The sequence below is a fragment of the Rhizobium sp. NZLR8 genome (assembly GCF_019685025.1).
Taxonomy (GTDB): Bacteria; Pseudomonadota; Alphaproteobacteria; order Rhizobiales; family Rhizobiaceae; genus Rhizobium.
The window spans coordinates 778206-832108 of sequence record NZ_JABDVY010000001.1 but is presented as its reverse complement, the minus strand read 5'-3'; the positions used below and the strand labels follow the sequence as shown (position 1 = coordinate 832108).

The 53903-nt window shown below is 62.9% G+C and carries 55 protein-coding genes and 1 pseudogene (1 of these 56 only partly in view); 40 read left to right on the top strand and 16 right to left on the bottom strand.

The window, feature by feature from the left end:
• Nucleotides 1-103: pseudogene (locus HJB89_RS04065) on the top strand (IS110 family transposase); the annotation flags it as partial.
• Nucleotides 104-325: 222 nt separating this feature from the next.
• Here the strand turns inward: HJB89_RS04065 and HJB89_RS04060 are convergent.
• On the bottom strand, nucleotides 326-754 hold the full coding sequence (locus tag HJB89_RS04060; protein WP_207582650.1) for a D-Ala-D-Ala carboxypeptidase family metallohydrolase: 429 nt from the start codon (nucleotides 752-754) through the stop codon (nucleotides 326-328).
• A 188-nt stretch (nucleotides 755-942) separates the two neighbouring features.
• Between HJB89_RS04060 and HJB89_RS04055 the strand changes: the two genes are divergently transcribed.
• From HJB89_RS04055 to HJB89_RS03980, 16 genes are all read left to right on the top strand, one after another.
• Complete coding sequence (locus HJB89_RS04055; protein WP_207582649.1) at nucleotides 943-1353, top strand: VOC family protein; 411 nt, start codon at nucleotides 943-945, stop codon at nucleotides 1351-1353.
• 122 nt (nucleotides 1354-1475) lie between these two features.
• Nucleotides 1476-2540 carry a tryptophan--tRNA ligase gene (trpS, locus tag HJB89_RS04050; protein WP_207582648.1) on the top strand — a complete coding sequence of 355 codons (1065 nt, stop codon included), beginning with the start codon at nucleotides 1476-1478 and terminating at the stop codon, nucleotides 2538-2540.
• Between the two features lie 132 nt (nucleotides 2541-2672).
• The gene (locus tag HJB89_RS04045) at nucleotides 2673-3164 is read left to right on the top strand and encodes a universal stress protein (RefSeq protein WP_164006283.1); all 492 of its coding nucleotides are present in this window, start codon (nucleotides 2673-2675) and stop codon (nucleotides 3162-3164) included.
• A 106-nt stretch (nucleotides 3165-3270) separates the two neighbouring features.
• Nucleotides 3271-3837 (top strand): NifU family protein, encoded by a 567-nt coding sequence (locus tag HJB89_RS04040; RefSeq protein WP_207582647.1) that lies wholly within the window; start codon nucleotides 3271-3273, stop codon nucleotides 3835-3837.
• 87 nt (nucleotides 3838-3924) lie between these two features.
• The gene (tsaB, locus tag HJB89_RS04035) at nucleotides 3925-4587 is read left to right on the top strand and encodes a tRNA (adenosine(37)-N6)-threonylcarbamoyltransferase complex dimerization subunit type 1 TsaB (protein WP_221149006.1); all 663 of its coding nucleotides are present in this window, start codon (nucleotides 3925-3927) and stop codon (nucleotides 4585-4587) included.
• Nucleotides 4588-4589: 2 nt separating this feature from the next.
• Nucleotides 4590-5084, top strand: a complete 495-nt coding sequence (locus tag HJB89_RS04030) for an N-acetyltransferase (RefSeq protein ID WP_207582645.1) — start codon at nucleotides 4590-4592, stop codon at nucleotides 5082-5084.
• A gap of 81 nt (nucleotides 5085-5165) precedes the next feature.
• The gene (locus tag HJB89_RS04025) at nucleotides 5166-5594 is read left to right on the top strand and encodes a Fur family transcriptional regulator (RefSeq protein WP_007633774.1); all 429 of its coding nucleotides are present in this window, start codon (nucleotides 5166-5168) and stop codon (nucleotides 5592-5594) included.
• A gap of 27 nt (nucleotides 5595-5621) precedes the next feature.
• On the top strand, nucleotides 5622-6419 hold the full coding sequence (locus HJB89_RS04020; RefSeq protein ID WP_207582644.1) for a 1-acyl-sn-glycerol-3-phosphate acyltransferase: 798 nt from the start codon (nucleotides 5622-5624) through the stop codon (nucleotides 6417-6419).
• Between the two features lie 49 nt (nucleotides 6420-6468).
• Nucleotides 6469-7878: a tRNA (N6-isopentenyl adenosine(37)-C2)-methylthiotransferase MiaB gene (gene miaB / locus HJB89_RS04015; RefSeq protein ID WP_207582643.1), complete on the top strand. Its 1410-nt coding sequence runs from the start codon at nucleotides 6469-6471 to the stop codon at nucleotides 7876-7878.
• Between the two features lie 18 nt (nucleotides 7879-7896).
• Nucleotides 7897-8952: a PhoH family protein gene (locus HJB89_RS04010; protein ID WP_221116718.1), complete on the top strand. Its 1056-nt coding sequence runs from the start codon at nucleotides 7897-7899 to the stop codon at nucleotides 8950-8952.
• Entirely contained in the window at nucleotides 8952-9467 is a 516-nt protein-coding gene (gene ybeY / locus HJB89_RS04005; RefSeq protein ID WP_207582642.1) for an rRNA maturation RNase YbeY, read from the top strand. Before HJB89_RS04010 ends, ybeY begins: the two co-directional genes overlap by 1 nt.
• Entirely contained in the window at nucleotides 9464-10612 is a 1149-nt protein-coding gene (locus HJB89_RS04000; protein WP_207582641.1) for a hemolysin family protein, read from the top strand. The genes ybeY and HJB89_RS04000 overlap by 4 nt, the downstream gene beginning before the upstream one ends.
• A 230-nt stretch (nucleotides 10613-10842) precedes the next feature.
• A complete protein-coding gene (lnt, locus tag HJB89_RS03995; RefSeq protein ID WP_221148986.1) occupies nucleotides 10843-12447 on the top strand; it encodes an apolipoprotein N-acyltransferase in 1605 nt (534 codons plus the stop codon).
• Between the two features lie 149 nt (nucleotides 12448-12596).
• A complete protein-coding gene (locus tag HJB89_RS03990; RefSeq protein WP_207582639.1) occupies nucleotides 12597-13010 on the top strand; it encodes a helix-turn-helix domain-containing protein in 414 nt (137 codons plus the stop codon).
• 177 nt (nucleotides 13011-13187) lie between these two features.
• Entirely contained in the window at nucleotides 13188-14426 is a 1239-nt protein-coding gene (gene metK, locus HJB89_RS03985) for a methionine adenosyltransferase (RefSeq protein ID WP_207582638.1), read from the top strand.
• An 8-nt stretch (nucleotides 14427-14434) separates the two neighbouring features.
• Complete coding sequence (locus HJB89_RS03980) at nucleotides 14435-15136, top strand: tRNA (guanosine(46)-N(7))-methyltransferase TrmB (RefSeq protein ID WP_207582637.1); 702 nt, start codon at nucleotides 14435-14437, stop codon at nucleotides 15134-15136.
• 186 nt (nucleotides 15137-15322) lie between these two features.
• On the opposite strand, the gene HJB89_RS03975 is transcribed toward HJB89_RS03980, so the two are convergent.
• Nucleotides 15323-15580, bottom strand: coding sequence for a DUF1150 family protein (locus HJB89_RS03975; RefSeq protein ID WP_164006271.1), 258 nt, complete (start codon nucleotides 15578-15580; stop codon nucleotides 15323-15325).
• A gap of 47 nt (nucleotides 15581-15627) precedes the next feature.
• Complete coding sequence (locus HJB89_RS03970; protein ID WP_207582636.1) at nucleotides 15628-16053, bottom strand: Hsp20 family protein; 426 nt, start codon at nucleotides 16051-16053, stop codon at nucleotides 15628-15630.
• Nucleotides 16054-16291: 238 nt separating this feature from the next.
• Here HJB89_RS03970 and HJB89_RS03965 point away from each other — a divergent pair, with 238 nt between their 5' ends.
• Nucleotides 16292-17236, top strand: coding sequence for a nucleoside hydrolase (locus HJB89_RS03965; protein WP_221148984.1), 945 nt, complete (start codon nucleotides 16292-16294; stop codon nucleotides 17234-17236).
• A gap of 42 nt (nucleotides 17237-17278) precedes the next feature.
• Here HJB89_RS03965 and grpE read toward each other — a convergent pair whose 3' ends face one another.
• Nucleotides 17279-17911 carry a nucleotide exchange factor GrpE gene (gene grpE, locus HJB89_RS03960; RefSeq protein ID WP_207582634.1) on the bottom strand — a complete coding sequence of 211 codons (633 nt, stop codon included), beginning with the start codon at nucleotides 17909-17911 and terminating at the stop codon, nucleotides 17279-17281.
• A 168-nt stretch (nucleotides 17912-18079) separates the two neighbouring features.
• Nucleotides 18080-19168, bottom strand: a complete 1089-nt coding sequence (gene hrcA, locus HJB89_RS03955) for a heat-inducible transcriptional repressor HrcA (protein ID WP_207582633.1) — start codon at nucleotides 19166-19168, stop codon at nucleotides 18080-18082.
• A 126-nt stretch (nucleotides 19169-19294) separates the two neighbouring features.
• Between hrcA and rph the strand changes: the two genes are divergently transcribed.
• From rph to hemW, 4 genes are read left to right on the top strand one after another with little or no spacing between them, the layout of a single operon-like run.
• The gene (gene rph, locus HJB89_RS03950) at nucleotides 19295-20014 is read left to right on the top strand and encodes a ribonuclease PH (protein ID WP_007633796.1); all 720 of its coding nucleotides are present in this window, start codon (nucleotides 19295-19297) and stop codon (nucleotides 20012-20014) included.
• The gene (locus tag HJB89_RS03945) at nucleotides 20011-20436 is read left to right on the top strand and encodes a VOC family protein (protein WP_207582632.1); all 426 of its coding nucleotides are present in this window, start codon (nucleotides 20011-20013) and stop codon (nucleotides 20434-20436) included. The genes rph and HJB89_RS03945 overlap by 4 nt, the downstream gene beginning before the upstream one ends.
• On the top strand, nucleotides 20437-21081 hold the full coding sequence (rdgB, locus tag HJB89_RS03940) for an RdgB/HAM1 family non-canonical purine NTP pyrophosphatase (protein WP_207582631.1): 645 nt from the start codon (nucleotides 20437-20439) through the stop codon (nucleotides 21079-21081). It begins immediately after the preceding gene.
• A gap of 9 nt (nucleotides 21082-21090) precedes the next feature.
• Nucleotides 21091-22293: a radical SAM family heme chaperone HemW gene (gene hemW, locus HJB89_RS03935; RefSeq protein ID WP_221132414.1), complete on the top strand. Its 1203-nt coding sequence runs from the start codon at nucleotides 21091-21093 to the stop codon at nucleotides 22291-22293.
• Nucleotides 22294-22354: 61 nt separating this feature from the next.
• Here hemW and HJB89_RS03930 read toward each other — a convergent pair whose 3' ends face one another.
• From HJB89_RS03930 to mutM, 5 genes are all read right to left on the bottom strand, one after another.
• Nucleotides 22355-23437, bottom strand: a complete 1083-nt coding sequence (locus HJB89_RS03930) for a saccharopine dehydrogenase family protein (protein ID WP_207582629.1) — start codon at nucleotides 23435-23437, stop codon at nucleotides 22355-22357.
• Nucleotides 23438-23607: 170 nt separating this feature from the next.
• Complete coding sequence (gene dnaA / locus HJB89_RS03925) at nucleotides 23608-25158, bottom strand: chromosomal replication initiator protein DnaA (protein WP_207584239.1); 1551 nt, start codon at nucleotides 25156-25158, stop codon at nucleotides 23608-23610.
• Between the two features lie 857 nt (nucleotides 25159-26015).
• Nucleotides 26016-26294 carry a 30S ribosomal protein S20 gene (gene rpsT, locus HJB89_RS03920; protein WP_003570835.1) on the bottom strand — a complete coding sequence of 93 codons (279 nt, stop codon included), beginning with the start codon at nucleotides 26292-26294 and terminating at the stop codon, nucleotides 26016-26018.
• 191 nt (nucleotides 26295-26485) lie between these two features.
• Nucleotides 26486-27259 (bottom strand): enoyl-CoA hydratase, encoded by a 774-nt coding sequence (locus tag HJB89_RS03915; protein ID WP_207582628.1) that lies wholly within the window; start codon nucleotides 27257-27259, stop codon nucleotides 26486-26488.
• Between the two features lie 22 nt (nucleotides 27260-27281).
• Nucleotides 27282-28172: a bifunctional DNA-formamidopyrimidine glycosylase/DNA-(apurinic or apyrimidinic site) lyase gene (mutM, locus tag HJB89_RS03910; RefSeq protein WP_207582627.1), complete on the bottom strand. Its 891-nt coding sequence runs from the start codon at nucleotides 28170-28172 to the stop codon at nucleotides 27282-27284.
• 149 nt (nucleotides 28173-28321) lie between these two features.
• Between mutM and ubiE the strand changes: the two genes are divergently transcribed.
• The 8 genes from ubiE (at nucleotide 28322) to HJB89_RS03870 (ending at nucleotide 38206) form a co-directional block, all read left to right on the top strand.
• Nucleotides 28322-29098 (top strand): bifunctional demethylmenaquinone methyltransferase/2-methoxy-6-polyprenyl-1,4-benzoquinol methylase UbiE, encoded by a 777-nt coding sequence (gene ubiE, locus HJB89_RS03905; RefSeq protein WP_207582626.1) that lies wholly within the window; start codon nucleotides 28322-28324, stop codon nucleotides 29096-29098.
• A 48-nt stretch (nucleotides 29099-29146) separates the two neighbouring features.
• Nucleotides 29147-30721, top strand: coding sequence for a 2-polyprenylphenol 6-hydroxylase (gene ubiB, locus HJB89_RS03900; RefSeq protein WP_207582625.1), 1575 nt, complete (start codon nucleotides 29147-29149; stop codon nucleotides 30719-30721).
• 91 nt (nucleotides 30722-30812) lie between these two features.
• Complete coding sequence (locus tag HJB89_RS03895) at nucleotides 30813-32399, top strand: aromatic amino acid lyase (RefSeq protein ID WP_164006256.1); 1587 nt, start codon at nucleotides 30813-30815, stop codon at nucleotides 32397-32399.
• Nucleotides 32400-32422: 23 nt separating this feature from the next.
• Entirely contained in the window at nucleotides 32423-33802 is a 1380-nt protein-coding gene (locus HJB89_RS03890) for a dihydroorotase family protein (RefSeq protein ID WP_221148983.1), read from the top strand.
• Nucleotides 33799-35079 carry a Zn-dependent hydrolase gene (locus tag HJB89_RS03885; RefSeq protein WP_221148982.1) on the top strand — a complete coding sequence of 427 codons (1281 nt, stop codon included), beginning with the start codon at nucleotides 33799-33801 and terminating at the stop codon, nucleotides 35077-35079. Before HJB89_RS03890 ends, HJB89_RS03885 begins: the two co-directional genes overlap by 4 nt.
• Nucleotides 35060-36157: a DUF917 domain-containing protein gene (locus HJB89_RS03880; protein WP_221148981.1), complete on the top strand. Its 1098-nt coding sequence runs from the start codon at nucleotides 35060-35062 to the stop codon at nucleotides 36155-36157. Before HJB89_RS03885 ends, HJB89_RS03880 begins: the two co-directional genes overlap by 20 nt.
• Nucleotides 36158-36160: 3 nt before the next feature.
• Nucleotides 36161-36490, top strand: coding sequence for a TfoX/Sxy family protein (locus HJB89_RS03875; protein WP_207582620.1), 330 nt, complete (start codon nucleotides 36161-36163; stop codon nucleotides 36488-36490).
• Between the two features lie 54 nt (nucleotides 36491-36544).
• Nucleotides 36545-38206, top strand: a complete 1662-nt coding sequence (locus HJB89_RS03870) for a urocanate hydratase (RefSeq protein ID WP_207582619.1) — start codon at nucleotides 36545-36547, stop codon at nucleotides 38204-38206.
• Nucleotides 38207-38231: 25 nt separating this feature from the next.
• Here HJB89_RS03870 and HJB89_RS03865 read toward each other — a convergent pair whose 3' ends face one another.
• Genes HJB89_RS03865 through HJB89_RS03855 form a run of 3 tightly spaced genes read right to left on the bottom strand, consistent with a single transcriptional unit; the run spans nucleotide 38232 to nucleotide 40792 of the window.
• Nucleotides 38232-38618: a VOC family protein gene (locus HJB89_RS03865; RefSeq protein WP_207582618.1), complete on the bottom strand. Its 387-nt coding sequence runs from the start codon at nucleotides 38616-38618 to the stop codon at nucleotides 38232-38234.
• A complete protein-coding gene (locus HJB89_RS03860) occupies nucleotides 38615-39853 on the bottom strand; it encodes an MFS transporter (protein WP_221148980.1) in 1239 nt (412 codons plus the stop codon). Before HJB89_RS03860 ends, HJB89_RS03865 begins: the two co-directional genes overlap by 4 nt.
• A gap of 33 nt (nucleotides 39854-39886) precedes the next feature.
• Nucleotides 39887-40792: a LysR family transcriptional regulator gene (locus HJB89_RS03855; RefSeq protein ID WP_221140712.1), complete on the bottom strand. Its 906-nt coding sequence runs from the start codon at nucleotides 40790-40792 to the stop codon at nucleotides 39887-39889.
• A 125-nt stretch (nucleotides 40793-40917) separates the two neighbouring features.
• Between HJB89_RS03855 and HJB89_RS03850 the strand changes: the two genes are divergently transcribed.
• The 3 genes from HJB89_RS03850 (at nucleotide 40918) to coaBC (ending at nucleotide 43846) form a co-directional block, all read left to right on the top strand.
• Nucleotides 40918-41682 (top strand): SDR family oxidoreductase, encoded by a 765-nt coding sequence (locus HJB89_RS03850; RefSeq protein WP_221148979.1) that lies wholly within the window; start codon nucleotides 40918-40920, stop codon nucleotides 41680-41682.
• 79 nt (nucleotides 41683-41761) lie between these two features.
• Nucleotides 41762-42511, top strand: a complete 750-nt coding sequence (locus tag HJB89_RS03845; protein ID WP_221132407.1) for an SDR family oxidoreductase — start codon at nucleotides 41762-41764, stop codon at nucleotides 42509-42511.
• 129 nt (nucleotides 42512-42640) lie between these two features.
• Nucleotides 42641-43846, top strand: a complete 1206-nt coding sequence (gene coaBC, locus HJB89_RS03840; protein WP_221116703.1) for a bifunctional phosphopantothenoylcysteine decarboxylase/phosphopantothenate--cysteine ligase CoaBC — start codon at nucleotides 42641-42643, stop codon at nucleotides 43844-43846.
• Nucleotides 43847-43852: 6 nt separating this feature from the next.
• Here the strand turns inward: coaBC and HJB89_RS03835 are convergent, their stop codons facing one another.
• Nucleotides 43853-44665, bottom strand: a complete 813-nt coding sequence (locus tag HJB89_RS03835; protein WP_207582612.1) for a class II glutamine amidotransferase — start codon at nucleotides 44663-44665, stop codon at nucleotides 43853-43855.
• A 247-nt stretch (nucleotides 44666-44912) separates the two neighbouring features.
• On the opposite strand from HJB89_RS03835, the gene HJB89_RS03830 reads away from it, so the two are divergent.
• The 5 genes from HJB89_RS03830 to HJB89_RS03810 all read left to right on the top strand — a co-directional run bounded on the left by HJB89_RS03830 (nucleotide 44913) and on the right by HJB89_RS03810 (nucleotide 50266).
• On the top strand, nucleotides 44913-45824 hold the full coding sequence (locus HJB89_RS03830) for a pirin family protein (protein ID WP_071084535.1): 912 nt from the start codon (nucleotides 44913-44915) through the stop codon (nucleotides 45822-45824).
• 316 nt (nucleotides 45825-46140) lie between these two features.
• Nucleotides 46141-46818 carry a FadR/GntR family transcriptional regulator gene (locus HJB89_RS03825; RefSeq protein ID WP_207582611.1) on the top strand — a complete coding sequence of 226 codons (678 nt, stop codon included), beginning with the start codon at nucleotides 46141-46143 and terminating at the stop codon, nucleotides 46816-46818.
• Entirely contained in the window at nucleotides 46815-48107 is a 1293-nt protein-coding gene (locus HJB89_RS03820; protein ID WP_221116701.1) for an MFS transporter, read from the top strand. Before HJB89_RS03825 ends, HJB89_RS03820 begins: the two co-directional genes overlap by 4 nt.
• A gap of 95 nt (nucleotides 48108-48202) precedes the next feature.
• Complete coding sequence (locus tag HJB89_RS03815; protein ID WP_221148977.1) at nucleotides 48203-49732, top strand: S10 family peptidase; 1530 nt, start codon at nucleotides 48203-48205, stop codon at nucleotides 49730-49732.
• A gap of 114 nt (nucleotides 49733-49846) precedes the next feature.
• On the top strand, nucleotides 49847-50266 hold the full coding sequence (locus HJB89_RS03810) for a GFA family protein (RefSeq protein ID WP_207582608.1): 420 nt from the start codon (nucleotides 49847-49849) through the stop codon (nucleotides 50264-50266).
• Between the two features lie 56 nt (nucleotides 50267-50322).
• Here the strand turns inward: HJB89_RS03810 and HJB89_RS03805 are convergent, their stop codons facing one another.
• Nucleotides 50323-51030, bottom strand: coding sequence for a glutathione S-transferase family protein (locus HJB89_RS03805; protein WP_221116699.1), 708 nt, complete (start codon nucleotides 51028-51030; stop codon nucleotides 50323-50325).
• A 114-nt stretch (nucleotides 51031-51144) separates the two neighbouring features.
• Here HJB89_RS03805 and HJB89_RS03800 point away from each other — a divergent pair, with 114 nt between their 5' ends.
• Nucleotides 51145-52038: a LysR substrate-binding domain-containing protein gene (locus HJB89_RS03800; protein WP_221148975.1), complete on the top strand. Its 894-nt coding sequence runs from the start codon at nucleotides 51145-51147 to the stop codon at nucleotides 52036-52038.
• 28 nt (nucleotides 52039-52066) lie between these two features.
• Here the strand turns inward: HJB89_RS03800 and HJB89_RS03795 are convergent, their stop codons facing one another.
• Nucleotides 52067-53650 carry a peptide chain release factor 3 gene (locus tag HJB89_RS03795; protein ID WP_207582605.1) on the bottom strand — a complete coding sequence of 528 codons (1584 nt, stop codon included), beginning with the start codon at nucleotides 53648-53650 and terminating at the stop codon, nucleotides 52067-52069.
• A gap of 90 nt (nucleotides 53651-53740) precedes the next feature.
• Here HJB89_RS03795 and dut point away from each other — a divergent pair, with 90 nt between their 5' ends.
• Nucleotides 53741-53903: the 5' portion of a dUTP diphosphatase gene (gene dut / locus HJB89_RS03790; RefSeq protein ID WP_207582604.1), read on the top strand. 308 nt of this gene lie beyond the right edge of the window; 163 of the gene's 471 nt are visible here — the first part of the coding sequence; the start codon lies at nucleotides 53741-53743; its stop codon lies beyond the right edge, outside the window.

Here is a 53903-nt window from a genome sequence, read left to right as displayed (position 1 = left end):
GGCCGGCAAGCCCAAGATCGTCGCAACCGTCGCAACTATGCGCAAGCTGCTCACCATCCTCAATGCCATCATCAGGGACGGACGACCATGGCAAAACGCTTGACAAATAAGACAGTCGCTCTCCCCGTCAACGGGGCGACGGGTATGTGCAGCGACCTCTCCGTCCCCACTAACCTCTCGCGGGGCACGTCCCCTCTCCCCGTTTTTCACGGGGGTCCGAAGGACGGGTCGAGACCGTTGGCTCGGCCCTGGTCGGGTTAGGGTGAGGGGCAATCTTGAGGGCAAAACCCGGACAACCATTGCACAAGGCCGAGCAGCACCTGCCTTAACAATCGACCCATCGCCGCTGCGGTCCGACGTCGACATGAACGATACCGTTGCAATAGGTGCCGATGCCGCCAATGCCAGGCGCACTTCTGGCGGCCGCGATGATGATGCGCTCCGAGAGGCCCGGCATTCTGATATCGGCCGCCAGGCATTTTCCGTGCAGGGATCCATGGCGGCTGGGATGCGGCCGGAGGCCGGAGGTGATCATTGGCCGGCGCCCGGTTTTTGCGGCGATATGCGACAGGACCGCCCGAAGACGCTCGGGAAAACAACCGGCACGAACACTGACGGTCTGGACCGTATAGGCGAGGCGTGCATCCTGGCTGGGAAGATGGAGGACCGGTCGTTTGCTGTCTTGACCGACGGCGTTGGTTGCTGATTGTAGGGCGAAAAGGCCTGCCATGGCGAGCAAACTGGCGTTCTGCATGGTCCCTCCGGGCGGTTGACGCGGCGACCATTGGGCCGCTACTGCGCGGTAGAGGATTTTCATTTCAATAAAAGCTTTTCTGTGAAATTTTATACTCAATTATGAGTAATCAGCTTGATCATTTTGGCTTAAAACCGTGGATATCGCCGATCCAAATTGGAATAAACGTCTCAATCGGGAGATATAACATGACGATCCAGTCGCTTTTCCTCGTCACCCTCGTCGTCGACGACTACGACCGCGCCAAGGCTTTCTATTGCGATTGCCTCGGTTTCGACTGCCTGCAGGACGAGACGCAGCTGGAGGGAAAGCGCTGGGTGGTGGTGAAGCCGAAGGGTGGGGCCATGGTTGGAGATGGAGCCGCGTTTCTGCTGGCGCAGGCGGCAGATGCGACGCAGCGCGCGGCGATCGGCAATCAGACCGGCGGCCGTGTCGGCTTCTTTCTGAAGACCGACGATTTTGCCCGCGACCATGCCGCACTGCTTGCGGCCGGCGTGCGCTTTCTGGAAGAGCCGCGACATGAGGTCTACGGCACGGTTGCGGTGTTTGCCGATCCCTACGGCAACAGCTTCGATCTGATCCAGCATGCCGCAGGCTGAACCCCTTGATTGCGGCCGGTTGCCCGTGCATAAGCCGCGGCGTTAGCAACACGGGCGAAAGCCCTGTTGCAAATGCAGCCATCTAAAAGCTGTGGGCCCTCCACCAGCCTATTGAGGACGACATGAGCGAATTCAAGAAACTCGTATTCTCCGGCGTGCAGCCGACCGGCAATCTGCATCTCGGCAATTATCTCGGCGCCATCCGGCGGTTCGTGGCGCTGCAGGACGGCAATGACTGCATCTACTGCGTCGTCGACATGCATGCGCTCACCGCCCAGCTCGTGCATGAGGACATGCCGAGCCAGACGCGCTCGATCGCCGCCGCCTTCATCGCCGCCGGCATCGATCCGGAAAAGCATATCGTCTTCAACCAGTCGGCCGTGCCGCAGCATGCCGAACTTGCCTGGATCTTCAATTGCGTCGCCCGCATCGGCTGGATGAACCGCATGACGCAATTCAAGGACAAGGCCGGCAAGGATCGCGAACAGGCTTCGCTCGGTCTCTACGCCTATCCTAGCCTGATGGCCGCCGACATTCTCGTCTATCGCGCCACCCATGTGCCTGTCGGTGAGGATCAAAAGCAGCATCTGGAGCTTGCCCGCGACATCGCGATGAAGTTCAACCTCGATTATGCCGAGCATATCAGCAGGACCGGTTATGGGGTCGACATCACCGTCGGCAACGAGCCGGTGCATGCCTATTTCCCGATGGTCGAACCGCTGATCGGCGGGCCGGCGCCGCGCGTCATGTCGCTGCGTGACGGCACCAAGAAAATGTCGAAATCCGACCCTTCCGACCTCTCCCGCATCAACCTGATGGACGACGAGGACGCGATCTCGAAGAAGATCCGCAAGGCAAAGACCGATCCGGACGGCCTGCCGAGCGAGATCGACGGGCTGCAGGGCCGCCCGGAAGCCGACAATCTGGTAGCAATCTATGCGGCCCTTGCCGACAAGTCGAAGGCCGACGTGCTTGCCGAATTCGGCGGCCAGCAGTTCTCCGTCTTCAAGCCGGCACTGGTCGATCTCGCCATCCATGTGATGGCGCCGATCACCGGCGAGATGCGCCGGCTGATGGACGACACCAGCCATATCGACGCGATCCTGCGCAAGGGCGGCGAACGCGCCAGGGCCCGCGCCGAGGTGACGATGAGCCAGGTCCGCGACGTCATCGGCTTCCTCTACTGAGGGTGATCTGTTCTTCTCCCCACCCAGGGGCGAAGGGGACCTTCGTCTGGGGAGAAGGGAACATTCTGCCGGGGGGAGAAGAGGAAAAACTGGGCTTGCAAATTTTCCGCTTCGGGTGTCAGAGTCCGCGCCATGGTATCGAAGCGACTCTCACGGCTCGAAGGTCATCGACGCAAATTCATGGCGGTGATCGACGGTACACCCGAATGCCAGCGCGCCGTTCATTATGCCGGCCGGCGCGCTAAGAATTCCAATGGCGGGCTGGTGCTGCTCTATGTCATCCCCGACGGGGATTTTCAGCAATGGCTCGGCGTCGAGGCGATCATGCGGGCGGAAGCCCGTGAAGAGGCCGAAGCGGTCGTTGCCAAGATCGCCCAGATCGTGCGCGAGACGATCGGCATCGAGCCTGAGGTCGTCATCCGTGAGGGCAGTGCGGCCGAACAGATCAACGCCGTGATCGAGGAAGACCGCGATGTGGCGATCCTGGTTCTGGCTGCCGGTTCGGCGAAGGAAGGTCCGGGACCGCTGGTTTCGTCGGTTGCCGGCCGCGCGGCGGCGTTTCCGATCCCGGTAACCGTGTTGCCGGATACGCTAACCAACGAGGAAATCGACGCCCTCTGCTGACAATTTCTTGAGTAAAAATCTCTTGAATGGAACCGGCAATGGGCTTATCTTCTTTTGAAGAATTCTAAAGACGGCGAAGCCATGGGCCAGCCGCATGGAGACCCAGATGTTCATTCAGACCGAAGCCACGCCGAACCCCGCCACGCAGAAGTTCCTGCCGGGCAAGGTGGTGATGGAAAACGGCACGGCCGAGTTCCGCAGCGCCGAGGAGGCTGAGGCTTCGCCGCTCGCCGCCCGCCTGTTCGAAATCCCCGGCGTCACCGGCGTCTATTTCGGCTATGATTTTATTTCCGTCTCCAAGGATGATGCCGAATGGCAGCATCTTAAGCCGGCTATATTAGGCTCGATCATGGAGCATTTCATGTCCGGCAAGCCGGTCATGGGCGATGCCTCCATGCTTTCGGAAGACGTCGATGCCGGCGACGAATTCTTCGACGAGGGCGATGAATCGATCGTGCTGACCATCAAGGAGCTTCTGGAGACCCGCGTGCGCCCCGCCGTTGCCCAAGACGGCGGCGACATCACCTTCCGCGGCTTCAAGGACGGCAAGGTCTATCTGAACATGAAGGGTTCCTGCGCCGGCTGCCCGTCTTCAACGGCAACGCTGAAGCACGGCGTCCAGAACCTGCTGCGCCATTTCGTCCCGGAAGTGCAGGAAGTGATTGCCGCTTAAAAGCTTGGATCCGTCCGGCCGTTCATCTCTCGTTCGGCCAGACGGATTTATGTTCAAGCGACAATAGATTTTTCGGAAATTGATGGCATGATTGTTCTGGCGCTCGACACGGCAGGTGTAGACTGCGCTGCCGCCGTTTACGACAGCGGCAGGAATACGATGCTGGGGGAGGCATCGGACATGATCGGCAAGGGGCATGCTGAACATCTGATCGATATCGTTGATCGCGCACTCGATCAGGCGGGGCTGGCACTTTCTCATATCGACCGGATTGCCGTCACCATCGGCCCCGGCTCGTTTACCGGTATCCGTGTCGGCGTTGCCGCAGCCCGGGGTTTTGCGCTTTCCCTCAATGTGCCGGCCGTCGGCGTCACGACGCTCGAGGTCATGGCATCAGCCCAGCGCGAGAAGACGCCTCATCGCCCCGTGCTGGCAGCGATGGACGCCAAACGGGGCGAAATCTACCTCCAGGCCTTTTCATCAGACGGTTCGTCTCTCGACGCGCCACGGGCGTTAAGCGTTGCAGAGGCGCAGGCTTTTGCTAGAGACTTCGACGGCGAGATCACCGGTTCGGCGACGCCGCTGCTGAAGGCCGGCGCCGGCGGCGATCACAACAACAGTTTCCCGATCTCTGTCGTGGCGCGCCTCGGTGCTGCCGCCTCCCTGGATGCCGGAAAGCCGAAGCCCCTTTATCTGCGCGGACCCGACGCCAAGCCGCAGGCCGGGTATGCAATCGCCCGACGAGTGTGACCATGCTGGAATCCTACCTGACGCTGAAGCCGGAATTCGAAATCATCGCCATGGAGCGCGAGGATTGCCGCGATGTCGCCGTCCTGCATGGGGAGCGCTTTGCCCGACCCTGGGGCGATGGTGAATTTCACGGCCTGCTTATGCAGGACACCGTGTTCGGCTTCGTCGCGCGCCAGACCAATGCCTTTCTGAAAAAGCCGCTTCCCGGCTTCATCCTTGCCCGCCATGTCGCCGGCGAGGCGGAGATCCTGACGATCGCCGTGCAGGCGAAAGTCGCCCGTTCCGGGCTCGGCTGGCGGCTGATGCAGGCGGCGATCCGGGAAGCGCGCGCACGCGGCGGCGAGAGCATGTTCCTCGAGGTCGACAACGGCAATACCGCGGCCCTTGGCCTCTATCGCAAGCTCGGCTTCGAAAAGGTCGGCGAACGCAAGGGTTACTACAAGCAGGACAATGGCGCCCTCTCCACGGCGCTTGTCATGAAGCGCGTTCTTCGGTAGTTGCCTTGCAGCGAGATGACATGCAGGCCGGCGCAAGCACCGCGCGGCGTTGTCGAAACACGGATATTTTACAGGCGGGCCATGTCTGATGTAGCCAAGACCCTTGAGGAGCTTTGCACCGAACGCGGCATGCGCATGACCGAGCAGCGCCGCGTGATCGCGCGCATCCTCGAAGATTCCGAGGATCATCCCGACGTGGAAGAACTCTACCGCCGCTCGGTGAAGGTCGATGCGAAGATTTCGATTTCGACCGTCTATCGCACCGTGAAGCTGTTCGAGGATGCCGGCATTATCGCCCGCCACGATTTCCGCGACGGGCGCTCGCGCTACGAAACGGTGCCGGAAGAGCATCACGACCACCTGATCGACCTGAAGACCGGCACGGTCATCGAATTCCGCTCGCCGGAGATCGAGGCGCTGCAGGAACGCATTGCCCGCGAGCATGGCTTCCGGCTGGTCGACCACCGGCTCGAGCTCTACGGCGTTCCGTTGAAGAAGGAAGATCTCTGAAGCAATGGCCCCCCGGGAGACCAGCATTTGATCGCCTGGCTGCGCATCGGGCTTGCTGCGGTCGTCATCCTCGCCGTCAGCATCGTGCTCATGCCGCTGCAGCTGCTTGCCCTGCGTTTTGACTGGCGGCTGCGCCGCAGGCTTCCGCGCGCCTGGCACCGTATCGTCTGCTATTGTCTCGGCGTCCGCATCCGTGTCACCGGCAGGCTGGAGGAGCGTCGGCCGCTGATGCTCTGTTCCAACCACTCGTCCTGGCTCGACATCATGGTGATGTCGGCGGTTGCCGACGTCGCCTTCATTGCCAAGATCGAGGTGGCCGACTGGCCGATCTTCGGCACGCTCGCCAAGCTGCAGAAGAGCGTCTTCGTCGTGCGCGAGGAGAAGCGCAGGACCGGCCACCAGGCCAACGAGATCGCCGGGCGAATGGCCGACGGCGAGATCGTCGTGCTCTTCCCGGAAGGGACGACTTCCGACGGCAACCGGCTGCTGGAGGTCAAATCCTCGCTGTTCGGCGCTGCTGCGATGGCGGTGCCCGCTTCACCGACGGGAACCGTCGTGGTGCAGCCGGTGGCAATTGCCTACACCAGGGTGCACGGCATCGCCATGGGCCGCTATCATCGGCCGCTGGCCGCCTGGCCGGGGGATATCGAGCTGTTGCCGCATCTGATCGATATCGTGCGATGCGGCGCGATCGACGCCGAGGTTTGCTTCGGCGAGGCGGTGGATTACCGCGCCGACACCAATCGCAAGGAGGTGAGCGGCACGATCGCCTTGCGTATCCGCAACCTGTTGAACAGCTGCCTGCGCGGGCGGGAAATCTCCTGACTCAAGATTTCGATTTTCTCGGACGGCAAAAACCACTAAATAGCGCGCCATGACACAGGACAGCGCCCTTCTCCAGGCCCCGAAGCCGATCGTCGCCGACGGCAGCAACAGCCGCAAGGTCTTCATCAAGACCTATGGCTGCCAGATGAACGTCTACGATTCTATGCGCATGAGCGATGCGCTCGCCCGCGATGGCTATGAGCCGACCGAGGACATGGAAGAGGCGGACCTGGTTCTGCTCAACACCTGCCATATCCGCGAAAAGGCGGCCGAGAAGGTCTATTCGGCGCTCGGGCGGCTGCGCGACATGAAAAAGAGGAAGGCAGCGGACGGAAGGGAGATGATGATCGGCGTTGCCGGCTGCGTCGCCCAGGCCGAAGGCGAGGAGATCCTGCGCCGGGCGCCTGCCGTCGACGTCGTCATCGGCCCGCAGACCTACCACCGCCTGCCGGAGGCGCTGCGCCGGGCCAAAGAGGGCCAGCGCGTCGTCGATACGGAATATGCGATCGAGGACAAGTTCGAGCATCTGCCGATCCCCGAGAGCCGCAAGATCCGCGCCCGCGGCGTCACCGCCTTCCTGACGGTGCAGGAGGGCTGCGACAAGTTCTGCACCTTCTGCGTCGTGCCCTATACGCGGGGCTCGGAAGTGTCGCGGCCGGTTTCTCAGATCGTCGAGGAAGCCGAAAAGCTCGTCGAAGGCGGGGTGCGCGAAATCACCCTGCTCGGGCAGAACGTCAATGCCTGGCACGGCGCCGGGCTGCAGGGCGAGGCATGGAGCCTCGGCGACTTGCTCTACCGCCTTGCCGAGATCCCCGGCCTTGCGCGGCTGCGTTATACCACAAGCCATCCGCGCGACATGGACGACCGGCTGATCAACGCCCATCGCGACCTCGGGGCGCTGATGCCCTATCTGCACCTGCCGGTGCAATCAGGCTCCGACCGTATCCTCAAAGCGATGAACCGGCGCCATACGGCAGCCGAATACCTGACGTTGATTGGGCGCATCCGCGCGGTGCGGCCCGATATTGCGCTGTCGGGCGATTTCATTACCGGCTTTCCGGGGGAGACAGACGCCGATTTTGAGGATACACTCCGGCTTGTGGAGGAGGTCCGTTATGCACAGGCCTTCTCGTTCAAATACTCGACACGGCCGGGCACGCCCGGCGCGGAGCTGAAGGACCAGGTGCCGGAAGAGATCAAGGCAGAACGGCTGGAACGCCTGCAAGCGCTTCTCCTGAAGCAGCAGCAGGAATTTGCCGAATCCTGCATCGGCAAAGAGATTGATCTGTTGCTCGAAAAGCCCGGTCGCATGCCGGAACAGCTAATCGGCCGTTCTCCCTGGCTTCAATCAGTGAATGTTGATGCAAAAGCATCGCAAATCGGTGACATTATTAAAGTGCGAATCACCGGAACCGGAACCAACAGCCTGTTTGCCGAACGCGCAGAGGCTGCGGTTTAACCCAAGGAGCCTGACCGCTTGAACGGACAAGAATTGGTTTCTTCTTCACCGCGCCACCCCCCCCGCACGCCAAGCGACTCCAATCACTTTGTCCTGACGTTCGAGAACAATCGCTTCGCCAGCGAACTCTTCGGTCAATTCGACCAGAACCTCAAGCTACTCGAGGAACGGCTCAACATCGATGCTCGGGCGCGCGGCAATTCGGTCGTTATCACCGGCGATGTCGTGACCACCAACCAGGCGCGGCGCACGCTCGACTATCTCTACGAAAAACTTCAGAAAGGCGGCAGCGTGGAACGATCCGACGTCGAGGGCGCAATCCGCATGGCGGTCGCCGCCGACGATCAGCTCAGCCTTCCCACAATGGAGCGCAAGGCCAAGTTGACGATGGCACAGGTTTCCACCCGCAAGAAGACGATCATCGCCCGCACGCCGACGCAGGACGCCTATATCAGGGCGCTGGAACGCGCCGAAATGGTCTTCGGCGTCGGCCCGGCCGGCACCGGCAAGACCTATCTCGCCGTCGCCCATGCCGCCCAGTTGCTGGAGCGCGGCGCCGTCGAAAAAATTATCCTGTCGCGCCCTGCCGTCGAAGCGGGCGAGCGCCTCGGCTTCCTGCCCGGCGACATGAAGGAAAAGGTCGACCCCTATCTTCGCCCGCTCTATGACGCACTCTACGACATGATCCCCGCCGACAAGGTCGATCGGGCGATCACCGCCGGCGTCATCGAAATCGCGCCGCTCGCCTTCATGCGCGGCCGCACCCTTGCCAACGCCGCCATCATCCTCGACGAGGCGCAGAACACGACATCGATGCAGATGAAGATGTTCCTGACGCGTCTCGGCGAAAATGCCCGGATGATCATCACCGGCGACCCGAGCCAGATCGACCTGCCGCGCGGCGTCAAATCCGGTCTCGTCGAGGCGCTGCAGCTACTGAACGGCGTCGAGGGCATCTCGATCGTGCGCTTCAAGGATACCGACGTCGTCCGCCATCCGCTGGTCGGGCGCATCGTCAGGGCCTATGATTCGACCTATGCCGTCGAAACCGAAGCAGTCAGCCGGCAGGACTGATGGCCGAACTCGACATCCAGATCAGCGTCGAGGACATCGGCTGGCCGGGCGAGGAGACGCTGCTGTCGTTTTGCGAACGCGTGCTCGGCGCAGCCGTGGTCTATCTCCGCGACAGCGAGAAGCAACCGTTCCCGACGATGCCGCCCGAGGTTTCGCTTGTTTTCACCGACGACGCCTCGATCCAGGACATCAACGCCGAATGGCGCGGCAAGGACAAGGCGACCAATGTGCTGTCCTTTCCGGCCTTTCCGGTTCAGCCCGGCAAGATGCCCGGTCCGATGCTCGGCGACATCATCGTCGCTCGGGAGACGGTGGAGCGGGAAGCCGGCGAGCTCGAAAAGAGTTTCGACGACCACCTGACCCACCTTCTGGTGCACGGTTTCTTGCATCTTCTCGGCTACGACCATATGAATAGTGCCGAAGCCGAAATTATGGAGGGGCTGGAGACTCGCATTTTGGCGCAGCTCGGCCTATCTGATCCCTACGAGGGTCAAGACCTTAAAATGGAACCATGAGCGACTTTACGACGAAGCCGGCGGCAGACGCCAAGGACTCCGAGCCATCCTCCTCTTCGGACGAGGCAGGCAGTAGTCGGCCATCCGGCCGATCCCAATCCTTCTGGTCGCGCGCCGCGCGCATCCTCCGTCCGCAGCAGGGCTCGCTGCGTGAGGATCTTGCCGACGCGCTGATGACCGATGCGCACGGCGACGATGCCTTTTCGCCCGACGAACGGGCAATGCTGCACAACATCCTGCGCTTTCGTGAGGTGCGCGTCGCCGACGTGATGGTGCCGCGCGCCGATATCGAGGCGGTCGATCAGAACATCACCATCGGCGAACTGATGATCCTGTTTGAGGAATCCGGCCGCTCGCGCATGCCCGTCTATGCCGATACGCTCGACGATCCGCGCGGCATGGTGCATATCCGCGACCTGCTCTCTTATGTCGCCAAGCAGGCGCGCAACAAGCGCCGCGGCCCGACGAAACCGGCCGCTAGCCTGCCGGCGCTGCCGGCGATCGAGGTTGCGCCCGAAAACATCCAGAAGACCACGCGTCTGGCCAAGCCCAATTTGGACCTCGCCCGCGTCGACTTGCAGAAGACGCTGACGGAAGCCGGCATCATCCGCAAGATCCTGTTCGTGCCGCCGTCGATGCTGGCATCCGACCTGTTGCGCCGCATGCAGGTGAACCGCACGCAGATGGCGCTCGTCATCGACGAATATGGCGGCACCGACGGGCTCGCCTCGCATGAGGACATCGTCGAAATGGTGGTCGGCGACATCGACGACGAACATGACGACGAAGAGGTGATGTTCAAGCGGGTCGCCGAAGACGTCTTCATCGCCGACGCCCGCGTCGAACTGGAAGAGATCGCCGCAGCGATCGGGCCGGATTTCGACATCAGCGAGCAGGTCGACGAGGTCGATACGCTGGGCGGCCTGATCTTCTCCGCGCTCGGCCGCATCCCGGTGCGCGGCGAGGTCGTCCAGGCGCTGCCCGGCTTCGAATTCCACATCCTCGACGCCGATCCGCGCCGCATCAAGCGGCTGCGCATCACCCGCAAGCGCCACGCGATCCGCCGCCGCGCCAAAGTCGATGGCGACATCGCGCCCGGCTCCGACGTCGGCGACGACCGGTCGGCGGAATCGACCGCCAACTAAAGCGCGTAGCATTCAGTTTGATTGCTGTGACGCGCTTCAGCTGTTTTTTATGCATGTCGCTATCCCGGAACCGCTGCACACTTCCGGGCGATCTGTTCTCAATTAAAGAGTTAGAGCATGATGTCGTCCGAAAACCGCTCACACTTTTCGGCATCATGCTCTAGCAGGACAAAGAGCCGCTTTTTTGAAAGACTGCGAATGGGTTGATTCGCGGTTTGATGGGAGTGCGCATGGAGCGGCTTGCGGACAGGGTTATCCTCGTCTGGGGGTTCAAACGGTCGCTGCTGGCCATCGCCGCCGGAGCATTCGCCGTGCTGGCGCTGCCGCCTTTCGGCTTTTTTGCGGCAATGTTCCTCTCCTTCACCCTGCTCGTCTGGCTGATCGACGGGGCGGCGGCGGCGCCTGAAAGCGGCCTGGTCGGCAGACTGTGGCCGGCCTTTGCCACCGGCTGGCTGTTCGGCTTCGGTTATTTCGTCGCTGGTCTCTGGTGGCTCGGCCATGCGCTGCTGGTCGATCAGGAGGAGTTCGCCTGGGCGTTGCCCTTGGCAATTCTCGGGTTGCCGGCCTGTCTTTCGATTTTCTACGGGCTGGCAGCCGCCATTGCCCGCATCTTCTGGTCTGATGGGATGGGACGGATCGCCGCACTTGCGGCCGGCTTCGGGCTGATGGAATGGCTTCGAAGCGTCATCCTGACCGGCTTTCCCTGGAACGCCATCGGCTACGGCATGATGCCCGTTCCGCTGATGATGCAGTCGGCGCATGTGATCGGGGTGATGGGGGTGACGGCACTTGCCGTCTTCATTTTTTCCGCGCCTGCCCTTGCCGGCACGCGGCAAGGCGCGCGCGGCGGCATCGCGCTCGCCGCCCTGCTGTTTGCCGCCCATCTCGGTTATGGCGCTTATGCCCTCTATCTCGCACCGCGGCCCGACGCCTTGCCCGAGGACAAGCGGCCGGTGGTGCGGTTGGTGCAACCTGCCATCGATCAGGCGGAGAAGATGGACAACGACGCCGACCGCAATGCGATCTTCGAGACCCATCTGAAGCTGTCGGCCGAAGCGCCGAAGAATGGCGGACGGAAGCCCGATATCATCGTCTGGCCGGAAACCTCGATCCCTTTCATCCTCACCGACAACCAGGATGCGCTGATGCGGATCGCCGATACGCTCGACGACAACCAGATCCTGATCGCCGGCGCCGTCCGCGCCGAGGAAATGGGACCGGGCACGCCGACACGCTACTATAATTCCATCTATGTCATCGACGGCCGCGGTCAGATCATCGCTGCCTCCGACAAGGTGCATCTGGTGCCTTTCGGCGAATACCTGCCCTTCGAGGACCTGCTCACCGAATTTGGCATCCAGAACGTCGTCGAGATGCCGGGCGGGTTTTCGGCGGCTGCCAGCCGCCACCTGCTGGCGCTGCCCGGCGGGCTCAATCTCTATCCGCTGATCTGCTACGAGATCATTTTCCCCGATGAAATGACCGGCGACATCAAAGACGCCAATGCGATCCTCAACATCACCAATGATGCCTGGTTCGGTGCGACACCCGGCCCCTATCAGCACTTCCAGCAGGCGCGAGTGCGGGCGGTCGAAACCGGGCTGCCGCTGATTCGCGACGCCAATAGCGGCATTTCAGCAATTGTGAATGCACATGGGGAAATAATTGCGGGCCTCGGTCTCGAGGAAATCGGCTTTATTGATGCAACTCTTGATAGGTTCGGCGGAGAGGCTGGAACGACATTCCCCCTGCAAACACACTTCTGGTTGACCGAGGCGCTGCTCATTTTGATTGCGCTGGTTTCTCGTAGAGGTTTTATTTCCGGGCTGAATTGACCAAAAACCCCTAAAATTGCATAGTGATGACAATCGGCGTTCTGAATGGATGTGCAAAGGTGGTTCTCACCGCTTGCAACGTGGCGTTTGGGATGGATCAGGGGCATGCCGGTTAGAAACAGGTTGAAATTCTTAGCTAGGGCACGACCATGATTGAAAACAAAAAGAAGCCTAATCCGATCGACATCCACGTTGGCAGCCGTATTCGCCTTCGCCGAACAATGCTGGGCATGAGCCAGGAAAAACTCGGGGAAAGCCTCGGCATTACCTTTCAGCAGATCCAGAAATACGAAAAGGGCACCAACCGCGTCGGCGCAAGCCGTCTGCAGAATATCTCGAACATCCTCAATGTCCCGGTTTCCTTTTTCTTCGAGGACGCGCCCGGCGAAAATTCCGGCGCCGGCGGGATGGAAACTTCCAGCTCGAATTACGTCGTCGATTTCCTCTCTTCCTCGGAAGGCCTGCAGCTCAACCGCGCCTTCGTCAAGATTTCCGATCCCAAGGTTCGCCGCAAGGTCGTGGAGCTGGTGAAGGCATTGGCCGCTGAGGCCGACTCCGACTGAGCCAGCTCCATCGCAGAATTCGAAAGGCGGCCGAAAGGCCGCTTTTTTGCGTTTTTGGGGCAAAATTTGTCACTTTGCCGCAGATATAAAGATATATTTATGTCCTTCTGCGCTTGTCATCGGGTCTCGAACTGAGTACCTACTAGCGAGCTTTTGTTCTTTGAGGGGAATCCCGGAATGCGCGCGAATTATCTCTTTACCAGCGAATCTGTTGCCGAAGGTCATCCGGACAAGGTTTGTGACCGCATCTCCGACGAGATCGTCGATCTGGTCTACCGCGAAGCGGCCAAGACCGGCGTCAATCCGTGGGGCGTTCGCATTGCCTGCGAAACGCTGGCGACGACCAACCGCGTCGTCATCGCCGGTGAAGTCCGCCTGCCGCCGAGCCTGATGAAGAAGGACAAGCATGGCAAGGACGTCATCAATCCTTCGAAGTTCAAGGCCGCCGCCCGCCGCGCCATCAAGGATATCGGCTACGAGCAGGACGGCTTCCACTGGAAGAAGGCAAAGATCGACGTGCTGCTGCACTCGCAGTCGGCCGACATCGCGCAGGGCGTCGACAGCGCCGCCGACCAGCAGGGCGACGAGGGCGCCGGCGACCAGGGCATCATGTTCGGTTACGCCTGCCGCGAAACGCCGGACCTGATGCCGGCGCCGATCTATTATTCCCACAAGATCCTGCAGCTGCTGGCAACTGCCCGCAAGAAGGGCGACGGCGAAGTCGCCAAGCTCGGTCCCGACGCCAAGAGCCAGGTGACCGTGCGCTACGTCGACGGCAAGCCGTCGGAAGCAACCTCGATCGTGCTTTCGACCCAGCATCTCGACGAAAGCTGGGATTCGAACAAGGTCCGCGCCGTCGTCGAGCCCTATATCCGCGAAGCGCTCGGCGAACTGAAGATCGCTGACGATTGCAATTGGTACATCAACCCGACCGGCAAGTTCGTCATCGGCGGGCCGGACGGCGATGCGGGCCTCACCGGCCGCAAGATCATCGTCGACACCTACGGCGGTGCGGCTCCGCATGGCGGCGGTGCGTTCTCCGGCAAGGACACGACGAAGGTCGACCGTTCGGCTGCCTATGCCGCCCGCTACCTCGCCAAGAACGTCGTCGCCGCCGGCCTTGCCGACCGCTGCACGATCCAGATCTCCTACGCGATCGGCGTCGCCCAGCCGCTGTCGATCTATGTCGACCTGCACGGCACCGGCAAGTTCAGCGAAGATCAGGTCGAAGCGGCGATCCGCAAGAACATGGACCTGTCTCCCTCCGGCATCCGCCGCCATCTCGACCTCAACAAGCCGATCTATGCGAAGACCTCTGCCTACGGCCATTTCGGCCGCAAGGCCGGCCGCGACGGCTCGTTCTCCTGGGAGCGCACCGACCTCGTGAAGGCGCTCAAGGAAAGCGTGAAGGCCTGAGATAAAGCATGACGGATATGGAACGCCGCGGCCGGGCGACGGAAGCCTTCTTCGGTCGCCGCAAGGGCAAGGCCCTGCGCGAACAGCAGGCCGAGACGCTGAACAGTCTGCTGCCGGCATTCCTTATCGATCTTTCAGCGGCTCCACTGGGGCCGCTGACTTCCCTCTTCCCGGCTCCGGTCGAGAGATTGCGGCTGGAAATCGGTTTCGGCGGCGGCGAACACCTGATCCACCGCGCCCTCGAGACACCTTCGACCGGCTTCATCGGCGTCGAGCCCTTCGTCAATTCCATGCAGAAGCTGTTGTCGCGCATCGGCGAAACCGGTGCGCGCAATATTCGCGTCTATAATGACGACGCGACGCAGCTGCTCGACTGGCTGCCGGCCGCTTCGCTCGATCAGATCGATCTGCTCTATCCCGACCCCTGGCCGAAGCGGAAGCACTGGAAACGCCGCTTCGTCTCGAAGACCAATCTCGACCGCTTTCATCGCGTGCTGAAGCCCGGCGGCCTGTTCTGCTTTGCCTCCGACATCGACACCTATGTGAACTGGACGCTGATCAAATGCCGCGACCATGGCGGCTTCGACTGGATGGCCGACAATGCTGCGGATTGGCTGACACCCTACGAGGGCTGGCCGAGCACGCGCTACGAGGCCAAGGCACGGCGCGAGGGCCGCTCTTCGGCCTATCTGACATTCGGGAAGATCTGAGGGCCAACAAGATCTAACGACAGGTCGCAGCAGAGATCTGCCGGCCTTTCCACCTCATCGAATACGGAAAAAACGTCTAACGAGGCACCGCGCCCATGTCGCGGCATCCGCCGCGAGCGCATCCAAATCGAATAGCATGAGCATGCACCGCAAGAGCGGTGAAACGCGACAGACTGCATTCGACGGTCAGTGCAGGCTGACCGTCTTCAGTTCGTCCTCGGCAGCCTTGAAGAAGGTGCTGGAGCGATTGTCCGTCAGAAGGATGGGCGTGCCGTCGGCGCCGAAGAGCGCCCAGAGGTCGACGTTCGGATCGATATCCGGCGCCTCGGGAAAGCACTTGGCGACCTCATCGGTACGCATTTTTCTGATATAGGCGACCTCGCCGCTGCCGATGTGGGCAAGCTCGGATTTGGTCAAGTGAGACGTGGCTTCTTTCATCAACATTCCTGTTCCTCCGGAAGAAGGGACCAACGGTTCGACAAACCGTTGTGCTACTCTGAGACCGAAATGTTAATTTTCTTGACCATGCGCGCGGGTTCCGGACGAATTAGATCGACGGAGAGCAGACCGTTCTTCAGGCCGGCTCCAAGCACCTGCATGCCGTCGGCAAGAACGAAGGTGCGCTGGAACTGGCGGGCGGCGATGCCGCGATAGAGATAATCCCGTTCACCCTGCTCCACCTGGCGGCCGCGGATCAGAAGCTGGTTCTCCTCGATGGAGACATCGAGTTCCTCCTCGCCGAAACCGGCCACCGCCAGCGTAATGCGCAGACGTTCCGGCGCGCCGCTATCGGCGCCGATGCGTTCGATATTATAGGGCGGATATCCGTCGCTCGCCTTGGAAATGCGCTCCAGCGTCTTTTCCATGGCATCGAAGCCCAGAAGCAGCGGGCTGGCGAAAGGGGTAATGCGGCTCATTTCTTTTCAAGTCCTTGATGCAAGCGACCATCCCGGACCTTAAGGGCAGCATCCGGATGCTACTAATATGGGGACAGCACTCCGGCGCTGCAAGACGCAGGCGACGTCCCTGCCCCATCCCTCAATTTTAAGGTGGTGGCGGTCGGCTGCTTGACAAAGCGCCTGCTGCCTCGCATCAAAACGTGCCGGCGCGGAATGTGCCGATTTGTGACGAGAAATGAAGAAAACGGTGCATCGGATGGCAAACGCAAGAAAGATCATCATCGACACGGATCCCGGCCAGGACGACGCGGCCGCCATCATGCTGGCCTTCGGCAGCCCCGAGGAGCTGCAGGTACTGGGGATCACCACGGTCGCCGGCAACGTGCCGCTTTCGCTCACCAGCCGCAATGCACGCATCGTCTGCGAGCTCTGCGGCCGGACGGAGACGAAGGTTTTCGCCGGCGCCGACGCGCCGATTGCCCGCAAGCTGGTGACCGCCGAACATGTGCACGGCAAGACCGGCCTCGACGGTCCTGATCTCGCCGAGCCGACGATGGCGCTGCAGCTCGGCCATTCCGTCGACTTCATCATCGAGACGCTGCGCCTGGAGCCGGAAGGCACGGTGACGCTCTGCACGCTCGGGCCGCTCACCAATATCGGCATGGCCTTGCAGAAAGCACCCGATATCGCCCCGCGCATCCGCGAACTGGTGATGATGGGCGGCGGCTTCTTCGAGGGCGGCAACATCACCCCGGCGGCCGAATTCAACATCTATGTCGACCCCGAGGCAGCCGATATCGTCTTCCGCTCGGGCGTCCCGATCGTGATGATGCCGCTCGACGTGACGCACCAATTGCTGACCCGCAAGGACCGGGTCAAGCGCATGGCCGAGATCGGCACGGCGCCGGCAAAGGCCATGGTCGAGATGCTGGAATTCTTCGAGCGGTTCGACATCGAGAAATACGGCTCCGACGGCGGGCCGCTGCATGACCCGACAGTCGTCGCCTACCTGCTGAAGCCGGAGCTTTTCAACGGCCGGGACTGCAATGTCGAGATCGAGGTTCACTCCGAACTCACCGCCGGCATGACCGTCGTCGACTGGTGGCATGTCACCGAGCGCAAGCGCAATGCGAAAGTCATGCGCCACGTCGATGCGGACGGCTTCTTCGATCTTTTGATCGAACGCTTCGCCCGCATCTGATTTTTTGGATGTCCGTCTCTTGAAGAGAGGACAACGGCAACCTCAGGCGTCCTTCTCGTCGAAGACCGAATTGGTCTCGGCTTCGGCCGGCTTCGGGCCGCCCTTGGCAACGCCGACCATGGCTGGGCGCAGCACTCGCTCGCCGATGGAAAAGCCTGCCTGCACGACCTGGACGACGGTGTTGTTCGGCACGTCGGGGTTCGGCACCTCGAACATCGCCTGATGGAAATTCGGGTCGAACTTCTGGCCGACCGGCTCCAGCTTGCGAACGCCATGGCGTTCGAGAGCCGACAGCATGGCGCGCTCGGTCATCTCCACACCCTCGATCAGCGTCGTCAGGCCGGCATCGGCCGCGTCCTTGAGCTCTGGCGGGATGGCATCCAGCGCCCGGCGCAGATTGTCCGAGACGGCAAGCATGTCGCGGGCAAAACCGGCGACGGAATAGGACTTGGCATCCTTGACCTCGCGCTCGGTGCGCCGGCGCAGATTGTCCATCTCGGCAGCAAGGCGCAGATAGCGGTCGCGCAGTTCGCCGTTTTCGGCTTTCAAAAGCTCGAGCGGGTCCGGCTGGGTGGCCTCTTCCTGCGCAATATCGTTCTCGACGTAGGCGGCAGCGTCGGCTGCGGCATCGGCCGCAGTTGCGTCAGGTCCGTTTTTCGTCGTGTCATCGGTCATGACGGTCTCCGGTTGGTGTCTTCAGATGCGCCCGATATCGAGGTTTGACCGAAAAAAATCAAGTCTGCGTGACAAAGAAGCGAAAATTCTGCGCCTGTACAGCGCCACTCTCGTCAGATGCCCAACGGACGCTGTCGAACTTTGAAGGGCTGCGACGTCAAAGCGGCATCAAAGGGGATTGCGCGAAAGGCGGGAGACGAGCTGGGCGGTGTAGTCCACCATCGGCACGATGCGGGAATAATTGAGCCGCGTCGGACCGATGACGCCGACGGCGCCGACGATACGATCGTCATCGTCACGATAGGGCGCGACGATGAGCGAGGAGCCTGACAGCGAGAAGAGCTTGTTTTCCGAACCGATGAAGATACGCACGCCCGAACCGGTTTCGGCGAGATTGAGGATCTCGATCAGGCTGTCCTTCTTTTCGAGATCGTCGAACAGCAGGCGCAGCCGGTCGAGATCCTCGGCGCCGGCGAGGCCTTCGAGCAGGTTGGCGCGGCCGCGGATGATCAGCTGCGTCGGCTTTCCCTCGTCCGGGCTGCCGGCCCAGACAGCGATGCCGCGCTCGACGAGATCACGCGACAGGGCATCGAGCTCGTGACGGACGTTATCCTTCAGCTGGCTTAATTGTTTGCGGAGCTCCGGCAGGGTCTGGCCGGACATGTGGGCATTGAGAAAATTCGCCGCCTCCGCCAGCTGCGAGGAGGTGACCCCCGCCGGCAGCTCGATGATTCGGTTTTCCACCTGATCGTGATCGCCGACGAGCACGGCCAGCGCCTTTGTCGGTTCAAGCCGGATGAACTCGACATGTTTCAGCACCGGATCGCTTTTCGAGGTGATGACCAGGCCGGCGCCGCGCGAAATGCCGGACAGCATGCGGCTTGCCTCGTTCATCATCGATTCCACCGGATTGCCGCCGCTTTCGGCCCGCACCTGCCGATCGATATTGGCGCGGTCCTCGGCGGAGAGATCACCGACCTGCATGAAGGCATCGACGAAGAAGCGCAGGCCTATCTGGGTGGGCAGCCGGCCGGCGCTGGTATGCGGCGAATAGATGAGGCCGAGATCCTCGAGATCGCTCATGACGTTGCGCACCGAGGCCGGCGACAGCGACATCGGCAGCAGGCGGGACAGATTGCGCGAACCGAGCGGCTCGCCGCTCTCCAGATAACCCTCGACGATGCGGCGAAAAATTTCCCTGGAGCGCTCGTCGAGCGCAGCAACGGCATCCGAAACCGATGTCGACCTGATGCCCATGAACCTCTCGAACCCGCGCTGATGATATTTCCCGAAAGTAAGTCAAACTCGCAGCCGTGGCAAAAGGGAATTTGCAAATGAGCGCCGCCAATCGTAGAAGCGGTCAACAAACCCCAGGAGATAAGAATGCGGCCTTCAGGCAGAAAAATCGACCAGATGCGCAAGGTCTCGTTCGAGCGCAATTTTTCCAAGCATGCGGAAGGCTCCTGCCTGGTAAAATTCGGCGATACGCATGTGCTCTGCACGGCCAGCCTCGAAGAAAAGACGCCGCCATGGCTGCGCAATTCCGGCAAGGGCTGGGTCACGGCCGAATACGGAATGCTGCCGCGGGCGACCGGTGAACGCATGAAGCGCGAGGCCGCCGCCGGCAAGCAGGGCGGCCGCACCCAGGAAATCCAGCGGCTGATCGGCCGGTCGCTACGCGCCGTCGTCGACCTGCAGGCGCTCGGCGAACGGCAGATCACGCTTGATTGCGATGTCATCCAGGCCGATGGGGGCACCCGGACGGCTTCGATCACCGGCGGCTGGATCGCCCTTTACGACTGCCTGAAATGGATGGAAAGCCGCAACATGATCAAGGTCGACCGGGTCCTGAAGGATCATGTCGCCGCCATCTCCTGCGGTATCTTCGCCAGCCAGCCGGTGATCGATCTCGATTACCTCGAAGATTCCTCGGCCGAGACCGATGCCAACTTCGTGATGACCGGCACCGGCGGGATCGTCGAGATCCAGGGCACGGCCGAAGGCACACCGTTCAGCGAGGGCGAATTCACCTCGCTGATGCAGCTTGCCAGAAACGGCATCGGCGAACTGGTCGCGCTGCAGAAGCAAGCCGTCGAAGGATGAACCCCATGCTGGAAGGCATGTTGGAAACGGCGCTCTATGCACGCGATCTCGATCAGGCCGAGACGTTCTACGAAGACGTTCTCGGACTTGAAAAGATCGCCCGCGCCGCCAACCGGCATGTCTTCTTCCGCTGCGGCCCCGGCGTTCTGCTGATCTTCAATCCTGAGGAAACGGTGAAGCCGCCGGCGCGGGATGCCCTGCAGGTGCCGCCGCACGGCACGACCGGACAGGGCCATGCCTGCTTTCGGGTGTCCGGCCGCAACATCGATGCGATGGCCGAACGGCTGAGAACGGCCGGCGTGGCGATCGAATCCGAAGTGCACTGGCCGAATGGCGGCCGCTCGATCTATTTCCGCGATCCTGAGGGCAACAGCCTGGAATGCGCGGAGGCGAAAATCTGGGGCATCGAACAGGACATCTGAATGCGCAAGCTTGAAACGAAGACCATCGTCGTCGCCAGCCACAATGCCGGCAAGATCCGCGAGATCCAGGAACTGATCGGACCGCTCGGCTTCACCGCCAGATCGGCTGCCGAGCTGAATTTCGTCGAACCGGAGGAAACCGGCACAAGTTTCGAGGAGAATGCGACGATCAAGGCGGTCGCCTCGGCCAATGCCGCCGGCATGCCGGCGCTTTCGGACGATTCCGGGCTGGTGGTCGATGCGCTTGACGGCGACCCCGGTGTCTACACCGCCAATTGGGCGGAGACATCAGACGGAACGCGCGATTTCGACATGGCGATGGCCAAGGTGGAAAAGGCACTGCAGGATGCCGGCGCGACCAAGCCGGAACAGCGTACCGCGCGTTTCGTCAGCGTGCTCTGCCTTGCCTGGCCGGACGGCCACACGGAGCTGTTTCGCGGCGAGGTGGAAGGCAGCGTCGCCTGGCCGCCGCGCGGCACCCAGGGCTTCGGCTACGATCCGGTCTTCCAGCCCGAGGGTTACGACATCACCTTCGGGGAAATGAGCAGCGAGGAAAAACACGGCTGGAGCGCCGGCAAGCCGCAGGCGCTGTCGCACCGGGCCCGCGCCTTCAAACTCTTTGTCGAAACCTGCCTGGAGGCATAGGATCACTCCGTGGACAATTTCGACACGCCAAGCCTTTCGCGCGACGCCGCGCTGCTGCCCGATACCGGCGAGCCCGGCTTCGGCGTCTATGTGCATTGGCCCTTCTGCGCGGCGAAGTGTCCCTACTGCGACTTCAACAGCCATGTGCGCCACCAGCCGGTCGATCAGGAGCGCTTTACGGCGGCCTTCCTGAAGGAGATGGCGACGGTGCGGGCGATGAGCGGGCCGAAGACGGTGACGAGCATCTTCCTCGGCGGCGGCACGCCCTCGCTGATGAAACCGGAAACGGTCTCCGCCATTCTCGACGGCATTGCGCGGCACTGGCATGTGCCAGATGGCATCGAGATCACCATGGAAGCCAATCCTTCGAGCGTCGAAGCCGAACGCTTCCGCGGCTACCGGGCGGCGGGTGTCAATCGCGTCTCGCTCGGCGTGCAGGCGCTGAACGACCGGGATCTAAAATTCCTCGGCCGGCTGCATGACGTCGCCGACGCGCTGAAGGCGATCCGGCTGGCGCGCGACATTTTTCCGCGCATGTCGTTCGATCTGATCTACGCGCGGCCGCAGCAGACGGTCGAGGAATGGGAAAAGGAGCTGAAGGAGGCGATCTCCTATGCGGTCGACCATCTTTCGCTCTATCAGCTGACCATCGAGGAAGGCACGCCCTTCTACGGCCTGCATAAGGCCGGCAAGCTAGTCGTGCCGGATGGCGAGCAATCGGCAGTGCTCTACGAGGCGACGCAGGAGATTACGGCGCGCGAAGGCATGCCCGCCTATGAGGTTTCCAATCACGCCCGGCCGGGTGCGGAAAGCCGGCATAACCTGACCTATTGGCGCTACGGCGATTATGCCGGCATCGGCCCGGGCGCCCACGGCCGGCTGACGCGTGGCCCGGAGAAGCTCGCGACGGCGACCGAGCGCAAGCCGGAAGCCTGGCTCGACATGGTCGAACGTGACGGCCACGGCATTCTCGATGAGGAACGACTCGGCTACGAGGAACAGTCCGACGAGTTGCTACTGATGGGGCTGCGGCTCAGGGAGGGCGTCGATCTTGCCCGCTGGCAACAGCTTTCCGGCCGCGACCTCGACCCGAAACGCGAGGAATTCCTGCTTGAACACAAATTCATCGAGCGGATCGGCAATTCACGCCTGCGCTGCACGCCGTCCGGCATGCTGATCCTCGATTCCGTCGTCGCCGATCTCGCCTGCTGACGCCCACGCAATGCATTGGTCCAGCGCGGCCGACATCGCGGGCCGCGCCGGAAAGCATTTCTCAGCCGTGGCCGGTGGCGCCCGCCTTGAACAGGCTGCCGGTCGGCGTCTTCAAAAACATCTCCAGCGGAATATGCTCCTGGTGCAGGAACCCGGTCGCCGGCAGCAGGCCGTCGCGGACCATTTCGATGACGGCAACAACGGAGGCCGACGTCGTCCAGGCGATCGCCGTGCGGCGTGCGCCGGCAATCTCGATCGGGTAATAGGCGCGGACGAACTCCTTGCGGCGCAGGCTGCCGTTCTCCGTGCCCTCGGCGGCGACGTGGACATAGACGACATCGTCTTCAACAGGCGGCTTGGCATTGGTCAGGATCTCGCCGGCGAGCTTGCGCTTGTCGCGCATCAGAAGCTCGTGGAAGAAGAAGTTCATCAGCTCCATATGGCCGGGATACCGCATGGTCTTGTAATCGAGATTGTCGATCTTGCCGAGCATCGTGTCGCACATCGTGCCGAGACCGCCAGACGTCGTGAAGGCTTCGAGCTTGACGCCTCCGACATAGACGGTCTCGTGCCATTCCATCGGCGAGACGAGCTTGCGCACCCCGCCCTCGATGACCTCGCAATCGTTCAGATATTCGTTGACGACGCCCTCAGGCGACCAGTTGAAGGCATAGCCGAGCAGTCCGGTCGGATGCTGCGGCAAGGCGCCGACGCGCATGCGGATCGAACGGCAGCGATCGAAGCCGTCGGCAAGGCTTGCGCCGACGATGCCGACGAAACCCGGCGCCAGGCCGCATTGCGGCGCCATCAGGCCGCGGGCGGTCTTTGATAGTTCGATGATGAAATTGGTGGTGGGAACGTCTTCGGTCAGGTCGAAATAATGAATGCCGGCCAGATGGGCGGCGCGCGCCAATTCGATGTTCAGATGGTAAGGCAGGCAGGAGAGCACCGCCTCGACATTCGACAGCAGCTCGCCGACCACCTGCGGGTCGGAAATATCGCCGGCGCGGCACTTGAAGGGAACGTCGCTCAACGGCAATTGCGCATCGACGCCGATGACCTCGAAGCCGCTTTCATGCAACAGCGTCGCCGCCAGCCGTCCGACCTTGCCCAGGCCGAGAACGGCGATCTTTTCGAAACTCATTCATTCCTCCCACGCGCCATTCGGCGCTTCTTCATCTTGTATCGTCCCTCCAATACCGCCGCCGTTTTGAGCGACAGGCACTGGGAGGCCGGAGGTATAGAATAAAAAGCTCATAAAAGAAAACGGCCGGAATCGCTTCCAGCCGCCAAAGCTTTGCGAAAATCGGGCGATTATTCGTTAATCAACCGCTTCAACAGCTCGACTTCGTGCGAAAGCTTGTTGTCGCCCGAAATCAGCTCCTCGATCTTGCGCACGGCATGCAGCACGGTCGTGTGATCGCGCCCGCCGAAACGGCGGCCGATCTCGGGGAAGGAGCGCGGCGTCAGCGTCTTCGCCAGATACATGGCGATCTGGCGCGGCTTGACGATGACGCGGGTGCGGCGGTTCGAGACCAGTTCCTGGCGCGAGACGTTGTAGTGCCTGGCGACGATGCGCTGGATGTCCTCGATGCGCACACGGCGGGGCTCGCCGGAGCCGACGAGATGCGCGAGCAGCTCGTCGACGCGCTCGATCGACAGGTTCGGCTCGAAGGAGCGCCGGAAGACCAGCTGATTGAAAGCGCCTTCGAGTTCGCGGCCGCTGGCCGTGACGTTGCGGGCGACGTGCTGGAGCAGTTCGGCCGGAATTTCCAGCGACGGATCTTCGAGCCGGGCGGCCGCCAGGCGACGCTTGAGGATTTCGAGACGCATCTCGTAATCCGGCGCGTCGAATTCGATCGCGACACCGCCCTGCAGGCGCGAGCGAACACGCGGGTCGAGCGATTCCAGCTCCCAGGGCGCCCTGTCGGCGGCGACGACCACCTGCTTGGCGCTGTCGAGCAGCATGTTGAGGAGATGGCAGAATTCGTGCTGGATCATCTTGCCCTGCAGGAACTGCATGTCGTCGATGATCAGCAGATCGATGTTGCGCAGCGAATCCTTCAGCGTCAGCGCATCATTGTCGCGGATCGCGGTGGCGAAGCGCCACATGAAATATTCGGCCGTCAGATAAACGACGCGCAGAGCCCGCGGGTTCTGCACCGCCGCATTGGCAATTGCCTGCAACAGGTGTGTCTTGCCTAGGCCGACCGTCGAATGGATGAAGAGCGGGTTGAAGCGCACGGCGCCGGAACCGGCTTCGGCGATCGTCTTCGCCGCTGCAAGCGCGACGCGGTTCGAGCTGCCTTCGACGAAGGTGTCGAAGGTGAAGCGGCTGTCGAGCGGCGAACCGAAGAGCGGCGAACCAAAGCTTGCGGGCCTTGCCGCAGCAACGGAGGAAACCGCCTGTTGGACGGCCTGGCCGGCCGGCTGGGCACTTGCGGGACGGCGCGCCTGGGGGGCAGCGACCGGCTCGGGCTGGGCCGCCTCATCGAGTGCCTTCGTGCTGCTGCGCGTTGCCGTGCGCACCAGGACTTCGATCTTCAGAATTTCCGGATCCTCGGCCTGGAACAGGCCGGTGATGAGATCGAGATAACGATTGTTGATCCACGACTTCAGGAAGGTGGTGGGAACCGAAAGGCGCACCACACTCTTCGATACCGAATGCAGCTTCAGCCTGGCGAACCAGCTGGCATAGACGTCAGGACCAACCTGGGCCTTCAAGCGCGCGCTGACGCGCTCAAACAAGATGCTGTGCTTCATTTCCGCCTTTGCTTCTCCCACGTCGAGGCGAATGGAGCCAAACGTCTGCGGTGCCACATCCCCATTGTCGGGCCCGCCCGTCGTCATCGTATTCATCTGCATAATGCCGCCTTTCAATTCCACCGGGCGGCTTCCGCTAAAATAGCCGCCCGATCATTCCCCGCTTTGGCGGGCTGACGGCATCCTCATGAAGCCGCTCACCTGCCGGTTCACTCAAACACTGCCCCCGAAGGGACCGGCACAAAATTCCGTTGCAGGAACCGCATTCATGCGGCAACCTTCATCGGCTTTCCGTGCCAGGCTGGCGGTCGATCCTCGTTTTCGACCGATCAGCCCGAACGCAATATCACTTTAACCTTCCCCGGCGGCCTCGCCTTAAACGTGTGGCCACTGAAGGCACAAAACATCCCTGCCCGTAACAGCCACGTTACGGCCCAAATCCGTCGAGTGCTTGAAAAAACGGAAGCGCAAGGCTCCGTAACAAATGGCACGCACTTATCGCCCTGCCGACGTGGCAGTTAAGACCGAGCCTCTGCAGGTGATGTCCGCGCCCCTTGTTGGAGGCCATTTAGGCAGGATCAAAAGGCAATATCAACGATGAATTTTACGCAAAATTAACAAGCGGCCATTGACTCCGCCTGCCCTTTTCGGGCGTCACACCAGCGTCAAAAAAGAATCGCTTTTGAATCAAGGAGATTCCCCGTTCGGGCTATTTTGACACGCAGGGAAAGAAAAAAAATAATAATCTTCTTGACTCCCCCCTGGTCCCGGAAGCTTGGGGCAGAGTCGCGCAGCGTGAAAGCATCCTTGCGCAAGTCTTTGTTTTTGAACAATTTTTCCTGTCATGGCGCTGACACGAAACAGTCGTGAGATTAACCATACAGGGGCTGATCGGTTGAATCGAAAAAGCCCGGTAAAATTACCGGGCTAATCATAACGAGGAAGCCGTTAATGGAAGATTACGCGGTCGCAGTGACCGAAAGAGCCTTCACACGAGCGGCCAGGCGCGAGACCTTGCGCGATGCCGTGTTGGCGTGCAGCACGCCCTTGCTGGCGGCGCGGGCAAGCTCGGGCTGAGCAGCCAGGAAAGCTTCCTTCGCCTTGGCGGCGTCACCGGATGCGATGGCCTCTTCGACCTGGCGAACGAAAGTACGAACGCGCGAGCGACGAGCCTTATTGACGTCGGTACGGCGGGCGATCTTGCGGGTCGCTTTTTTCGCCGAAGTTGTATTGGCCATGGATGCCTCTCTCAAGAATTCGAACAAACTCCGCTATTACCGCGGGCCCTGCGGCCACAAAATCCAGCAATTCGGGAGCAATCGCGGAAAACCAAACCGGCTTTCCGAACCGTGGGCGGGCATATAACTCTAAAGCCGGCCCACGTCAACGCGGATTTTCAAGCTTTGCGGCTGGAACCGCCTAAAAGCACTCAACGGTGCGTAAAAGCCGGTTTGCGCTTCTCGACGAAGGCCGCCATGCCTTCCTTCTGGTCGTCGGTGGCAAAGAGACTGTGAAACAGCCGGCGCTCGAAGCGCAAGCCCTCCTCCAGCGTCGTCTCGAATGCGCGGTTGACAGCCTCCTTGGCCATCAAGACCGAGGGGCGCGACAGCGAGGCGATCTTTTCGGCCGCCGCCAGCGCCTCGTCGATGAGACGCTCGGGCGCCACCACACGCGAAACGAGTCCCGATCGTTCGGCCTCGGCGGCATCCATCATCCGGCCGGTCAGGATGAGATCCATCGCCTTCGCCTTGCCGACGGCGCGCGTCAGCCGCTGCGAGCCGCCCATGCCGGGAATGACGCCGAGGGTGATTTCCGGCTGGCCGAACTTCGCCGTCTCCGCGGCGATGATGAAATCGCACATCATGGCAAGCTCGCAGCCGCCGCCGAGCGCAAACCCACTGACGGCGGCGATCACCGGCTTGCGCGCCTTGGCGACGTCATCCCAGCCGCTGATGAAATCACTCTTATAGATATCGGCGAACTCGAGCGGCTGCATCTCCTTGATATCGGCGCCGGCGGCAAAGGCGCGCTCGGAACCGGTGAGCACGATCGCGCCGACCGCCTCGTCGGCATGGAAGGCGGCATAGGCCTCCCTCAATTCCTTGAGGACGATGGAATTCAGCGCGTTCAGCGCCTGGGGTCGGTTCAGCGTGACGAGGCCGACATTGCCTCGGGTTTCGACGATCAGGGTCTCGTAGGCCATGCTGTTCTCCCGGTTCCGGATCTTACTTCTGGCAGGTGGCGCAATAGAAGGTGGAGCGGCCCGCCTGGACGATGCGGGCGACCGTACCGCCGCAGCCGGGCGTGCGGCAAGCCTGACCTTCGCGATCATAGACGGAGAAGGAATGCTGGAAATAGCCGAGCGATCCGTCGGTCTGGATATGATCGCGAAGCGACGATCCGCCGGCTGCGATCGCATCGGCAACGACGTCGCGGATCGAGGCAACGAGCAGGTCGAGCTGCTCTTTCGGCCGGCCGACTGCCGTCACCAGCGTGCCGGCGGCGCGGATCGGCGAAAGATGGGCGCGCCACAGCGCCTCGCAGACATAGATATTGCCGAGACCGGCAATGTTCTTCTGGTCGAGCAGCGCACTCTTCAATGGCTGCGCCTTGACCCGGAAGCGTTCGGCGAGAAAAGCTGCCCCAAGCTCGTTTCCCGTCGGCTCCGGGCCGAGATCGCGGAAAAACGGATGGGCGGCAAGATCGGCGCGCCCCACCATATCCATGAAGCCGAAACGGCGCGGGTCGTTGTAGACGACGCGGCGAGGACCGCCTTGACCTTCCAGATGAAAGACGACGTGATCGTGCTTCTCGTCCTTCGAACGGGCATGGTGGAATTCACCCGGCGCGCCGGAGATGGCACCCTGCTCAATGCGAAAAGAGCCGGACATGCCAAGATGGGAAATCAGCGTGTTGCCGTCGTCGAGATCGACCAGCAGATATTTGGCACGGCGGCCAAGGCTGACGATGGTGCGGCCGGATACCCTGTCGGCGAAAGCGTCGGGAAAGGGGAAGCGCAGATCGCCGCGGCGCAGCTCCAGCCTGGCGATGCGAGCCCCCTCCATCGCCGGCGCCAGGCCGCGTTTCACCGTTTCGACTTCTGGCAATTCCGGCATCTTAACCCATCTATATCTAACGTGTTTCAACCGACGACGATGTGCGCTATAGCGCCAGTGTGCCGCGGAGAGTGCGGCCCTGTGATAACGTCGCGCGCGGTCTTTCGCTATGGCCGCCGCGCCCGAATCTTAAGGAATGGAGCAGCCTGATGTCAGAAAGCCGCACTTCCGCCGATGGCGGCATGGAGACCTCCTACGGCTTCCGTGAGGTGTCTGACGGCGAGAAGCAGGGCCTCGTCAACCAGGTGTTCCACAAGGTCGCCAAGCGCTACGACATCATGAACGACGTCATGTCGATGGGCATGCACCGCGCCTGGAAAGATGCGATGATTTCGGCGCTGAACCCGCGCAAGGAGCCGGGCTACAAGGTGCTCGATGTCGCCGGTGGCACCGGCGACATCGCCTTCCGTATCGTCGAGGCCTCGGGCCGGCAGGCGCATGCGACCGTGCTCGACATCAACGGCTCGATGCTCGGCGTCGGCGCCGAGCGGGCGGAAAAGAAGAAGCTTTCCGGCAATCTCACCTTCGTCGAGGCGAATGCCGAGGAACTGCCTTTCGAGGCTGGCAGCTTCGACGCCTATACAATCGCCTTCGGCATCCGCAACGTGCCGCGGATCGATGCGGCGCTGTCGGAGGCCTATCGGGTGTTGAAGCGCGGCGGACGTCTGCTGGTGCTGGAATTTTCCGAAGTCGATATGCCGCTGCTCGACAAGATCTATGACGCCTGGTCGTTCAATGCCATTCCGCAATTCGGCAAGGCGATCACCGGCGAGGCCGAACCCTACCAGTATCTGGTGGAATCGATCCGCAAGTTCCCGAACCAGGAGAATTTCGCGGCAATGATCCGCCAGGCCGGTTTTTCACGCGTCAACTACACCAATTATACCGGCGGCATTGCCGCGCTGCATTCCGGCTGGAAGCTTTGAGGGAATGAGGGAAGAAAACACGAACCTCGTCCGGCGGGGTATGGCAGCATGAGCACATTCGGGGCCTATTTCCGCCTTTGGCGCGTCGGCTGGGTGCTCGTGCGTGAGGGCGTCGTGTCGGCTCTTCCGTCCGAAGGCCTGCCGCCTCCGGTCGCACTCGCCAAATCCTTCGTCACGATTTTCGAGCGCAGCAAGGCGCGGCATCAGAAGCGCAGCGACCGGTTGGCACAGGCCGTCGAACGGCTCGGTCCCTCCTATGTGAAGATCGGCCAGTTCCTGGCGACGCGGCCGGATGTCGTCGGCGTCGAATTCGCCAACGACCTGTCGCAGCTTCAGGACCGGATGGCCTTCTTTCCCTCGGCTGCCGCCAAGGCCAATATCGAAGGCTCGCTCGGGCGGCCGATCGGCGAACTCTATGCAAGCTTCGGCGAGCCGATCGCCGCTGCCTCGATCGCCCAGGTGCATCCGGCCGAGGTCGAGACATCAGAGGGCCGCAAGAAGGTCGCCGTCAAGATCGTGCGGCCGGGCGTGCGCCAGCGTTTTGCCCATGACATCGAGGCGATGTATCTCGTCGCCCGTATGCAGGAGCGTTTCCTGGCCTCCAGCCGACGGCTGCGGCCGGTCGAGGTGACGAAGACGCTGGAGCAGACGACGAAGGTGGAGATGGATCTTCGCCTGGAAGCGGCCGCCCTTTCCGAGATCGCCGAGAATACCGAAAAGGACCCGGGCTTCCGCGTCCCGAAGGTCGACTGGGAGCGCACCGGACGCGACGTCATCACCATGGAATGGATCGACGGCACGCGCATGTCCGATGTCGAGGGCCTGCGCGCCGCCGGCCACGATCTCAACCTGCTCGCCGATACGCTGATCCAGTCGTTCCTGCGCCACACGCTGCGCGACGGTTTCTTTCATGCCGACATGCATCCGGGCAATCTGTTCGTCGATGCGGGCGGCATGATCGTCGCCGTCGACATGGGCATCGTCGGACGCCTCGGTAAAAAGGAGCGGCGGTTCCTCGCCGAAATCCTCTACGGCTTCATCACCCGCGATTATATCCGCGTCGCCGAGGTGCATTTCGAGGCGGGCTATGTGCCCGGACACCACAATGTCGAGAGTTTTGCCCAGGCGATCCGGGCAATCGGCGAGCCGATCCACGGACAGCCGGCCGAGACGATCTCGATGGGCAAGCTGCTGACGCTGCTTTTCGAAGTGACCGAACTGTTCGACATGGCGACACGGCCGGAGCTGGTGATGCTGCAGAAGACCATGGTCGTGGTCGAAGGCGTGTCGCGCATGCTCAACCCGCGCTTCAACATGTGGAAGGCCTCCGAGCCCGTTGTCGGCGACTGGATCCGCACCAATCTCGGCCCGAAGCGGATCGCCACCGATATCAAGGACGGACTGAAGGCGGCGGTCAAACTCGCCGAAGCCGTGCCCGAAATCGCAGCGAAAACGGAAAAATTTCACCACCAGCTCCTGCAAATGAGCGAACATGGGCTGCGCTTCGACGCGCAGACGGCGGAGGCGATCGGCAAGGCCGAGGCGCGGCATAACCGCTCGGCCAGGATCGCGCTTTGGGTCATCGCATTGACGCTTCTCTATATTGCCTGGATGGTGAGCTGATCCGCCTGTCAAAAACATGCTGTGTTCGGCATTTAGGATATCCCATGTGACGGAAGGGCCGCTTAGTCTCACTGTTTAGGAGATATGGCACATGCAGCACGAACGCCCTGGCATCGAACTTTCCGGACGGCCGCTCGGTTTTGCCGAGATGGTGACGATCGGTGCCGGCAAGGCGACGATTTCGGCGTCGGCGACCGGCATGGCCCGCATCGCAATCGCCCGTGAGGTCGTCGAGGAGGCCATCGCCTCCGGCATGCCCGTTTATGGCGCGACGACCGGCGTCGGCGCCATGAAGGATGTGGAGTGGTCGGCCGACGAACTCGATACCTTCAACCTCGGCCTGGTGCGCGCCCATCATTTCGGCACCGGCACACCCTTTTCCTGCAATGTCGTGCGCAATGCCATGGCGATCCGCGTCAATACGGCGCTGACCGGCCAGGTCGGCTGCACGCCGGAGCTGATCCAGGCCTATATCAGGATGCTCGAGGCCGATCTCATCCCGGTCGTGCGCCGCACCGGCTCGATCGGCTGTGCGGATATCGGGTTGATGGGACAGATCGGCGCGGTGCTGACCGGCGTCGGCGAAGCGGTCTATCGCGGCAACCGGATGCAGGCGGCAGAGGCTTTCCGGGCAGCCGGGCTGGAGCCGGTGCGGATGGCGCCGCGCGACAGCCTCGCCTCGCTCAGCATCAATGCGGTGAGCTTTGCAGCGGCGGCGGAAACGACGCGCAATGCCGCCGCCTCGATCCGCATCCTGCTGGCGACGGCGATGATGGCGGCCGGCGCGCTCGGCGCGTCCCGCGATCCCTGGAAGGCGGTCCGCCATGTCGGCACGGCGCGCGAGGCGCTGATCGGCGCCTGGCTCTGCAACGCCTCCGACGATTGGAACTGGCCGGTTGCAACGCATGTTCAGGACCCGCTCAGCCTGCGGATGATCGCCCAGGTGTTCGGCGCGGTGATCGAAAACCTGCTGTCGACCGGCCACAAGATCCTTGCCGCCACCGGCCGCTCGGACGACAATCCGGTCGTCGTCGAAGGCCGGGTGATGACCTCGGGCGGGTCGCTGCCGCTCGATGTGACGATCCTGCTCGAATCGGCGGCACTCTGCATGGCGCATGCGGCGCGCAATGCCTTCAACCGCTGTGTCATTCTCGGCAACGGTCAGCGGCGCGACCTGCCGGTCAATCTCGTGCCGCCGGGGCGGATCGCCACCGGTTTCGGGCCGATCATCAAGCTTGCCGGCGAGATTTTTTCGCGCGTGCTGTCGATGTCCAATCCCGTATCGGCACAGTCGCTGGTGGTGGCGGCCGGACTGGAGGATGAGGCAGCCTTCCTGCCGCTGGTCATCGAGCGCTTCGACCGGCAGATGCGGGCGCTGAAGCGTCTCGCAGCCCTCGAGGCGCTGCTGTCTGCCCAGGCGATCGACATTCTCGGCGACGAACCGAAGGGCGTCGCCGCCATGCTCTACGAAGTGGTGCGCAAACATGCGGATTTCTATACGGTCGACCGGCCGCTGTCGGCCGAGGTGGAGGCGATCGAAGAGGAACTCGGCTCGGACGACTTCGTCTCCAGGCTGACCGAGCAAGTTCCGATCGCATCCTTCGACGATTTCTTCGCGCTCGGCTCGCTGGAGCGCATCGAGGAGCGGCTGGCCCGCCACGAGGCACCGGCACTCTGATCTCAGCTTAGGGAGGAAGCGTCATGGACTTCGATCTCGTTCTGCAGGGCACAGTGGTGCTGCCGGACCGCATTGTCGAAGCGGGTTATGTCGCCGTGCGTGACGGCCGCATTGCCGAGGTCGGCCTCGGCGTGCCGCCTGCGGCGCGCGAGCGGCATCTGCTCGGCAAAGCGCTGATCCTGCCCGGCGCGATCGACGCGCAGGTGCATTCGCTGTCCCAGAAAGACCAGGAGGATTTCATCTGGTCGACGCGCTCGGCAGCCGCCGGCGGCGTGACTGCCATCATCGACATGCCTTATGACGAGGGCGACCTCGTCTGCTCGGCAGCGGCGGTGAAACGGAAGATCGACCATGCGAGCCCGCAGGCGCGCGTCGACTTCGCGCTTTACGGCACGGTCGATCCGCAAGAAGGCGCCGCGCGGATTGCCGAGATGGTCGAAGCAGGCGTTGCGGCGTTCAAATTCTCGACCTTCGGCACAGACCCAAAGCGTTTTCCGCGCATTCCGCCGGCTCTGCTCGACGCCTGCTTTGCGGCAATCGCGCCGACGGGGCTGACGGCTGGCGTGCACAATGAGGACGACGAGGCGGTACGCACCTACATGGAGCAGGTGAAGGCGAGCGGCATCACCGACTGGCGGGCGCACGGCCTGTCGCGGCCGGCGATTACCGAACTCCTGGCGATGCACACGATCTTCGAGACGGGGGCTGCGACCAGCTGCCCGGCGCATGTGGTGCACTGCTCGCTCGGGCGCGGCTACGACATCGCGCGTTCCTATCGCCGCGACGGCTTTGCCGCGACGGTCGAATGCTGCATCCATTATCTGACGCTCGACGAAGAGAATGACGTGCAGCGCCTCGGCGGCAAGGGAAAGATCAATCCGCCGGTACGGCCGCGCGCCGAGGTGGAAAAACTCTGGCGGAAAGTGGCGAAGGGCGATGTCTGGCTGGTTTCGACCGATCACGTCAGCTGGTCGGAGAACCGCAAGACCAATCCCGACATGCTCGCCAATGCCTCCGGTGTTCCCGGTCTCGAGGTGATGGTGCCGCTTTTCATCAAAGGCGCCGTCGAACGGGGCATTCCGCTCACTTGGGCAGCCAAGCTGATGGCGGAAAACCCGGCCAAGCATTTCCGGCTCGACCATATCAAGGGGGCGCTGACCCCCGGCAAGGATGCCGATATCGTCGTGCTGGAGCCGCGGGAGAGCGTCTATGACGCCGCCGCAAGCGGCAACAACGTCGTCGGCTGGAGCCCTTATAATGGGATCCGCCTGCCCTGGACCGTTGCGGCCACATATCTGCGCGGCGAAAAGATCGCCGAGAGCGGGAAGGTGCTCGCCGAGCCCCGCACCGGACGGTTCGTGAGGCCGCTGCCGCGCCAGGTTATCGCGGGAGCCGGTGCATGAGCCGTAATCTTCCCGTCGATGCCGGCCGGATCGCTGGAGATATCGAGGCGCTGGCCGCAATCACCGAGCCGGGGCATCCGTGGACGCGGCGGGCCTTCACGCCGCTCTTTCTCGAAGGCCGGGCCTATATCGAAGCGCGGATGAAGGCGGCAAGACTGGAAACGCGGATCGATGCCGCCGGCAATCTGATCGGCCGGCGCACCGGCCGCAAACCCTGGCTCGGCACGATCATGGTCGGTTCGCATTCCGACACGGTGCCGGATGGCGGCCGCTTCGACGGCATTGCCGGGGTGATCTCGGCACTGGAGGTGGCGCGGGCACTGCACGATCAGGGCCTGGAGCTCGACCACGATCTGGAGATCGTCGATTTCCTTGCCGAGGAGGTGAGCATCTTCGGCGTATCCTGCATCGGCAGCCGGGGGATGACCGGGCAATTGCCGGAAGCCTGGCTTTCGCGCGTCAGCGACGGGCGCGAGCTTGCCGAGGGTATCGCCGAGGTGGGCGGCAGTCCAGACGTTCTGGCGCAGCAGAAGCGGCCCGATCTGGCAGGCTTTCTCGAGCTTCATATCGAACAGGGGCCGGTGCTCGAAGCCGAAAAAGCCGATATCGGCATCGTCACCGCGATCTCGGGCATCACCCGCCTGGAGATCACCGTCGAGGGGCGGGCCGACCATGCCGGCACGACGCCGATGGACCGGCGGGCGGATGCACTGGTGGCGGCCTCGCAATTGGTGCTCGACATCCGCAACGCCGCCGCCGAACTTGCCAAAACACCAGGCCACTTCGCGGCGACGGTCGGCGAGTTCCGGATCGAGCCGAATGCGGCCAATGTCGTGCCGTCGAAGGTGGTGCTGCTGATCGATGGCCGCGCGGAGATCCGCGCCGACATGGAGGCCTTCTGTCGCTGGCTCGACGGCCATGTCCAAAAGCTGGCGGACGCCTATGGCGTGACGATCAAGGCGCCGAACCGGGTGTCCGACAATCTGCCGACCCCGGGTGATGTCGGGCTGCTGTCGACGCTGGAGGCCGCCTGCGAGCGCGTCGGCGCCAAGCATCGCCGCATGGCCTCCGGCGCAGGGCACGATACGGCCTGGATCGCCAAGGTGGCGCCAGCGGCGATGATCTTCGTGCCCTGCCGGGACGGCCGCAGCCATTGCCCCGACGAATGGGCTGACAATGACGACGTCGCGCTCGGCGCCGCCGTGCTGTTCGAGGCGGTGCGCGAGATGGACAGAAATTCGAACCAGGAGAAGCCGGATGGGACGCATACTGGTTGAGAAGGACGTGGAAGCGGCCGTCAAGGGCGGCTCCGTCTATGCCGCCGGCGGCGGCGGCTGGGCCGATCACGGGCGGATGCTCGGGCTGGCGGCGGTCACCATCGGCAAGCCGGAGCTGGTCTCGATCGACGAACTGAAGGACGAGGACTGGATCGCGACGGCGGCGGCGATCGGTGCGCCGGCCTCGACTACGCCCTGGGAGATGCAGGGCATCGATTATGTCAAGGCCGTGCAGCTCCTGCAGGAGGCGCTGGGCGAAAGGCTCTCCGGGCTGATCATCGGCCAGAACGGCAAATCCTCGACGCTGAACGGCTGGCTGCCGTCGGCAATCCTCGGCACCAAGGTGGTCGACGCGGTCGGCGATATCCGTGCGCACCCCACAGGCGACATGGGCTCGATCGGCATGGCTGGCTCACCGGAGCCGATGATCCAGACCGCCGTCGGCGGCAATCGGTCCGAGAACCGCTATATCGAACTGATGGTCAAGGGCGCGACCGCGAAGATCTCGCCGGTGCTGCGCGCCGCCGCCGATCAATCCGGCGGCTTCATCGCCAGCTGCCGCAATCCGCTGAGAGCCTCCTATGTGCGCAGCCATGCCGCACTCGGCGGCATCTCGATGGCGCTTGCGCTCGGCGAGGCGATCATTGCGGCGGAGAGGAAGGGCGGATCTGATGTCATCGACGCCATCTGCAAGACGACGGGCGGGCATATCCTCGCCGAGGGCATCATCACCCGCAAGGACGTCGTCTACACCAAGGAAGCCTTCGACATCGGCACGATCACCGTCGGTCCGGGCGAAAAATCGGTGAGGCTGTACGTGATGAATGAATATATGGCGGTGGACGATGCGGATGGCATGCGGCTTGCCACCTTCCCCGCCGTCATTACTACCCTGTCAACCGAGGGCGAACCGCTCAGCGTCGGCCAGCTCAAGGAGGGCATGCATGTCTTCATCCTGCATGTTCCAAAGGAACTCATACCGCTGTCGGCAAGCGTGCTCGATCCCACAGTCTATCCCGTCGTCGAAAAGGCGATGGGGATCGAGATCGCCCGTTATGCACTGGAAACGAAGGCCTGAACCATGACGCGCGATCCCGGCTTGGAAGAATTGCTGCGCGAGGAACTCGGCGATCGGCCTGGCTTCAGCGAAAAATCGATGTTCGGCGGCCGGGCCTTCCTGCTGAACGGCAATCTTCTCTGCTGCGCGCGCAGTGACGGCATGCTGGTCCGTCTCGGCCGAGGCAATGACGGCTGGGCGCTGGCGCTGCCGGGCGTCATCCAGATGCTTTCGGGCGAGCGTGTGATGCAGGGCTGGGTGCGGGCGACGGCTGCGGTCTACGGCGACGATGCGCTCAGACGGCGTTTGCTCGATGCGGCGCTCGCCTATGTGGAATCGCTGCCGGGCAAATAACGCCATTCCCTTCTCGCCTGGGAAGAAGGGAGGATAACCAACGAGGAATCCACGATGCCGAAGGCCAATCCACGTCATCCGAAATTTCCCATTCCCGGCGGGCCGGACTTGCGTGCCAAGGGCTGGCGGCAGGAAGCGCTGCTGCGGCTGCTCGAAAACGTGCTGTCCGTCGGTGAGGATCCCGAAAACCTGATCGTCTATGCCGCGCTCGGCAAGGCGGCCCGCAACTGGGCGGCGCACAAGGGCATCGTCAAGGCGCTGACCGAGATGGAGGAGGACCAGACGCTGCTCATCCAGTCCGGCAAGCCGATCGGGCTCGTTCGAACTCACGCCAAAGCGCCGCTGGTCATCATGGCGAACTGCAACATCGTCGGGCAATGGGCTAAGGCCGAAGTGTTCTACGAGCTGCAGCGCAAGGGGCTGATCTGCTGGGGCGGGCTGACGGCCGGCGCCTGGCAATATATCGGCAGCCAGGGCGTCATCCAGGGCACCTACGAGATCTTCATGCGCATTGCCGAGCGGCGCTTCGGCGGCGATCTCCTCGGCCGCTTCGTGCTGACGGCCGGCCTTGGCGGCATGGGTGGGGCACAGCCGCTCGCCGGTCGCATGGCAGGGGCGGCGATCCTCTGTGTCGATATCGACCCGGAACGGGCTCGCAAGCGCCAGCAGATCGGCTATCTCCAGGAAATCGCACCCGATCTCGATAGCGCCCTTCAGATGATCAATGCGGCGGTGAAGGAGAAGCGGGCTCTTTCCGTCGGCCTCGTCGGCAATGCGGCCGAGGTCTATCCGGAGATTGCCCGGCGCGGCATTGTGCCCGACATCGTCACCGACCAGACCTCGGCACACGACCTCGTCTATGGCTATGTGCCGAAGGGCATGAGCCTCGAGCAGGTCAGGGGACTGCGCGACGACGGCCAGGGGCAATTGATGGCGGCAAGCCGCGCCTCGATCGTCGACCATGTGACGGCGATGCTGGAATTCCAGAGGAAGGGCTCGGAAGTTTTCGATAATGGCAACCTCATCCGCACCCAGGCGAAAGAGGGCGGCGTCACCAATGCCTTCGACATTCCGATCTTCACCGAAGCCTATCTCAGGCCGCTGTTTGCCCGGGCGATCGGGCCGTTCCGTTGGATGGCGCTGTCGGGCGAGGAGAGCGATATCGCCCGCATCGACGACCTGCTGCTGGAACTATTCCCCGACAACAAGATCATCACCAACTGGATCCGGCTGGCGCGCCAGCATGTGCCATTCGAAGGGCTGCCGGCGCGCATTGCCTGGCTCGGCCACGGCGAACGCACGGCACTCGCCCGGCGCGTCAATACGCTGGTTGCGAATGGCGAACTCAAAGGCCCGGTCGCCTTCTCCCGCGACCATCTCGATGCCGGCGCCATGGCGCATCCGAATATCATGACCGAACGGATGAAGGACGGCTCGGATGCGATCGCCGACTGGCCGCTGATCGATGCGATGATGCTCTGCTCCTCGATGGCCGACCTCGTCGTCGTCCATTCCGGCGGCGGCGGCTATGCCGGCTACATGACGAGCTGCGGCGTCACGGTCATCGCCGACGGCACGGATGGCGCCGACGAACGGCTCGACCACGCGCTGACCAACGACACCGCCCTCGGCGTCATGCGTTATGCCGATGCCGGTTACGAGGAAGCGCTGGACGAGGTGGCGAAGAAGGACGTGCCCTATATTCAGCTTGGTTGAGTCGGGGTATTGGCCAAATCGAGCGTCAGTCGATCAGATTTGAAACTTCGATGAGATTGCCGTCGGGATCCCTGAAATAGACCGAGCGCAGACGTCCGGTGGCGCCGGTGCGTTCGACGGGCCCTTCTTCGATCACAACGCCCGACGCCTGCAGATGGGCGATGACGTCGGCAAGCGGCGTCTCGGCGATGAAGCAGAGATCGCCGGAACCAGGGGTCGGATGTCTCGCCTTGGGATCGAATTCGTGGCCGGCCTGGTGCAGATTGATCTTCTGGCGGCCGAATTTCAGGGCTTTGCGGTCTCCCGCGAACACCTCGACCGACATGCCGAGGATACGGGAATAGAAATCGCAGGTCGTTTCGATATCGGCGACGGTGAGCACGAGGTGGTCGAGACGGTCTATGCGGATCATGCTCTGCTCCTCGCGAAATGTTGCGCCACACAGGCGGAGATAAAGGCCAGCGCCAGCATGGCAAGCGTGAAGATAACGACGGCGGCCCAGCCTTCCACTGCGAAGAACCAGCCGCCGGCCGAGCCCATGAGGCTGGAGCCGACATAATAGGCCAGCATATAGAGCGACGAGGCGTGGCCTTTGGTGCCATGCGCCAGCTTGCCGACAAGGCCGCTGGCGATGGAGTGGCTCATGAAGAAGCCGGTCGTCAGCACGATGATGCCGAGGATGATCGATGGCAGCGGGGCAAACAGCGTCAGCGCGCTGCCGGCGGCGGTGAGCGCCAGACTGAAGAGAAGCACGCGAAAGTGCCCGATCCAATCTCCGAGCAGGCCGCCGATCGAAGAAGCGCCGATGCCGAAGAGATAGACGGTGAAGATCAGGCCGAGTTCGGTCTGGTTGAGGCCATAGGGCGGCGCCACCAGGCGAAAACCGGCATAGTTGTAGATCGTCACGAAGGAGCCCATCGCCAGGAAGGCGACGGCGAAGATGAAGGGCAGCGCCGGATTTTTGAGATGGCCGAGCCAGGCTTTGAGATGAAAGTTGAGGTCGAAGCCCGGCCGGCGGACGAAATTTCTTGACGGCGGCAGCAGGGCGATGAAGCCGAGCGCGGCGGCAAGGCCGATGGCGCCGATGATGAAAAGCGCCGGGCGCCAGGTAAGATATTCGGCGAAGATGCCTGTCAGTACGCGGCCGGACATGCCGCCGAAGGCCGTGCCGGCGACATAGAAGCCCATGGTGGCGCCAAGGCCGCGCGGGTCGATCTCCTCGGCGAGATAGGCCATGGCGACGGCGGGCACGCCGCCGAGAACGAGGCCCTGCAGGGCGCGGATGACGAGCAGCAGGTGCCAATCCGGAGCGAAGGCGGTGGCAATCGTCAGCAATGCGGCGGCGACCAGCGATAGCGCCATCAGGCTGCGGCGGCCGAGACCTTCCGAAACCGCGGCGGCACAGATGATGGCGACCGCCAGGAAGCCAGTAGAGAGCGAGAGGGACAGCGAACTTTCGGCCGGGCTGACGGCAAATTCCTGCGAGAAGATCGGCAGCAGCGGCTGGACGCAATAGAGCAGCGAGAAGGTGGAAAAGCCGGAGAGGAAAAGCGCCAGACTGGCGCGGCGATAGGCGGCGGAGTCGCGCGTCAAATAATGCTTTTCTGCTGCGATCACGGTCTTTGCGGCGTGCGCTGACGACGGCATATGTTCATCCTGATGAGCCTTGGAATTCATGCGTTAACCCGCCGGATCCCAATAGGGTGGATCGCCGAAGCTCTTCTTCAAGTGATCGGCAATGGCGCGGAGCTTGGCCGAGGGATTGCGGCCCTCTGGATGGGCCATATAGATGAATTCGGCCTCCGGCCTGTGGCCGACATCGATTTCGGCAAGCCGGCCCTCGCGGATCGCCGGGCCGGCAATGAAGGCAGGCAGCAGCGCGATGCCGAGACCGGCAATCGAAGCGTCACGAAGCATGTCGCCATTGTTGATGCCGAGCGCCAGTTTCGCGCGGACGACGATCGCACCGTCGGGCGTCTGGAAGCGCCAGTCGGCAACGCCGCGATTGGTGTAGAAGATGCCGCGATGGCTGCTGAGATCCGCCAGCGACGCCGGCATTCCTGCACGCGCGAGATACGCCGGCGACGCGCAGAGGAGGCGGCGGCTGCGGGTGAGCTTCCAGGCGACCAGCCGGCTATCGGCGATCGGGCCGTTGCGGATGACCGCGTCGTAGCCGTCCGAGGACGCATCGACGCGCCGGTCGTCGATATCGAGCGTCAGTTCGATCTCCGGATGTTCGGCGAGGAAGGGATAAAGCGCCGGGCCGAGATGCATGCGGCCGAAGGTGACGGGTGCAGCAATGCGGATCGGCCCCGACAGGGTTCCGCGCCGCTCGGCCATGTCGGCGGCAGCCTCCTCGATCTCGCGGACGATGCGACCGGCCCGCTCCAGGAAGACCGCACCATCCTCGGTCAAGGTGAGTTTGCGCGTCGTTCGGTGCAGCAGCATGCCGCCGAGCGACTTCTCCAGCTCGGCCAGCCTTTCGCTGACGACGGATTTGGAGAGCCGCAGCCGCCGGGCGGCCTCGCTGACCGAGCCTGCCTCGGTGACGGCGACAAAAGCCGCTATACCTTCGATTCTGATCATCGTTCGGCTTTTCCGAATTCGAATTCCATGATCTGGAGACTAATCCGAACGAACGGAAAATGCCATCTTCCATTCAACGGAAGGGACGGCAGGGGCCGCCTCGGATCAAGAACAGGAATGAGACCATGAACCGTTTGAACAACAAGGTCGCAATCGTCACCGGCGCAAGCTCAGGCATCGGCCGCACCACGGCAAAGCTCTTCGCCGCTGAGGGCGCCAAGGTCGTCGTCGGCGCCCGCCGCGAGCGCGAACTCGACAGGCTCGTCGCGGAGATCAAGGCGGAAGGCGGCGATGCTGTCGCCGTGGCCGGCGACGTCCGGTCGGAAGACTATCACAAGGCGCTGGTCGCGGCCGCCGTGACCCATTACGGCAAGCTCGACATTGCCTTCAACAATGCCGGCACACTCGGCGAGGCCGGCCCGAGCACCGGCGTTTCGGAAGCAGGCTTCAGCGATGCGTTGGCGATCAATCTGACCGCCGCCTTCCTCGCCGCCAAGCACCAGATCGGCGAAATGGTGGGGAATGGCGGCGGCTCGGTGATCTTCACCTCGACCTTCGTCGGTTACAGCTTCGCCTTTCCCGGCGTCGCCGCCTATGCCGCCAGCAAATCCGGCCTGATCGGCCTGACCCAGGCGCTCGCGGCCGAATACGGACAGCAGGGCGTGCGCGTCAATGCCATCCTGCCGGGCGCCGTCGACACCGACATGTATCGGGAGATGAACGACACCTCCGACAAGCAGTCCTTCATCACCAATCTGCATGCGCTGAAGCGTGTCGCAGCGCCCGAGGAGCTGGCCCGCTCGGTTCTCTACCTCGCCTCCGACGATGCGAGTTTCGTCACCGGCACTGCCTCGCTGGTCGATGGCGGCGCGTCGATCACCCGAACCTGACGAAAGCCAAGCGCTCCCCAATTCGCCGGATGAAAGCGCGCCTTCTCCGGCCACAATATCCGATCAAAGGAACGTCATCATGTCACGACTGCAGAACAAGACAGCCCTCATCACCGGCGGCACCAGCGGCATCGGCATCGAAACCGCCCGCCAATTCATCGCCGAAGGCGCCCGCGTCGTCGTTACCGGCAGCAGCGCCGCAAGCGTCGAAGCCGCCCGTAGCGAACTCGGCGACAAAGCGATCGTCATCCAGGCCGATGCCGGCAATGCGGCCGGCCAGAAGGCCGTCGCCGATACGGTGAAAGAGGCTTTCGGCACGCTCGACATCCTCTTCGTCAATGCCGGTGTCGCCGAATTCGGGCCGCTGGAACAGTGGAGCGAAGCCGCCTTCGACAAGTCGGTGGCGATCAATGTCAAGGGGCCGTTTTTCCTGATCCAGTCGTTGCTGCCGATTTTTTCGAGCCAGGCCGCAATCGTGCTCAATACCTCCATCAACGCCCATATCGGCATGCCGAACTCCAGCGTCTATTCACTGACGAAGGGTGCATTGCTGACGCTCGCAAAGACGCTGTCGGGCGAACTCATCGGTCGCGGCATCCGCGTCAACGCCGTCAGCCCGGGCCCGATCGCCACGCCGCTCTACAGCAAGCTCGGGGCGTCGGAAGCCCAATCCAAGGCGATGGCTGCCGAGATCCAGTCGCAGATCCCCGTCGGCCGCTTCGGGAACCCCAGCGAGGTCGCGAAAACGATCGTCTTTCTCGCCTCCGATGAGGCCGCCTATATCGTCGGCAGCGAACTCGTGATCGACGGCGGGATGAGCAACCTCTGAGCCCACGAGAATGACGGCCGACGTCATGAACGGGGCGGCACCGGCCGAGCGCGGCGATGTGTGCCGTCCCGCGATTGCATGTTCTCCGCCAAAGGCTTAGGGTCAGAAAAAGGCGACGGGTAGAAAGCCATGGCTCTCAGCGGCAAACGCATCCTCCTCATCATCTCCGGCGGCATCGCGGCCTATAAGAGCCTGGATCTGATCCGCCGGCTGCGCGAGCGCGGCGCCAGCGTGCGCCCGGTGATGACCAAAGGCGCCCAGGAATTCGTCACACCGCTGGCCGTCGGCGCGCTTGCAGCCGACCACGTTTTCCTCGATCTGTTTTCGCGCCAGGATGAGCAGGATGTCGGCCATATCCGGCTGGCGCGCGACTGCGATCTCGTGCTCATTGCCCCCGCCACGGCCGACCTGCTGGCGAAGATGGCGAACGGGCTTGCCGACGATCTCGCCTCGACCGTGCTTTTGGCGACGGAGAGGCCGGTGCTGGCCGCACCGGCGATGAACCCCCGCATGTGGGCGCATCCGGCGACGCGGCGCAATGCGGCAAGACTCAGGGACGACGGCGTCCGCTTCGTCGGGCCGATGGCAGGCGAGATGGCGGAGAGCCGGGAGGCGGGGCTCGGCCGGATGGCGGAACCGCTGGAGATCGTCGCGGCCGCCGAAACCATGCTCGACGACGGAGAAAAGCCGCTCAAGGGACGCAAGGCGATAGTCACGTCGGGACCGACGCACGAGCCGATCGATCCGGTGCGCTACATCGCCAACCGCTCTTCCGGCCGGCAGGGGCATGCGATCGCCGCAGCCCTTGCCAGGCTTGGGGCGGAGGTGACGCTGGTCTCGGGGCCGGTGACGATCGCCGATCCCGTCGGCGTCAACGTCATCCATGTCGAGCGGGCGGAAGAAATGCGCGATGCCGTGCTGGCGGCGCTGCCGGCCGATATCGCCGTGATGGTCGCGGCGGTGGCGGACTGGCGAGTGGCCTCGGCCGCCGACCAGAAGCTGAAGAAACATCCGGGCGAATCCATTCCGACGCTGGCGCTGACCGAGAATCCGGACATCCTGAAAACCGTCGGCCATCATACGATGCGGCCGAAACTGGTGATCGGCTTTGCCGCCGAGACACAAGATGTGGAAAGCAATGCGAAGGCGAAACTCGAGCGCAAGGGCGCCGACCTGATCGTCGCCAATGACGTCTCTCCGGCCACCGGCATCATGGGCGGCAGCCGCAACAGCGTCAAACTCATACGCCGCAACGGCGTCGAGCAATGGCCTGATCTGGCGAAGGAAGAGGTTGCCGAAAGGCTGGCGGCGCTGATCGCCGAAAGTTTCCGCTAAAGCGCTTTATGCGGGAATAGCCACGCGCTGCGGCTTGGCTGCACTTCGCTTTCCCGGCCGGAAGTCGGCGACGTCGATGCCGTTTTTGCTGACGGTAACGGCGCTGCCATTCGGAATTTCGGCCCAGGCATCGCCATCGTCGTTCAACGGCTCGGACACCAGGCAATAGCCGGCGCCGACAGGTGAGGCATAGAGGGTCGGCGCCTTGCGATCGGTGGCATAGCGGATCGCATAGAGCGTGTTGCCGTCGGAGAAGGCGGCGGTAAAGCGCAGCAGGATCGAACCGACGACGCTTTCGGCCAGATCCTCGACGAAGCCGACCATTTCAGCCATTGCGGCCACCGGCGCCTCACGCAGGCCGAATTGCAGCGCCAGCAGGAACATCAACTCGGAATCGGTCGTGCCGCCGCGGGCATTGAACAGTTCGTCGTCGAGCATCGCCTCCATCGGCCGGCGCAGGCGCTCGAAACCGGAGATCTGGCCGTTGTGCATGAAGGACCAGGTGTCGTGGGTGAAGGGGTGGCAATTGTCGCGGCGCGTGCCGCCGCCTGTAGCCGCGCGGACATGGGCGAGGAAGAGCGGCGAACGGATCTGCCGCGCCAGGCTCTTCAGATTGCAATCCGACCAGGCCGGCAGGATATCACGGTAGCGGCCGGGCTCCGGCCTGTCGCCATACCAGGCGATGCCGAAGCCATCGCCATTCGTCGCCGTCTTGGCGCGGGTGGCGCAATGGGACTGCTCAATCAGCGAATGGGCAGGCGAGGATACCAGCTCCTCGAGATAGAGAGGATCTCCGCGATAGGCTGCCCAGCGACACATGGCTTTCTTGCTCCGACCCGCCGCCGCATCGGCGGGCATGCTGAAATTGTCTGACGTCGCGGCTAATAACAGCTTAACGCGCCGCCGGTCTGCAAGCGCAAGATGACGGTTTCGTGGCGCCTCGGATGTTCAAATTCGGCGAAAGCCTGTGTTCTTTTGTGAACACTGCGTTGTCCGCTGGGCAGGCTTCGCGCTTGGCGGCCGGGCCGCTATAGTTGCCGCCAAGTTGAACCTTCAAGAGGACGCCATGTCGATCCGACCCGTCAAACATGAAAGTACCGCCACACCGACCATGGAAGGCGCGGGCGTGAAGCTGCACCGCGTCTTCGGCTTCGGCGATCCTGCGATGACCGATCCGTTCCTGATGATGGACGATTTCCGCAATGACAATCCGGCGGAATATATTCGCGGTTTCCCATGGCACCCGCATCGCGGCATCGAGACGATCACCTATGTGCTTGCCGGCACCGTCGAGCATGGCGACAGCCTTGGCAACCGTGGCCTGCTCGGCGCCGGCGATATTCAGTGGATGACGGCCGGCAGCGGCATCATGCACCAGGAAATGCCGAAGGGCGATTTCGCCGGCCGCATGCACGGTTTCCAGCTCTGGGCAAACCTGCCCTCCTCGCTGAAGATGACGGCGCCGCGCTATCAGGACGTCAAATCCGCCGACATCCCTGTCGTCGTCGATGATGACGGCACGGCCGTGCGGGTGATCTGCGGCGATTTCTGGGGCAAGGCCGGTCCCGTCGACGGCGTCGCCGCCGAGCCGATCTATCTCGACGTCTCGGTGCCGCCCGGCAAGAAGAAGCGTCTGCCGGTCGACACCTACCGCAACGCCTTCGCCTATATCTTCGCCGGCTCCGGCACCTTTCGCGATGCGTCGAAACCCTTCGGCGTGCGCGTCGAGAAGGAAGTCGACGGCGAGGAGTTGAACATTCGCGACATGTCCGGCAACCGCACGCTCGTGGTCTTCGACAGCGGCGACGAAGTGACGGTGCAGGCGGGGGACCAGGGCATCCGTTTCCTGCTTGTATCAGGCAAGCCAATCGAGGAGCCGGTCGCATGGCACGGCCCGATCGTGATGAATTCGCGCGAGGAAATCATGCAGGCGATGCGCGAGCTGCAGAACGGCACCTTCATCAAGGCGGCGCATTGATCGCATTTCTCTCTTGCATCTGCGAAGAATCGGCCTACCTTTGAGCTATCAGCAACAGAACGAAAGGAAGGTGATCCAATGTCTAATGAGATTTCGGACCTCTTAACGGGCATGGGAGAGTTGATGAAAGCGAGGCAGCCCTCGCACTAATCCCCGCCTTCCTGGGGCTGCATAGACAGTCCGGGCCCGTTTGAGGCCAAACTCATGGAAAGGGTCGCCGAGGCGGCCCTTTTTTATTGCCCTGATTTGAGACCGTTGACGGATAATCGAAATCCCACTACTCATAAAGTCATCTGATGACTTTATGAGTAGTGGGATGCACGCAATCAGCAGGACCAATCTCGCCGATGACGCTGTCGAGGCGATCCGCAGCGACATTCTCGGCAAGCGCTGGGCGGTCGGCGAGAAATTACCCAACGAAGCCTCGCTGTCGGCCATGCTGTCGGTCAGCCGCGGCACGGTGCGCGAGGCGGTGCGGGTGCTGGTCTCCCAAGGCTATCTCGAAACCCGCCAGGGTTCGGGAACCTATGTGCGCGCGACCAGCGATGCCGGCCGGCCGTTGACGATGGCGCGGCGCGCCAGCCTGCGCGACCAGTTCGAGGCGCGCTTGGCGCTCGACGTCGAAGCCGCCCGGCTGACGGCGGTGCGCAAAAGACCGGAGACGGTTACCGAGCTTCGCCGGCTGCTTGCCGAACGCGGCAATTACGACGGCGGCAACCAGGCCGCCTTCATCGAGCGCGACCTTGCCTTCCACAAGGCCGTCATCGCCGCTTCCGGCAACCGGGCGATGATCGAGATCTACGATTTCTTCTCGGCCTCGATCGCCGATACCATCGCCGCCACACTCGGCAGGGATATTCCCGAACCGGATATGCAAGCGCATGCCGATATCGTCGACGCCATCGAAACCGGCGATCCCGACAAAGCGGACGCGGCGGTGCGCCGCTTCATGGCGCCGGTTCTTGCCGCCCTCGACCGGATGATCCTGTCATGACCACACCGTCCACCGATGCCATCACCGCGCTTGACGCGACCGACGAATTGTTGATCGACGCCGAGGCCGGCAGCCTGCCACCGCCACAGGCAACACCGGTGCGCGGCGCCGCAGGTCGCTTCCTGCTCGGCGCCAGCCTGGTGCTGATCGCCTTCAACCTGCGCCCGGTCTTTTCGAGCGCCTCGGCGCTGCTGCCGGAAATCCGCGCGGAGCTTGGCCTCAGCGCGCTTGGCGCCAGCCTGCTGACGACGCTTCCGGTCGTCTGTCTCGGCGCCTTTTCGCCGCTGGCGCCGCGTCTTGCCCAGCGCCTCGGCACGGAACGCACGCTGCTCGGCGTTATCCTGCTTCTGGCCCTCGGCACTGCATTGCGCGGGTTTTCCTCGGTGCCGCTGCTGTTCATCGGCACTGCGCTGGCCGGCGCCTGCATTGCCGTCGGCAACGTGCTGTTGCCGGGGCTGGTGAAACGGGATTTCGCCGGGCGCGCCGCGCTGATGACCGGCTTCTACACGATGGCGCTCTGCGCCGGTGCGGCCAGTGCGGCCGGGCTGACACTGCCAATCGAACACGCGCTCGGCGGCTCTCTTGCGGGCGCACTAGCCGCCTGGGCCCTACCCGCCTTGATCGTCAGCCTGCTCTGGCTGCCGCAGGTTCTGCGCAGCGGCAGGCAGGCCAGGCGAAACGGTTTCCGCGTCGAGGGCCTCTGGCGCGACCGGCTCGCCTGGCAGGTGACGCTGTTCATGGGACTGCAATCGGCGCTTGCCTATTGCGTCTTCGGCTGGCTGGTTCCGATCCTGCGCGAACGCGGCCTCGACGGCGTCACCGCCGGGGCGATCGTCTCGCTGTCGGTAATGGTGCAGGCAACATCCTGCCTCATCGTCCCGCATATCGCCGTGCGCGGCAAAGACCAGCGGCTGATCAATGCGAGCCTTTGCGGTGTCGCCGTCACCGCCCTGCTCGGCCTGCTGTTTGCGCCGCTGTCGACCGTCTGGCTGTGGGCGGTGCTGCAGGGCATCGGCCAAGGCGGGCTGATCGCGGCGGCGATGACGACGATCGTGCTGCGCTCGCGCGATCCCGATGTCGCCGCCCATCTTTCCGGCATGGCGCAATGCGTCGGTTACCTGCTTGCCGCCATCGGCCCGCTTATCGTCGGGCTCATCCGCGACTGGACCGGCAGCTTTTCCTGGTGTGCGGCCCTCTTCGTCGCGCTCGGGCTCGGAGCCGCGATCAACGGCTGGAAGGCCGGCCGGTCGGTCGAGATCAACGTCCATGCGGTGGAGAAGGCCAGTTGAGCCCTCACCGGCCCATCACCATCTCTTGATGCCGGTCGCCGGCGGCGGATGCTACGCTATCTCAGCCCGCATTATCCACCGCCGGAGAAGACATCTTGCGCCTACGAACTCTGTTTCTGCTTGCCGCGCTTGCGACGTCGCTGGCTCCTGGCCTTTCCCCCGCGCAGGAAAACGGCGAAGGCCGGGCGAATGTCGAGAGCGGTGCGCGCGACGGCGTGCTGAAGCTGCTGCCGGCCGATTCCGTCACCGAGCACGAACTGACGATCGGCGGCCGAAAGATTGCCTATACTGCAACCGCCGGCACGCTGGATCTCTTCGGCCAGGACGGCGCGCAGACCGGCGCGATCTTCTACACCGCCTATGTCGCGAAAGACGGAGGGCCGGACCGGCCGCTGACCTTTGCCTTCAACGGCGGGCCGGGTGCGGCGTCCGCCTTCCTGCATCTCGGGCTGGTCGGGCCTGAGGTGCTCGACTTCGGGCCTCAGGCCCGTGACGGCGCCCATGCGAAACTGGTCGACAACCCGCAAAGCTGGCTGGATTTCACCGATCTCGTGCTGATCGACCCGATCGGCACCGGCTGGAGCCGGACCGCAAAGATCGACGACGCCTCCAACTATTACAATGTCAACTCAGACGCCCAGAGCATTGCCAAGGCGATCGCGCTCTATGCCGCGCACAACAACCGTTCCAATTCGCCAAAATATCTTCTCGGCGAAAGTTACGGCGGCTTCCGCGCAGCCAAGGTCGCTTCGACGCTGCAGGAAAGCCAGGGCATCATCGTCGCCGGCGCGGTGATGCTTTCGCCATTGCTTGAGGGACAGTTGATGTTCAATGCCGACCAGTTCGCGCTCGGCGCAGCACTTGAGCTGCCGTCGCTGGCGGCAGCCGAACTCGACCGGCACAACGCCTTTGACGAAGAGAAGCAGCGCGAGGCCGAAACCTTCGCGCTGGGCGACTATCTGACGACGCTCGCCGGTCCGCCGCCGACAGGCGCCGAGGCGGCCGCCTTCTATCGCAGGATCGCAGGGCTGACGGGCATCCCCGAGGATATCGTCACTCGCAACCGCGGCTTCCTCGGCAATTCCTTCGTCAAACACTCCGCCGGCAGCGGCGAAGTGATGAGCCCCTACGACGCCGCCTTTGCCACCCCCGATCCCTATCCGGAATCGGATTACGACCGGGGCGACGACGCCATCCTCGACGGCTTCACCCGCGCCTATGGCGGCGCCTTTGCCGACTACGCCCGCAACGCCCTCGGCTTCAAAACAGAGATGACCTATTCGCTGCTCGACAGTGATATCAGCCGGCGCTGGGAATGGGGCGGCGGGCGCGGCGGCGGATCGCGCCTCCAGGCGAGTGCCACCGACGACATCCGGCAGCTGCTCGCCTCAAACCCGGCCTTCCACCTGTTGATCGCGCATGGCTACAGCGATCTGGTGACGCCTTACGGCGTCAGCCGCTATGTGGTCGACCACCTGCCGCCCTCGCTCACCGACGGCCGCGTCGGGCTGAAACTTTATCGCGGTGGGCATATGTTCTACACGAATGCCGATCAGCGGGCCGCCTTCACGGCGGATGCCAAGGCCTTCTACGCCACACCCCCGGCCGCGCAGCCGGCAGACTAAAGCGTGGCGCGATCATTCAGATTCGCTTGGCCCACGCTTCAGGTCTTTGTTTTTCCGCATGTCTTCGTCGCAAAACCGCGGTACACTTTTGCGACATGCTTTGAGGACTTGCCGATGCATATCACCGGAGGCTGTCATTGCGGGGCGATCCGCTATCAGGCGGAAATCGATCCGGAGCGGGTCTCGATCTGCCATTGCACCGATTGCCAGCGGCTGACGGGCTCCGCCTATCGCATCACCGCACCGGCGCGGCCGCAAAGCTTCGCGCTCATAGCAGGTGAACCGCGCAGCTACAGCAAATATGGCGACAGCGGCCGCCTCAGCCGTCAATTCTTCTGCCCGAATTGCGGCTCGCCGCTCTATCGCACCGATGGCGACGGCGGCGCGATCGGCATCCGCGTCGGCGGCATCGATCAGCGGCGAGACCTCAAACCGAGGAAACAGATATGGTGCCGGTCGGCCCTGCCCTGGGTGGAGAATATCGAGCCGCTGCCACGATCCGATCGCGAGGACCAACGCGGCAAGGACGTTTAGGCTGCAGACTATTCGGGCAGCGGCCATCGCACCCTGAGATGCGATGGCCACCGGGTTCAGGCCGCCTGCTTCAACAGGCCGAGCGCTTCGGTCAGATCGACCTCGCCGAGGAAACCGCCACTGCTTTTAACCTCCTGCCGGTGCTCGATCGCCTGGGCGAAACGCACGGCCGGCTGCTGCTGCATGCGCTCATAGAGGCGATGCAGGCCGGGAAACTGCTGCCGGTCGACGACCTTGTGAAAATCGTTCCAGCGGGCGATCCCGACGAAATAGGCGTCGGCCAGGCTCGGGCCGTTGCCGAGAAGCCATTCGCGGCCATCAAGCAGACGTTCCAGCGTATGATGGGCCTTTTCGACCGCGGCGATGCCATAGGCCGCCAGCGCCTGCTTCTGCTGCGGCTCCAGCGGGTGTTCGAAGGCATACCAGAGCGGGCCGAAAGCCTTGAAGAAACTGGTGTTGAGAAAGGCGAGCATCTGGTTCAGGCGATCGAAATCCTCCGACCCCTGCGCAAAACCCCGACCGCTGCCGATTGCGCGGGCGCCGATATGCTGGAGGATCGCCATGCTTTCGCTGATGACCCTGCCATCCTCAAGCAACAGCGACGGCGTTTCGCCGACTGGGTTGATCCTGAGGTATTCATCGCTGGAGACCATTTCCGGCATCTCGACGCGGCAGAGCCGGTAGGGCAGGCCGGACCATTCCAGCGCGACGATCGAGCCGAAGGAGCAGCCTTCCGGGACGCCGTAAAACAATATGGGTGACATCAATCGTTCCTTTCAGAATTGAGCCCGTTTGGACGCGATCAATGTGCAGATGTGGACGATCTTGCGGTAGAGGCTATAAATGCATCCCAATGTCTATAATCCTGGAAGATGGTCATGGCGCTTTTCAACCTCAACGACCTGCATCTCTTCGTGCAGGCGGTCGACAGTGGCGGTTTCACGGCCGCGGCGAGACATCTCGGCATTCCGAAATCGACCGTCAGCAAGCGGGTCGCGGAGCTGGAGGGACGGCTTGGCGTGCGGCTGATTCAGCGCACGTCACGGAGCTTCGCGCTGACCGAGCTCGGCCGAGAATTCTTTCAGCACGCCCAGGCCTCGATCATCGAGGCGGAGATGGCCGAGGGCATCGTGCGGCGGCATCTGGCCGAACCGGCCGGCAGCGTTCGCCTGACCGCCTCGGTGCCGACGGCGCAGTTCACCCTGACGGAGCATCTGCCGGCGCTGGCGGCACGCTATCCAAAGCTCCGGCTTTCCGTTCATGTGACCGACCGCTTCGTCGATATCGTCCAGGAAGGCTTCGACATCGCGCTGCGCAGTCACCGCGCGCCGCTGCCGGATTCGGCGCTGGTGCAGCGCAAGCTTGCCAGCCATCCTTTCTTCATTCTCGCGTCGCCGGATTATATCCGTGCCCATGGCGAACCACGCCGGCCGGAAGAGCTGGCGCAACATGCCACGATCATGACCAGCCTGACCGACAATCAATGGCGGCTCTATTGCGATAGCGGCGAAGAGGCGCTGATTACACTGCAGTCCGTCATGGTGGCGGATGAACCCTGTGTGCTGATGGAAGCGGCGGCGGCCGGGCTCGGCATCACCTGCCTGCCGACATCGGTCTGCCGGAAGGCGATGGCAGAAGGGCGGCTGCTGCGGCTGCTGCCGGAATGGACGGCCGGCAGCATCGAAACGACGATCCTGATGCCGCACCGGCGTGGCCAACTGCCGGCGGTGCGCGCCGTCGTCGATTTTTTGGCGGAACGGCTGGCCGGCTAGAACCGCGTCATAAGAATGGCTTTGGGTATCACGCCGCCTTGGCGGCGTGATATTCCTTGATGGCGACCATCTTGATGGCCGGATGGCGTTCCGACTCGTAGCGCAACGAGAAACCGTCCTGGGCGAGGAAGACCGGATCGCCGTCGAGATCACGGGCGATATCGCCGCGTTTGACGGTGAGGAATTTTTCGAGATCGGCCGGCTGATCGGCCGAGATCCAGCGGCAGACCGAGAAACGCGACGTTTCGAAGGAGACCGGCAGGCCGTATTCGGCCATCAGCCGCTCCTTCAAGACGTCGAGCTGCAGGGCGCCGACGACGCCGACGATCGCCGGTGAACCGTCTTCCGGCGAAAACAGCTGGACGACGCCTTCTTCGGCCATCTGCTGCAGGGCTTCCTTGAGCTTCTTCGCCTTCATCGCGTCTTCCAGGCGCACGCGGCGCAGGATTTCAGGCGAGAAGTTCGGCACGCCCTGGAAGACCAGCGATTCGCCTTCGGTCAGCGTATCGCCGATGCGGAGCGTCCCGTGGTTGGGAATGCCGACGACATCGCCGGCATAGGCGGTGTCGGCGAGCTGGCGCTGCGAGGCAAAGAAGAATTGTGGCGCCGTCAGGCCGAGCTGCTTGCCGGTGCGGGCAAGCCTTGCCTTCATGCCGCGCTCGAGCTTGCCGGAGCAGATGCGGGCAAAGGCGATGCGGTCGCGGTGGTTGGGATCCATGTTGGCCTGGATCTTGAAGACGAAGGCCGTCATCTTGTCGTCGGTCGCGTGCACCGTCCTGGTATCGGCGACCTGGTCGCGTGGCGGCGGCGCAAAATCGCCGAGCGCGTCGATCAGGTCGCGAACGCCGTAATTGCGCAGCGCCGAGCCGAAGAAAACCGGCGTCATATGGCCTTCCAGGAAGGATTGGCGGTCGAATGGGCGGCAGGCCTCGATCGCCAGTTCCGTCTCCTCGACGAAGACCTGGCGCTCGTTTTCCGGCAGCCGGCCGGCAACGCTCTGCGGACCGTTGACCGGCGTTCCCTCGATTTCGGTATCCGAGCCGCGCACCGTGTTGGCAGCAATATTGTAGGAGCCGCAGAAGGTCTTCGAGCGGCCGATCGGCCAGGTGATCGGCGCCGTATCCAGCGCCAGCTTCTCTTCCACCTCGTCGAGGATCTCGAAGGGATCGCGGCTTTCGCGGTCCATCTTGTTGATGAAGGTGATGATCGGGATATCGCGCATGCGGCAGACTTCGAAGAGCTTCAGCGTGCGCGGCTCGATACCCTTGGCGGCATCGATGACCATGACGGCGGCGTCGACGGCGGTCAGCGTGCGATAGGTGTCGTCGGCGAAATCCTCGTGGCCCGGCGTGTCGAGGATGTTGAAGACATTGTCGTTATATTCGAAGGTCATCACCGAGGTAACGACGGAGATGCCGCGTTCGCGCTCGATCTTCATCCAGTCGGAGCGCGTCTGTATGCGATCCTTCTTCGCCTTGACTTCGCCGGCAAGCTGAATGGCGCCGCCGAACAGCAGCAGCTTTTCGGTGAGCGTCGTCTTGCCCGCGTCCGGGTGGGCGATAATAGCGAATGTGCGGCGGCGGGAAACCGCCTCGGCGAGACTTTCGGCCATACTGTGAATCCTGTGGAATTGCCGCGTATCTAACGATTAAAGCCCGGCTTTGCAATTGACCTCGGCGCTGAGGGCGCAAAGTAATGGGCCATGACCATTCATCACGATGTGAGACCGACGCTGAACCTCATCCGCCTGGCCAACGGCGAAGGCCTTGATCTGCCCGCCTATGAAAGCAAGGGGGCGGCCGGCATGGACCTGCGCGCCGCCGTCGACGCGGCAGCACCACTGACGCTGCTGCCCGGCAAACGAG

What these genes read in the sequence shown, in the direction of transcription:
- rph (WP_007633796.1), top strand. Translation starts at nt 19,295, where the DNA reads ATGCGGCCTTCAGGCAGAAAAATCGACCAGATGCGCAAGGTCTCGTTC.
- trpS (WP_207582648.1), top strand. Translation starts at nt 1,476, where the DNA reads ATGAGCGAATTCAAGAAACTCGTATTCTCCGGCGTGCAGCCGACCGGC.
- HJB89_RS03805 (WP_221116699.1), bottom strand. Translation starts at nt 51,030, where the DNA reads ATGTCACCCATATTGTTTTACGGCGTCCCGGAAGGCTGCTCCTTCGGC.
- HJB89_RS03915 (WP_207582628.1), bottom strand. Translation starts at nt 27,259, where the DNA reads ATGGCCTACGAGACCCTGATCGTCGAAACCCGAGGCAATGTCGGCCTC.
- HJB89_RS03870 (WP_207582619.1), top strand. Translation starts at nt 36,545, where the DNA reads ATGCCGAAGGCCAATCCACGTCATCCGAAATTTCCCATTCCCGGCGGG.
- metK (WP_207582638.1), top strand. Translation starts at nt 13,188, where the DNA reads ATGCGCGCGAATTATCTCTTTACCAGCGAATCTGTTGCCGAAGGTCAT.
- HJB89_RS03990 (WP_207582639.1), top strand. Translation starts at nt 12,597, where the DNA reads ATGATTGAAAACAAAAAGAAGCCTAATCCGATCGACATCCACGTTGGC.
- grpE (WP_207582634.1), bottom strand. Translation starts at nt 17,911, where the DNA reads ATGACCGATGACACGACGAAAAACGGACCTGACGCAACTGCGGCCGAT.
- ubiB (WP_207582625.1), top strand. Translation starts at nt 29,147, where the DNA reads ATGAGCACATTCGGGGCCTATTTCCGCCTTTGGCGCGTCGGCTGGGTG.
- HJB89_RS03930 (WP_207582629.1), bottom strand. Translation starts at nt 23,437, where the DNA reads ATGAGTTTCGAAAAGATCGCCGTTCTCGGCCTGGGCAAGGTCGGACGG.
- HJB89_RS03825 (WP_207582611.1), top strand. Translation starts at nt 46,141, where the DNA reads ATGCACGCAATCAGCAGGACCAATCTCGCCGATGACGCTGTCGAGGCG.
- HJB89_RS03795 (WP_207582605.1), bottom strand. Translation starts at nt 53,650, where the DNA reads ATGGCCGAAAGTCTCGCCGAGGCGGTTTCCCGCCGCCGCACATTCGCT.
- HJB89_RS03895 (WP_164006256.1), top strand. Translation starts at nt 30,813, where the DNA reads ATGCAGCACGAACGCCCTGGCATCGAACTTTCCGGACGGCCGCTCGGT.
- HJB89_RS03860 (WP_221148980.1), bottom strand. Translation starts at nt 39,853, where the DNA reads ATGCCGTCGTCAGCGCACGCCGCAAAGACCGTGATCGCAGCAGAAAAG.
- ubiE (WP_207582626.1), top strand. Translation starts at nt 28,322, where the DNA reads ATGTCAGAAAGCCGCACTTCCGCCGATGGCGGCATGGAGACCTCCTAC.
- HJB89_RS03820 (WP_221116701.1), top strand. Translation starts at nt 46,815, where the DNA reads ATGACCACACCGTCCACCGATGCCATCACCGCGCTTGACGCGACCGAC.
- HJB89_RS04055 (WP_207582649.1), top strand. Translation starts at nt 943, where the DNA reads ATGACGATCCAGTCGCTTTTCCTCGTCACCCTCGTCGTCGACGACTAC.
- HJB89_RS03975 (WP_164006271.1), bottom strand. Translation starts at nt 15,580, where the DNA reads ATGTTGATGAAAGAAGCCACGTCTCACTTGACCAAATCCGAGCTTGCC.
- coaBC (WP_221116703.1), top strand. Translation starts at nt 42,641, where the DNA reads ATGGCTCTCAGCGGCAAACGCATCCTCCTCATCATCTCCGGCGGCATC.
- HJB89_RS03830 (WP_071084535.1), top strand. Translation starts at nt 44,913, where the DNA reads ATGTCGATCCGACCCGTCAAACATGAAAGTACCGCCACACCGACCATG.
- HJB89_RS03845 (WP_221132407.1), top strand. Translation starts at nt 41,762, where the DNA reads ATGTCACGACTGCAGAACAAGACAGCCCTCATCACCGGCGGCACCAGC.
- HJB89_RS03875 (WP_207582620.1), top strand. Translation starts at nt 36,161, where the DNA reads ATGACGCGCGATCCCGGCTTGGAAGAATTGCTGCGCGAGGAACTCGGC.
- HJB89_RS03810 (WP_207582608.1), top strand. Translation starts at nt 49,847, where the DNA reads ATGCATATCACCGGAGGCTGTCATTGCGGGGCGATCCGCTATCAGGCG.
- ybeY (WP_207582642.1), top strand. Translation starts at nt 8,952, where the DNA reads ATGGCCGAACTCGACATCCAGATCAGCGTCGAGGACATCGGCTGGCCG.
- HJB89_RS04000 (WP_207582641.1), top strand. Translation starts at nt 9,464, where the DNA reads ATGAGCGACTTTACGACGAAGCCGGCGGCAGACGCCAAGGACTCCGAG.
- HJB89_RS03970 (WP_207582636.1), bottom strand. Translation starts at nt 16,053, where the DNA reads ATGAGCCGCATTACCCCTTTCGCCAGCCCGCTGCTTCTGGGCTTCGAT.
- dnaA (WP_207584239.1), bottom strand. Translation starts at nt 25,158, where the DNA reads ATGCAGATGAATACGATGACGACGGGCGGGCCCGACAATGGGGATGTG.
- HJB89_RS03965 (WP_221148984.1), top strand. Translation starts at nt 16,292, where the DNA reads ATGGCAAACGCAAGAAAGATCATCATCGACACGGATCCCGGCCAGGAC.
- rdgB (WP_207582631.1), top strand. Translation starts at nt 20,437, where the DNA reads ATGCGCAAGCTTGAAACGAAGACCATCGTCGTCGCCAGCCACAATGCC.
- HJB89_RS04060 (WP_207582650.1), bottom strand. Translation starts at nt 754, where the DNA reads ATGCAGAACGCCAGTTTGCTCGCCATGGCAGGCCTTTTCGCCCTACAA.
- HJB89_RS03835 (WP_207582612.1), bottom strand. Translation starts at nt 44,665, where the DNA reads ATGTGTCGCTGGGCAGCCTATCGCGGAGATCCTCTCTATCTCGAGGAG.
- HJB89_RS04040 (WP_207582647.1), top strand. Translation starts at nt 3,271, where the DNA reads ATGTTCATTCAGACCGAAGCCACGCCGAACCCCGCCACGCAGAAGTTC.
- HJB89_RS03880 (WP_221148981.1), top strand. Translation starts at nt 35,060, where the DNA reads ATGGGACGCATACTGGTTGAGAAGGACGTGGAAGCGGCCGTCAAGGGC.
- HJB89_RS03850 (WP_221148979.1), top strand. Translation starts at nt 40,918, where the DNA reads ATGAACCGTTTGAACAACAAGGTCGCAATCGTCACCGGCGCAAGCTCA.
- rpsT (WP_003570835.1), bottom strand. Translation starts at nt 26,294, where the DNA reads ATGGCCAATACAACTTCGGCGAAAAAAGCGACCCGCAAGATCGCCCGC.
- tsaB (WP_221149006.1), top strand. Translation starts at nt 3,925, where the DNA reads ATGATTGTTCTGGCGCTCGACACGGCAGGTGTAGACTGCGCTGCCGCC.
- lnt (WP_221148986.1), top strand. Translation starts at nt 10,843, where the DNA reads ATGGAGCGGCTTGCGGACAGGGTTATCCTCGTCTGGGGGTTCAAACGG.
- HJB89_RS03855 (WP_221140712.1), bottom strand. Translation starts at nt 40,792, where the DNA reads ATGATCAGAATCGAAGGTATAGCGGCTTTTGTCGCCGTCACCGAGGCA.
- mutM (WP_207582627.1), bottom strand. Translation starts at nt 28,172, where the DNA reads ATGCCGGAATTGCCAGAAGTCGAAACGGTGAAACGCGGCCTGGCGCCG.
- HJB89_RS03980 (WP_207582637.1), top strand. Translation starts at nt 14,435, where the DNA reads ATGACGGATATGGAACGCCGCGGCCGGGCGACGGAAGCCTTCTTCGGT.
- miaB (WP_207582643.1), top strand. Translation starts at nt 6,469, where the DNA reads ATGACACAGGACAGCGCCCTTCTCCAGGCCCCGAAGCCGATCGTCGCC.
- HJB89_RS03885 (WP_221148982.1), top strand. Translation starts at nt 33,799, where the DNA reads ATGAGCCGTAATCTTCCCGTCGATGCCGGCCGGATCGCTGGAGATATC.
- HJB89_RS04030 (WP_207582645.1), top strand. Translation starts at nt 4,590, where the DNA reads ATGCTGGAATCCTACCTGACGCTGAAGCCGGAATTCGAAATCATCGCC.
- HJB89_RS03800 (WP_221148975.1), top strand. Translation starts at nt 51,145, where the DNA reads ATGGCGCTTTTCAACCTCAACGACCTGCATCTCTTCGTGCAGGCGGTC.
- HJB89_RS03890 (WP_221148983.1), top strand. Translation starts at nt 32,423, where the DNA reads ATGGACTTCGATCTCGTTCTGCAGGGCACAGTGGTGCTGCCGGACCGC.
- HJB89_RS04045 (WP_164006283.1), top strand. Translation starts at nt 2,673, where the DNA reads ATGGTATCGAAGCGACTCTCACGGCTCGAAGGTCATCGACGCAAATTC.
- hrcA (WP_207582633.1), bottom strand. Translation starts at nt 19,168, where the DNA reads ATGGGCATCAGGTCGACATCGGTTTCGGATGCCGTTGCTGCGCTCGAC.
- HJB89_RS03865 (WP_207582618.1), bottom strand. Translation starts at nt 38,618, where the DNA reads ATGATCCGCATAGACCGTCTCGACCACCTCGTGCTCACCGTCGCCGAT.
- HJB89_RS04025 (WP_007633774.1), top strand. Translation starts at nt 5,166, where the DNA reads ATGTCTGATGTAGCCAAGACCCTTGAGGAGCTTTGCACCGAACGCGGC.
- HJB89_RS03945 (WP_207582632.1), top strand. Translation starts at nt 20,011, where the DNA reads ATGAACCCCATGCTGGAAGGCATGTTGGAAACGGCGCTCTATGCACGC.